Annotated in this window: 46 protein-coding genes, 6 tRNA genes, 3 rRNA genes and 1 pseudogene (1 of these 56 running past the window's edge); 27 read left to right on the forward strand and 29 right to left on the reverse strand. The window is 64.1% G+C overall.

Annotated elements, in window-relative coordinates; translation table 11 throughout:
- From CYJ10_RS04750 to CYJ10_RS04770, 5 genes are all read right to left on the reverse strand, one after another.
- On the reverse strand, positions 1–820 hold an 820-nt coding region (locus CYJ10_RS04750; RefSeq protein ID WP_101680425.1), incomplete at its 3' end, for an MFS transporter.
- 114 nt (positions 821–934) lie between these two features.
- Positions 935–1,381 (reverse strand): VOC family protein, encoded by a 447-nt coding sequence (locus CYJ10_RS04755; protein WP_101680426.1) that lies wholly within the window; start codon positions 1,379–1,381, stop codon positions 935–937.
- Between the two features lie 20 nt (positions 1,382–1,401).
- Positions 1,402–1,752 carry a GFA family protein gene (locus CYJ10_RS04760; RefSeq protein ID WP_101680427.1) on the reverse strand — a complete coding sequence of 117 codons (351 nt, stop codon included), beginning with the start codon at positions 1,750–1,752 and terminating at the stop codon, positions 1,402–1,404.
- Positions 1,753–1,791: 39 nt separating this feature from the next.
- Positions 1,792–2,211, reverse strand: a complete 420-nt coding sequence (locus tag CYJ10_RS04765; protein WP_101680428.1) for a GNAT family acetyltransferase — start codon at positions 2,209–2,211, stop codon at positions 1,792–1,794.
- A 124-nt stretch (positions 2,212–2,335) separates the two neighbouring features.
- Complete coding sequence (locus tag CYJ10_RS04770) at positions 2,336–5,929, reverse strand: indolepyruvate ferredoxin oxidoreductase family protein (protein WP_101680429.1); 3,594 nt, start codon at positions 5,927–5,929, stop codon at positions 2,336–2,338.
- A gap of 322 nt (positions 5,930–6,251) precedes the next feature.
- Between CYJ10_RS04770 and CYJ10_RS04775 the strand changes: the two genes are divergently transcribed.
- The gene (locus tag CYJ10_RS04775) at positions 6,252–7,661 is read left to right on the forward strand and encodes an NYN domain-containing protein (protein ID WP_101680430.1); all 1,410 of its coding nucleotides are present in this window, start codon (positions 6,252–6,254) and stop codon (positions 7,659–7,661) included.
- 169 nt (positions 7,662–7,830) lie between these two features.
- Here CYJ10_RS04775 and gspF read toward each other — a convergent pair whose 3' ends face one another.
- The 11 genes from gspF to gspG all read right to left on the reverse strand — a co-directional run bounded on the left by gspF (position 7,831) and on the right by gspG (position 19,554).
- Entirely contained in the window at positions 7,831–9,048 is a 1,218-nt protein-coding gene (gspF, locus tag CYJ10_RS04780; RefSeq protein WP_101680431.1) for a type II secretion system inner membrane protein GspF, read from the reverse strand.
- Between the two features lie 15 nt (positions 9,049–9,063).
- The gene (gene gspE / locus CYJ10_RS04785; RefSeq protein ID WP_374703228.1) at positions 9,064–10,605 is read right to left on the reverse strand and encodes a type II secretion system ATPase GspE; all 1,542 of its coding nucleotides are present in this window, start codon (positions 10,603–10,605) and stop codon (positions 9,064–9,066) included.
- Between the two features lie 11 nt (positions 10,606–10,616).
- On the reverse strand, positions 10,617–13,040 hold the full coding sequence (gene gspD / locus CYJ10_RS04790; RefSeq protein WP_101680432.1) for a type II secretion system secretin GspD: 2,424 nt from the start codon (positions 13,038–13,040) through the stop codon (positions 10,617–10,619).
- Positions 13,041–13,077: 37 nt separating this feature from the next.
- A complete protein-coding gene (locus CYJ10_RS04795; protein ID WP_101680433.1) occupies positions 13,078–13,884 on the reverse strand; it encodes a type II secretion system protein N in 807 nt (268 codons plus the stop codon).
- A complete protein-coding gene (locus CYJ10_RS04800) occupies positions 13,884–14,477 on the reverse strand; it encodes a type II secretion system protein M (protein WP_101680434.1) in 594 nt (197 codons plus the stop codon). Before CYJ10_RS04800 ends, CYJ10_RS04795 begins: the two co-directional genes overlap by 1 nt.
- Positions 14,474–16,030, reverse strand: coding sequence for a type II secretion system protein GspL (gene gspL / locus CYJ10_RS04805; protein ID WP_101680435.1), 1,557 nt, complete (start codon positions 16,028–16,030; stop codon positions 14,474–14,476). The genes CYJ10_RS04800 and gspL overlap by 4 nt, the downstream gene beginning before the upstream one ends.
- Before the next feature lie 276 nt (positions 16,031–16,306).
- A complete protein-coding gene (gene gspK, locus CYJ10_RS04810) occupies positions 16,307–17,317 on the reverse strand; it encodes a type II secretion system minor pseudopilin GspK (protein WP_257993086.1) in 1,011 nt (336 codons plus the stop codon).
- Positions 17,318–17,391: 74 nt separating this feature from the next.
- A complete protein-coding gene (locus CYJ10_RS04815) occupies positions 17,392–18,126 on the reverse strand; it encodes a PulJ/GspJ family protein (RefSeq protein ID WP_101680437.1) in 735 nt (244 codons plus the stop codon).
- Positions 18,116–18,559 (reverse strand): type II secretion system minor pseudopilin GspI, encoded by a 444-nt coding sequence (gene gspI / locus CYJ10_RS04820; RefSeq protein ID WP_257993087.1) that lies wholly within the window; start codon positions 18,557–18,559, stop codon positions 18,116–18,118. The genes CYJ10_RS04815 and gspI overlap by 11 nt, the downstream gene beginning before the upstream one ends.
- A complete protein-coding gene (locus CYJ10_RS04825) occupies positions 18,556–19,068 on the reverse strand; it encodes a prepilin-type N-terminal cleavage/methylation domain-containing protein (RefSeq protein WP_101680438.1) in 513 nt (170 codons plus the stop codon). Before CYJ10_RS04825 ends, gspI begins: the two co-directional genes overlap by 4 nt.
- An 18-nt stretch (positions 19,069–19,086) precedes the next feature.
- A complete protein-coding gene (gspG, locus tag CYJ10_RS04830; RefSeq protein WP_101680439.1) occupies positions 19,087–19,554 on the reverse strand; it encodes a type II secretion system major pseudopilin GspG in 468 nt (155 codons plus the stop codon).
- Between the two features lie 163 nt (positions 19,555–19,717).
- Between gspG and CYJ10_RS04835 the strand changes: the two genes are divergently transcribed.
- The 5 genes from CYJ10_RS04835 (at position 19,718) to CYJ10_RS04855 (ending at position 23,762) form a co-directional block, all read left to right on the forward strand.
- The gene (locus CYJ10_RS04835) at positions 19,718–20,173 is read left to right on the forward strand and encodes an RrF2 family transcriptional regulator (protein ID WP_180862846.1); all 456 of its coding nucleotides are present in this window, start codon (positions 19,718–19,720) and stop codon (positions 20,171–20,173) included.
- Between the two features lie 95 nt (positions 20,174–20,268).
- On the forward strand, positions 20,269–21,489 hold the full coding sequence (locus CYJ10_RS04840; RefSeq protein ID WP_101680441.1) for a globin domain-containing protein: 1,221 nt from the start codon (positions 20,269–20,271) through the stop codon (positions 21,487–21,489).
- A 109-nt stretch (positions 21,490–21,598) separates the two neighbouring features.
- Entirely contained in the window at positions 21,599–22,276 is a 678-nt protein-coding gene (locus tag CYJ10_RS04845) for a hypothetical protein (protein ID WP_374703229.1), read from the forward strand.
- Positions 22,277–22,451: 175 nt separating this feature from the next.
- Positions 22,452–23,057, forward strand: a complete 606-nt coding sequence (locus CYJ10_RS04850; RefSeq protein WP_101680442.1) for an EF-hand domain-containing protein — start codon at positions 22,452–22,454, stop codon at positions 23,055–23,057.
- Positions 23,058–23,267: 210 nt separating this feature from the next.
- On the forward strand, positions 23,268–23,762 hold the full coding sequence (locus tag CYJ10_RS04855; RefSeq protein ID WP_029051418.1) for an Lrp/AsnC family transcriptional regulator: 495 nt from the start codon (positions 23,268–23,270) through the stop codon (positions 23,760–23,762).
- 90 nt (positions 23,763–23,852) lie between these two features.
- Here CYJ10_RS04855 and CYJ10_RS04860 read toward each other — a convergent pair whose 3' ends face one another.
- On the reverse strand, positions 23,853–24,551 hold the full coding sequence (locus CYJ10_RS04860) for a GNAT family N-acetyltransferase (RefSeq protein ID WP_066736593.1): 699 nt from the start codon (positions 24,549–24,551) through the stop codon (positions 23,853–23,855).
- Positions 24,552–24,908: 357 nt separating this feature from the next.
- Here CYJ10_RS04860 and kefF point away from each other — a divergent pair, with 357 nt between their 5' ends.
- Positions 24,909–25,499, forward strand: coding sequence for a glutathione-regulated potassium-efflux system oxidoreductase KefF (gene kefF / locus CYJ10_RS04865; protein ID WP_101680443.1), 591 nt, complete (start codon positions 24,909–24,911; stop codon positions 25,497–25,499).
- Positions 25,496–27,316 (forward strand): glutathione-regulated potassium-efflux system protein KefC, encoded by a 1,821-nt coding sequence (kefC, locus tag CYJ10_RS04870; protein WP_101680444.1) that lies wholly within the window; start codon positions 25,496–25,498, stop codon positions 27,314–27,316. Before kefF ends, kefC begins: the two co-directional genes overlap by 4 nt.
- Before the next feature lie 26 nt (positions 27,317–27,342).
- Here kefC and CYJ10_RS04875 read toward each other — a convergent pair whose 3' ends face one another.
- The 7 genes from CYJ10_RS04875 to paaA all read right to left on the reverse strand — a co-directional run bounded on the left by CYJ10_RS04875 (position 27,343) and on the right by paaA (position 32,963).
- Positions 27,343–27,984 (reverse strand): TetR/AcrR family transcriptional regulator, encoded by a 642-nt coding sequence (locus tag CYJ10_RS04875; RefSeq protein ID WP_101680445.1) that lies wholly within the window; start codon positions 27,982–27,984, stop codon positions 27,343–27,345.
- 44 nt (positions 27,985–28,028) lie between these two features.
- Positions 28,029–28,826, reverse strand: a complete 798-nt coding sequence (locus CYJ10_RS04880) for a DUF1835 domain-containing protein (RefSeq protein ID WP_101680446.1) — start codon at positions 28,824–28,826, stop codon at positions 28,029–28,031.
- A gap of 218 nt (positions 28,827–29,044) precedes the next feature.
- Positions 29,045–30,130 carry a 1,2-phenylacetyl-CoA epoxidase subunit PaaE gene (paaE, locus tag CYJ10_RS04885; protein WP_101680447.1) on the reverse strand — a complete coding sequence of 362 codons (1,086 nt, stop codon included), beginning with the start codon at positions 30,128–30,130 and terminating at the stop codon, positions 29,045–29,047.
- A gap of 13 nt (positions 30,131–30,143) precedes the next feature.
- Positions 30,144–30,689: a 1,2-phenylacetyl-CoA epoxidase subunit PaaD gene (gene paaD / locus CYJ10_RS04890; RefSeq protein WP_257993178.1), complete on the reverse strand. Its 546-nt coding sequence runs from the start codon at positions 30,687–30,689 to the stop codon at positions 30,144–30,146.
- A 100-nt stretch (positions 30,690–30,789) separates the two neighbouring features.
- Positions 30,790–31,638 (reverse strand): 1,2-phenylacetyl-CoA epoxidase subunit PaaC, encoded by an 849-nt coding sequence (gene paaC / locus CYJ10_RS04895; RefSeq protein ID WP_101680449.1) that lies wholly within the window; start codon positions 31,636–31,638, stop codon positions 30,790–30,792.
- 10 nt (positions 31,639–31,648) lie between these two features.
- Complete coding sequence (gene paaB, locus CYJ10_RS04900; RefSeq protein WP_101680450.1) at positions 31,649–31,939, reverse strand: 1,2-phenylacetyl-CoA epoxidase subunit PaaB; 291 nt, start codon at positions 31,937–31,939, stop codon at positions 31,649–31,651.
- Between the two features lie 13 nt (positions 31,940–31,952).
- Positions 31,953–32,963 carry a 1,2-phenylacetyl-CoA epoxidase subunit PaaA gene (paaA, locus tag CYJ10_RS04905; RefSeq protein ID WP_101680451.1) on the reverse strand — a complete coding sequence of 337 codons (1,011 nt, stop codon included), beginning with the start codon at positions 32,961–32,963 and terminating at the stop codon, positions 31,953–31,955.
- Positions 32,964–33,180: 217 nt separating this feature from the next.
- Here paaA and CYJ10_RS04910 point away from each other — a divergent pair, with 217 nt between their 5' ends.
- Positions 33,181–33,651: a universal stress protein gene (locus CYJ10_RS04910; protein WP_101680452.1), complete on the forward strand. Its 471-nt coding sequence runs from the start codon at positions 33,181–33,183 to the stop codon at positions 33,649–33,651.
- Positions 33,652–33,696: 45 nt separating this feature from the next.
- Here the strand turns inward: CYJ10_RS04910 and CYJ10_RS04915 are convergent, their stop codons facing one another.
- The 5 genes and pseudogenes from CYJ10_RS04915 to CYJ10_RS04935 all read right to left on the reverse strand — a co-directional run bounded on the left by CYJ10_RS04915 (position 33,697) and on the right by CYJ10_RS04935 (position 40,013).
- Positions 33,697–33,975: a DUF1488 family protein gene (locus tag CYJ10_RS04915; RefSeq protein ID WP_101680453.1), complete on the reverse strand. Its 279-nt coding sequence runs from the start codon at positions 33,973–33,975 to the stop codon at positions 33,697–33,699.
- A gap of 116 nt (positions 33,976–34,091) precedes the next feature.
- A complete protein-coding gene (locus CYJ10_RS04920; protein WP_101680454.1) occupies positions 34,092–36,200 on the reverse strand; it encodes an FUSC family protein in 2,109 nt (702 codons plus the stop codon).
- Between the two features lie 390 nt (positions 36,201–36,590).
- Positions 36,591–37,835: a nucleoside recognition domain-containing protein gene (locus tag CYJ10_RS04925; protein ID WP_101680455.1), complete on the reverse strand. Its 1,245-nt coding sequence runs from the start codon at positions 37,833–37,835 to the stop codon at positions 36,591–36,593.
- A gap of 73 nt (positions 37,836–37,908) precedes the next feature.
- Complete coding sequence (locus tag CYJ10_RS04930; protein ID WP_101680456.1) at positions 37,909–38,304, reverse strand: DUF488 domain-containing protein; 396 nt, start codon at positions 38,302–38,304, stop codon at positions 37,909–37,911.
- Between the two features lie 16 nt (positions 38,305–38,320).
- Positions 38,321–40,013 (reverse strand): annotated as a pseudogene (locus CYJ10_RS04935) (AMP-binding protein).
- Positions 40,014–40,586: 573 nt separating this feature from the next.
- Between CYJ10_RS04935 and CYJ10_RS04945 the strand changes: the two are divergent.
- From CYJ10_RS04945 to rpoC, 18 genes are all read left to right on the forward strand, one after another.
- Positions 40,587–42,118, forward strand: a 16S ribosomal RNA gene (locus CYJ10_RS04945).
- Positions 42,119–42,181: 63 nt separating this feature from the next.
- Positions 42,182–42,258 (forward strand) — tRNA-Ile (locus tag CYJ10_RS04950).
- An 11-nt stretch (positions 42,259–42,269) separates the two neighbouring features.
- Positions 42,270–42,345 (forward strand) — tRNA-Ala (locus CYJ10_RS04955).
- 283 nt (positions 42,346–42,628) lie between these two features.
- A 23S ribosomal RNA gene (locus tag CYJ10_RS04960) occupies positions 42,629–45,509 on the forward strand.
- Positions 45,510–45,632: 123 nt separating this feature from the next.
- Positions 45,633–45,745, forward strand: a 5S ribosomal RNA gene (gene rrf / locus CYJ10_RS04965).
- The 16S, 23S and 5S rRNA genes sit together here with 5 tRNA genes alongside, the layout of an rRNA operon.
- Before the next feature lie 278 nt (positions 45,746–46,023).
- Positions 46,024–46,109: transfer RNA gene (locus CYJ10_RS04970), tRNA-Tyr, on the forward strand.
- Positions 46,110–46,159: 50 nt separating this feature from the next.
- Positions 46,160–46,233: transfer RNA gene (locus CYJ10_RS04975), tRNA-Gly, on the forward strand.
- Between the two features lie 37 nt (positions 46,234–46,270).
- A tRNA-Thr gene (locus CYJ10_RS04980) sits at positions 46,271–46,345 on the forward strand.
- A gap of 44 nt (positions 46,346–46,389) precedes the next feature.
- Entirely contained in the window at positions 46,390–47,580 is a 1,191-nt protein-coding gene (tuf, locus tag CYJ10_RS04985) for an elongation factor Tu (RefSeq protein ID WP_101680458.1), read from the forward strand.
- 88 nt (positions 47,581–47,668) lie between these two features.
- A tRNA-Trp gene (locus tag CYJ10_RS04990) sits at positions 47,669–47,744 on the forward strand.
- A 59-nt stretch (positions 47,745–47,803) separates the two neighbouring features.
- The gene (gene secE, locus CYJ10_RS04995; protein ID WP_066734350.1) at positions 47,804–48,184 is read left to right on the forward strand and encodes a preprotein translocase subunit SecE; all 381 of its coding nucleotides are present in this window, start codon (positions 47,804–47,806) and stop codon (positions 48,182–48,184) included.
- Between the two features lie 10 nt (positions 48,185–48,194).
- Positions 48,195–48,776 carry a transcription termination/antitermination protein NusG gene (nusG, locus tag CYJ10_RS05000; RefSeq protein WP_101680459.1) on the forward strand — a complete coding sequence of 194 codons (582 nt, stop codon included), beginning with the start codon at positions 48,195–48,197 and terminating at the stop codon, positions 48,774–48,776.
- A 162-nt stretch (positions 48,777–48,938) separates the two neighbouring features.
- Positions 48,939–49,370: a 50S ribosomal protein L11 gene (gene rplK, locus CYJ10_RS05005; RefSeq protein ID WP_010810467.1), complete on the forward strand. Its 432-nt coding sequence runs from the start codon at positions 48,939–48,941 to the stop codon at positions 49,368–49,370.
- Positions 49,371–50,066 (forward strand): 50S ribosomal protein L1, encoded by a 696-nt coding sequence (rplA, locus tag CYJ10_RS05010; protein ID WP_101680460.1) that lies wholly within the window; start codon positions 49,371–49,373, stop codon positions 50,064–50,066. It abuts the gene before it with no gap.
- Between the two features lie 368 nt (positions 50,067–50,434).
- A complete protein-coding gene (rplJ, locus tag CYJ10_RS05015; RefSeq protein ID WP_029051589.1) occupies positions 50,435–50,956 on the forward strand; it encodes a 50S ribosomal protein L10 in 522 nt (173 codons plus the stop codon).
- 60 nt (positions 50,957–51,016) lie between these two features.
- Positions 51,017–51,388, forward strand: a complete 372-nt coding sequence (gene rplL, locus CYJ10_RS05020; protein WP_101680461.1) for a 50S ribosomal protein L7/L12 — start codon at positions 51,017–51,019, stop codon at positions 51,386–51,388.
- Positions 51,389–51,824: 436 nt separating this feature from the next.
- On the forward strand, positions 51,825–55,931 hold the full coding sequence (gene rpoB, locus CYJ10_RS05025) for a DNA-directed RNA polymerase subunit beta (RefSeq protein WP_101680462.1): 4,107 nt from the start codon (positions 51,825–51,827) through the stop codon (positions 55,929–55,931).
- Positions 55,932–56,048: 117 nt separating this feature from the next.
- Positions 56,049–57,671: the start of a DNA-directed RNA polymerase subunit beta' gene (gene rpoC, locus CYJ10_RS05030; RefSeq protein ID WP_101680463.1), read on the forward strand. Its footprint extends 2,619 nt past the window's final position; 1,623 of the gene's 4,242 nt are visible here — the first part of the coding sequence; it begins with the start codon at positions 56,049–56,051; its stop codon lies off the right edge, out of view.

Raw genomic sequence — 57,671 nt, forward strand, 5'->3', positions numbered from 1 at the left:
GCGCCGCGACGATCAGTTGCTGGCCCACCGGCAGGCCCTTCTCGGTCAGCATCGGAAGCAGGTGGGCACCCAGCAGCGATGCGATCACGGCGGTGGCCGTGAAGGCCAGCACCACGGCCCAGAACACGGGCTGGCGCAGCGTGGTGCGCGTGATGCTGGGCGAGGCGGCGCCGCCCAGCGGCGGGCTGGTGTGCGCGCCGGTATGTGAATAGCTGGGATGCACCGCGTAGCGCAACCGGGCATGGAGCGGGGCGCAGATAAACAGGTTCAGCGCCGCGAAGATGACCAGCGTCTCGCGCCAGCCCAGATGCAGCACCAGCCACTGGCCGATCGGAATGAAGATGGTGCTGGCGAAGCCGGCGAACAGCGTCACCTGGACGATCGGCTTCTGATAACCGTCGCCGAACGCCTGCCGCAGCACCACGAAGGCCGGTTCGTAGAGCGTGGACGCCATGGCCAGCCCCAGCGGAATCCACATCAGCAGGAACAGCGCCGGCGACGGGCACCAGGCCCAAAGCAGCAGCCCGATGGCGGCCAGCACCGACCCGATCCCCATGACCTTGCGCGCTGGCACGCGATCGAGCAGCCGGCCCACCGCGAACGAGCACATCGCCCACACCAGCAGCCCCAGCGAGAAACCGCCCGCCAGGAACGGCTTGCCGTAGCCCAGCGAGTCGTTCATCGGGCCGATGAAGACGGTGAATGTGAAGTACAGCGTGCCCCAGCTGATGATTTCGGTGATGCCGAGGGTCCAGACGATCTGGCGGGGCGATAGCGGGGCCGGTGCTGCGGCGGAGTCGGGGGCGGCGGAAGCGGTCATGGCGCGCCCGGCGCAATCGGGGGGGCGCCGGTGGCGGTGCGGTCAGTGGAGCGGAAATTGTATCGGTGCAGCCACTCGCGAGGGAAGGCGCACGCCGGGGGGTATCCAGCCCGATCAGCCGCCCGAATCGACGCCGCCCGGACCGACAGCGTCCGGTGGGCCCTTCAACTCGACGGTGTTGCCGTCGGGGTCTTTCACGTAGATCGACGGCCCCTCGCCTTCGGCGCCGTAACGGCGCTCCACTGGACTGGCATCGATATGATGAATATTAAGATGCCTTAATATTGATTCGACATCGAATCCATCGATAGCATCGATACGCAGGCAGAAATGATCGAGATTGCGGCCCTCCGTACCCGGGCCTGCGCCGCCAGCCTGGCCGATAGGTCCGTCGAGCGATACCAGGTCGATCAGCCCGCTGCCAGCCCGCAACTGGGTGAGGCCGAAGGCGGGCTGTTCCTTTTCCACCGTGCAGCCCAGCACGTCGACATAGAAGCGCACCATCCGCGCGACGTCGGCGGTGCGCAACACCAGGTGGTCGATGCCCCGGATCGCAAGCATGGCGCTCGGCCCGTGCGTGGCTACTTGTGCAGCCCGTCGTACTCGATGACCTTGAGGCTGGCCAGGTCCACGCCGTCCAGGCAGCGGGCGTTCACGGCCGCCGTGGGATTGCCCTGGGGGTCCGTGGCCTCGGAGTACGGCCCGACACCACAGGTGGGGCAGAAGCGGTGGGCGATCTTCATCGTGTTGAAGCGATAGGTCGACGCGTTCTCGTCGGGCGTCTTCAGCCGGAAGTTCGTCTTCGTCACGAACCAGAGCAGGTGGCCGCGCCGGCGGCACATCGTGCAGTTGCATTGCAGCACCTGCGTGAGATCGCCGTCCGCCTCGAAGGCGATGCGGCCACAGTGGCAGCTTCCCTGGTACGTGGTCATGGTGTCTCCGGTTTGCGGGGTGCTTCTATTGGGGCCCGGTCACTGGTCCGGGATCAGCCGCTTGCCCAGACTGACCGCCGCATCGCGGCCATAGCCGAGCCGGTCGTAAAACGCCTGCACGGCTTCATTGGTCTCGCGAACCAGCAGGTTGATCTTCGGGCAGCCGCGTTCGATCAGCAGGGCCTCGGCGTGCGCCATTAGCATACGCCCGTAGCCGCGGCCCTGGAACTCGGGATGCACGGCCAGGTAGTAGACCCAGCCGCGGTGACCGTCGTAGCCGATCATCGCCGTGGCCACCAGCCGCCCGTCCACTTCGCCCACGCGAAACAGCTCGGGCTGGGTGGTCAGCTTGCGCGCGATGTCCTTGTGCGGGTCGTTCCAGGGCCGGGTCAGGCCGCAGGCCTTCCACAGGTCGACAACGGCGGATTCATCGGCGAGGCGGTAGGGGCGGAGCTGCATGGTAGGGCTGTGGGTTTGGTGAACGCACAGTGTAGCCATGGTGGTGGGCGAGGCAAAACGGGCGCCGAAGGGTTTTCTCCCCTCTCCCGCCAGCGGGAGAGGGGAGAAAACCCACAACGATTGATTACGCCGCCTGCTGGCCCGCCTGCGGGTCGCGGAACAGCTTCAGCAGCCGGTCCCACTTGCCGCGCGCGGCCTTGAGGTTGTTGTCCTTCACGTGGCCGAAGCCGCGGATGTCGTCGGGCACGTTGGCCAGTTCCACGGCGGTGCCGTGGTTGGCGGCCGTCAGGCCCTTCGACAACTCGTCCAGCAGCGTCCGGTACTCGCCGATCAGCGCGCGCTCGGTGCGGCGTTCCTCGGTCTTGCCGAAGAGGTCGAGCGCACCGCCGCGCAGGCCCTTGAGCTTGGCCAAGATGCGAAACAGCGTCATGGTCGACGGACCGAAGCGGCGCTTGACCAGGTTGCCCTTGTCGTCGCGCTTGGCCGTGGTCGGCGGCGCCAGCCAGAAATTCAGCTGGTAGTCGCGGCCCGGCTCGCCCTCGAACTGCGCACGCAGCTTGTCGAGGAAGATCGGATCGGTGTACAGACGCGCCACCTCGTACTCGTCCTTGTACGCCATCAGCTTGGCCAGGTTGCGCGCGGCGGCCTCGGTCAGCGGCAACGGCTTGCCGGCGCCCACCAGCGCGCTTTCGGCCGCGCGCACGCGGTTCACGGCATCACGGTACTGCTCGGCGTAGGCCGCGTTCTGGTACCCGGTCAGCAGGTCCACGCGATTGGCGATCAGCTTTTCCAGCAGCGCGCCGGTCGACGTCGGCAGCTTCACCACGTCGGCGCCTTCGGTCTGCGTCTTGAGCTTGCCGGTCAGCGACAGCACGTGATCGGGGTCGTGCGCCATATGGCGGCCCCAGTCGAACGCGGCCTTGTTCTTGTCGACCGACACGCCGTTCAGTTCGATGGCGCGCTCCAGCGCTTCCAGCGTCAGCGGAATCCAGCCCTTCTGCCAGGCATAGCCCAGCACCAGCGGGTTGGTGTAGATCGTGTCGCCCAGCAAGGCCACGGCCAGCGCGCTGGCGTTGATGAAGTCGCACTGCTCGCCCACGGCGTTGCGGATGTCCTGCTCCGCCGACAGGCCCGGGAACTGCCACTTCGGATCCTTGATGAACGCGGCGGTCGGGGTTTGCGCGGTGTTCACCACGGCGCGCGTGCGGCCCGACTGCGCTTTCGAGATGACCTCGTCGGTCGCCGACACGATGGCGTCGCAGCCAATCACCAGATCGGCCTCGCCCATGGCGATGCGCGTGGCGTGCAGGTCGTCAGGCTTGGCCGCGATCTGTACGTGCGACAGCACCGCGCCGCCCTTCTGCGCCAGACCCGCCATGTCGAGCACGGTCACGCCCTTACTCTCCAGGTGCGCCGCCATGCCCAGCAGGCCGCCGATCGTCACCACGCCCGTGCCGCCCACGCCGGTCACCAGGATGCCGTAGGCACGCCGCATGTCCGGCAGTACCGGCAGCGGCAGGTCGGGCAGGCCGCTCGTCGACACGCCGGTGGCCTTGGGCTTGCGCACCTGCGCGCCCTCGGCCGTGACAAAGCTCGGGCAGAAGCCGTTCACGCACGAGAAGTCCTTGTTGCACGACGACTGGTTGATCTGGCGCTTGGTGCCCAGTTCGGTTTCCAGCGGCTCCACGGACAGGCAGTTCGACTTGACCGAACAGTCGCCGCAACCTTCGCAGACGGCGTCGTTGATGAACGCGCGGCGTGCCGGGTCGGGGAACGTGCCGCGCTTGCGGCGGCGGCGCTTCTCGGTGGCGCAGGTCTGGTCGTAGATCAGGATCGTGCAGCCCGGCACTTCGCGCAGTTCGCGCTGGATCGTGTCGAGCTGTTCACGCGGATGCACGGTCAGGCCTTCGGGCAGCTTGATCGCGCTGTTGTACTTCTCGGGCTGGTCCGTGACGATGACGATCTTCTTCGCGCCTTCGGCGGCCACCTGGAACGCGATGTCCTGCACCGACAGCTGGCCGTCCACGGGCTGGCCGCCGGTCATGGCCACCGCGTCGTTGTAGAGGATCTTGTAGGTGATGTTCACGCCGGCCGAGATCGATGCCCGGATGGCCAGCAGGCCCGAGTGGAAGTAGGTGCCGTCCCCCAGGTTGGCAAACACGTGCTGGTCGCCGGCAAACGGCGCCTGGCCGATCCACGCCACGCCTTCGCCGCCCATCTGGCTGAAGGTGCTCGTGCTGCGGTCCATCCAGACCGTCATGTAGTGGCAGCCGATGCCGGCCAGCGCGCGCGAGCCCTCGGGCACGTTGGTCGACGTATTGTGCGGGCAGCCCGAGCAGAACCAGGGCTTGCGCTCGGCGCTCACGCGCGGCGTGGCCAGAGCGCGTTCCTTGGCATGGATGATGGCCAGACGCGAATCGATCCGCGCGCGGATATCGGCCGGCAGGTCGAATTTTTCCAGGCGCGTGGCGATGGCCTTGGCGATGATCGCCGGCGACAGTTCATAGTGCGCCGGCAGCAGCCAGTTGTTCTGCGGGATCGACCATTCGCCGCCCGCGTTGTCGCGCTCATCGAACTTGCCGTAGACCTTGGGGCGCACGTCGTCGCGCCAGTTGTACAGCTCTTCCTTGAGCGCGTACTCCATGATCTGGCGCTTTTCCTCGACCACCAGGATTTCCTGCAGCCCTTCGGCAAAGGCGCGCGCACCGTGTGCCTCCAGCGGCCACACGCAGCCTACCTTGTACAGGCGGATGCCCAGCTGCGCGCAGGTGGCGTCGTCGAGGCCCAGGTCGGACAGCGCCTGACGCGTGTCCAGGTAGGCCTTGCCGGCGGTCATGATGCCGAAGCGGGCGTGCGGCGAATCGATCTCGATGCGGTCGATCTTGTTGGCGCGCACATAGGCCAGGCCGGCGTACCACTTGAAGTCCAGCAGCCGGGCTTCCTGCTCCAGTGGCGGATCGGGCCAGCGGATATTGAGGCCGCCCTGCGGCAGGATGAAATCGTCGGGCAGCTTGATCTGCACGCGGTGCGGATCGAGTTCGACCGACGCGGACGACTCCACCACATCGGTCACGCACTTCATGGCCACCCACAGGCCCGAGTAGCGGCTCATGGCCCAGGCGTGCAGGCCGTAATCCAGGTACTCTTGCACGTTGGACGGGTAGAGCACGGGCAGGCCGCAAGCCTTGAAGATGTGCTCGGACTGGTGCGCCAGCGTGGACGACTTGGCCGAGTGATCGTCGCCGGCCAGCACCAGTACGCCACCGTACTTGCTGGATCCAGCGGAATTGGCATGCTTGAAGACGTCGCCGGTGCGGTCGACGCCAGGGCCCTTGCCGTACCACATGCCGAATACGCCATCGAATTTGGCGTCCGGATACATGTTGACCTGCTGCGAGCCCCAGACCGACGTGGCGGCCAGGTCTTCGTTCAGCCCGGCCTGGAACACGACGTTGTGTGCGGCCAGGTGCTTCTTGGCCTTCCAGAGCGACTGGTCGAGTGCGCCGAGCGGGGAGCCGCGATAGCCGGAAATGAACCCGGCGGTGTTCAGGCCGGTGGCACGGTCGCGTTCCTGCTGCAGCATCGGCAGACGTACGAGTGCCTGCGTGCCGCTGATGTAGATGCGGCCACGCTCCAGCGTGTACTTGTCTTCGAGGGAAACGTTTTCGAGCGCGCGGCGGATGGCGTCGCTGACCGGTGGGGTCAGGGGGGCATTCATATGTGCTCCTCTTTGGGCCCTGCTTGGGGCATGCTGTCGGGATCACCGACACATCATTTATGGGCAGTCGCTCGTGGTCTCTTGTGGAGGCGTGGCGCGACTGTGTCTCTGCGCGGCATGGTAGCACCGGCGTGCAGGCCGCGGTACCGTGCGATGCAGCATAAAACGCGCCAGATACCCCCGTGCTTTCCCGTATACGCCTATGCTGCACGTGTACACTGCGGTGCATCCAAATGGCGCGCGCCGGCGATCGATGATGTCAGCGCGCCACACGCCGGGGGCGCCGACATGGTGCAACCCGGCCCATCCAGAAGAACCGAACATGACCAATTCTCCCCGTCAGGGCGCTACCCTGGCCGTGCTGATCGACGCCGACAACGCGGCGCCCGCCATCGTCGAAGGCCTGCTGGCCGAAGTGGCCAAGTACGGCGTGGCCGCCGTCAAGCGCATCTATGGCGACTGGACGCGCCCGAACCTGTCGGGCTGGAAAGACCGCCTGCTGGCGCATTCGATCCAGCCGATCCAGCAGTTCCGCTACACGGTGGGCAAGAACGCCACCGACAGCGCCATGATCATCGACGCGATGGACCTGCTTTACACGGGCCGCTTCGATGGCTTCTGCATCGTGTCGAGTGACAGCGATTTCACGCGTCTGGCGTCGCGCATCCGCGAGCAGGGCCTGACCGTCTACGGCTTCGGCGAGCGCAAGACGCCCAAGCCGTTCGTCACCGCCTGCGACAAGTTCATCTATTCGGACGTGCTGCGTGGCGACGTGGACACGGATGCCGACGCCGACACCGATGCCGGCACCGCGCCGACACGCCGCCGCAGTTCGCAGGAACTGCGTCAGGACTCGCGCCTGGTACGGCTGCTGCAGAGCGCGTCGCAGGCCGTATCGGACGAAGATGGCTGGTCCACGCTCGGCGGCATCGGCAACTACATCGCCAAGCAGGCGCCCGAATTCGATTCGCGCAACTACGGCTACGGCAAGCTCTCCGAGCTGGTGGCCGCCACCAACCTGTTCGAGGTGGAAGCCCGCAACGGCGGCAACAACAAGACGATCTGGGTGCGGCTGAAGAAGCGCGGCAAGGGTGAAGGCGGCCAACAAGGCGGCCAGCAAGGTGGTCAACAGGGTGGTCAGCAAGGCGGGCAGGCCCAGCAAGGCGGCCAGCCGCAGCCGGTGCAAGCACAGCCCCAGGCCCCGCGCCCGGCACCGGTGAAGCCGGCGCCCGCGCCGCTGCCAGCACATACTGTGGTGCAGCCCGTGCAGCCCGTGCAGCCCGTGCAGCCCGTGCAGCCTGTGGAAACGCCCGCGCCGGTGGTGGACATGGACGCCATTCCCGATTCCGCTCCGGCGCTGTCGGCTGACGAGGATGAGGCCGCCGGCTCGGCCTCGACGCTGATCCCCGAAACCGTGGAAGCCGTCGATGAGGTCCCAGCGCCGCGCGGCCGGCGTGCCAAGCAGCGTCCCGACGTGAAGCTCAGCGAAACGCCGTGGCCGATCGATCAGTCGGTATTCGCAGCGCCCGGCTCAACGGTGCTGGCGGCAAAGGTGACCGCGGAAGTGCCGGCTGCAGTGGCCGAGCCTGTCGAAGCCCCCGTCGATGTCGCTGAAGCATCGCCCGAAGCCGATACGGAAGCCAAGGCCCCCGCCAAGAAGAAGCCCGCCGCCAAGAAGGCCGCCCCGCGCAAGCGTGCGCCGGCCAAGAAGGCGGCCAAGGCTGCGGAATAAGCGTGATAGGGCCAGGATGCGCTGGCCTCTCCCGCGTTGCGGGAGGGGGGAACACCAAGCGGTGTTTCGACCGGTAATGGTTTCCAGGTTTGCTCCCCTCTACCGCTTGCGGGAGAGGGGCCTGGGAAGAGGGTCGGCGTGTGAAGGGTGAAAGCGTAACCGCTAGACCCTACCGCACCAGTTGATTGATTTCGATGATCGGCATCAGCACGGCAAGCACGATCAGCAGCACCACCACACCCATCGTCAGGATCAGCAGCGGCTCCAGCAGGCTGGTCAGGAACAGCGTCCGGCGCTCCAGTTCCTGGGCTTCGCCAATGGCCGCGCGTTCCAGCATCACGGGCAGGTTGCCCGTGGCTTCACCCGAACGGATCAGGTGCACCAGCACCGGCGGAAACTGGTTCTGCGCGGCCAGCGCGCGGGCCAGCGACGCGCCTTCGCGCACGCGCGTGGTGGCGTCGTCGACGTTGTTCTTCAGCGCCACGTTCGTCAGCGTCTCGCCTGCCGCCTGCAGGCTGCGCAGGATCGGCACGCCGGCCGATACGAGGATGGCCAGCGTGCTGGCAAAGCGCGCGGTGTTGTAGCCGCGAATCAGCTTGCCCAGCAGCGGTGCGGTCAGCAGCCAGCGATGCCACGACAGCTTGATGTCGGGCTGCTTCAGCAGGCTGCGGATAATCGCGGAGATCACCGCGATCACGACCACCGCGGCCCACCACCAGTTGCGCACGAAGTCGGACAGCCACAGCATGACGATGGTCAGCGTGGGCAGCTTCTGCTTGGTGTTGGCGAACACGCTGACCACCTGCGGCACCACGTACGACAGCAGGAAGATCACGATGGCAAACGCCACGAACGTGACAATGGCCGGGTAGGTGAACGCCAGACGGATCTTCGACGTCAGCTGGTTGCGGGTCTCGATATAGGTGGCCAGCCGCTCCAGCACCACGCCCAGGTGGCCCGAGTGCTCGCCCGCCGACACCAGCGCGCGATAGATGTCCGGAAAATCCTTCGGATGCTGGGACAGCGCCACGGACAGCGAACTGCCGCCCATCACTTCGGCGCGAATGCCGGCCAGCAACTCGTGTACATACTGGCGTTCGGCCTGGTCGGCCAGCGCACCCAGCGCTTCGTCGAGCGGCAGGCCTGACACGATCAGGCTGGCCAGCTGGCGTGTGAACAGCGCCTGCTCCTGCGTGGACAGCCGTCGCACGAACACGGTGTTGCTGCTGCGCTGGGCCAGGCCGGCACCGGCCAGTGGGTCAACGGTGAGCGGGGTCAGGCCGCGCGCACGCAGTTGTGCGCGCGCCTGCTTGGGACTGTCGGCCTCGATCACGCCGCGATCGGCGCGGCCGGTGGCGTCAGCGGCCTCATAGCGATAGGCGGGCATGCTGCGGTCTCCGCCTTACTCGCGCGTCACGCGCAGCACCTCTTCGAGCGAGGTCGCGCCACTGTCGATCCAGCGCTGCGCGTCGCCGCGCATCGTGTGCATGCCCTTGGACAGCGCCACCTGCTTGATCTCGGATTCCGGCTGCTGGCGATGGATCATGGTCTGGATCTCGCTGTCGACGGTCAGCAGTTCGTACACACCCATCCGGCCCTGGTAGCCCGAATGGCCGCACTTGTCGCAGCCCACCGCATGCCACACGCGCTGCAGCGACTTGCCCTGCGTGTGCAGCGCTTCCGCCTCGGACGGCGTGACTTCGATGACTTCCTCGCGCTTGCAGTGCGGGCACAGGCGCCGTACCAGCCGCTGCGCCAGCACGCCGAGTAGCGACGACGACAGCAGGAACGGCTCGATGCCCATGTCCACCAGGCGCGTCACGGCCGACGCCGAATCGTTGGTGTGCAGCGTGGCCAGCACCAGGTGGCCCGTCAGCGACGCCTGCACCGCGATCTGCGCGGTTTCCAGGTCGCGGATTTCGCCGATCATCACCACGTCCGGATCTTGCCGCAGGATCGCGCGCAGCGCCTTGCCGAACGTCATGTCGATCCGCGGGTTGACCTGCGTCTGGCCGATGCCGTCGAGGTCGTACTCGATCGGATCTTCCACGGTCATGATGTTCGTCGTGTGCGAATCGAGTCGCGACAGCGCCGCGTAGAGCGTGGTCGTCTTGCCGGAACCGGTCGGGCCCGTCACCAGCACGATGCCGTGGGGCTGGCGCACCAGATTGTCGAAGCCGCCCAGCGTCTCGCGCGCCATGCCCAGCTTGGCCAGGTCCAGCCGGCCCGCCTCCTTGTCCAGCAGGCGCAGCACCGCGCGCTCGCCGTGCCCGGTGGGCAGCGTCGATACCCGCACATCCACTGGACGCCCGCCCACGCGCAGCGTGATGCGGCCGTCCTGCGGCAGGCGCTTTTCGGCAATGTCGAGCTGCGCCATGATCTTGATCCGCGAGATCAGCGCGCCGTGCAGCGCCTTCTTGGGCCGCACCACGTCGCGCAGCGTGCCGTCCACCCGGAAGCGCACCACCGACGCCGATTCGAACGGTTCGATGTGGATATCCGATGCCTGCTCGCGCGCGGCCTGGGTCAGCAGCGCGTTGATCATGCGGATGATCGGCGCGTCGTCTTCGGATTCCAGCAGGTCTTCCACGGCCGGAATGTCCTGCATCAGGCGCGACAGGTCGACCTCGCCCTCCACCTCGCCCACCACCTGCGCGGCCGAGCCGTCCTGGCGGTTGTAGGCATCCGACATGGCCGCTTCCAGCGCAGCCGGCTCCAGCACGCGCAGGTGCAGCGCGCCATGCACGCGCGCCACTTCGGCCAGCGCGGCCGGCGACGTCTTGCGGCTGACCCAGACTTCGAGCCCGTCCGGGCGCTGGTGCGCGATCAGCAGCGGGGCCTCGCGCGAGAACGAATACGATACGAGCCGTGCCGCCATCGGCGACGGCGGCTCCAGGGGCGCTTCGGCCCCATTGGCGGGGGTGGCGAGGGTTTCGGTGGCCATGACGATGATGCTCAGCTCTGCGGGGCCTGACGCTTCGCGAACGACTCGTCGTTGAACGACAGCGGCCGCGGCGTCACGGACTGGGGCGCCTGCTGCGGCGCTTGCTGCGGCAACGGTTGCGGCACCGGCTGCGAACCCGACTGGCCAGGCGCCTGGTCCAGCGGCAGCGGACCCTGCTGCAGCATGCCGCCGCGCGGATCCACGAACGGCGTGGTCGGCGCGTTGGCCGGCGGCAGCACCGGCGTGACCGCATCATTGACGATCATGTTAGGCGACACGAAGCTTTGCTGCTGCGTGCGCATGTAGTCGTAGCGGTCCTGCGTCAGGCGGTCGGTGGCGGCCGTCGTGCGCATCACATACGGGCGCAGGAACACCAGCAGGTTGGTCTTGGCGCGGTTCTTGTTCTCGTAGCGGAACAGCGAGCCGATCCAGGGGATGTCGCCCAGCAGCGGCACCTTCTGCACGCCGTCGCCGTAGTTGTCCTCGATCAGGCCGCCCAGCACGATGATCTGGCCGTCGTCCACCAGCACGTTCGTCTCGATCGAGCGGACGTTGGTGGTCGGACCCGACGCGTTGGCGAGCGTGCCGGCCACCACCGACGAGGATTCCTGATAGATCTGCATCTTGACCAGCCCGCCTTCGCTGATCTGCGGGCGCACGCGCAGCGTGATACCGACGTCCTTGCGGTCGAAGGTCTGGAACGGCGTCACCGTGGCGCTGCTGCCGGTCTGCGAATAGGAGCCGGTCGTGATCGGAATATTCTGGCCGATCAGGATCTTGGCCTCTTCGTTCTCAAGCGTGATCAGGTTCGGCGTGGACAGCAGGTTCACGCTGCCATTGGTGCCCAGTGCCCGCAGCAGCGCGCCAAGGCCCAGGGCCTTGTTCACGACGCCAAGGTTCAGGCCGCCCGCCGTGGGCAGCAACTGCTGGATCGCGGCCAGACCGGCGGTCTTGTTCTCGCCGTAAAGCACGCCGGCGGCGGTCAGGTTGACGATATTCTGGCCGCCGGTGCCGAAGTTCGTGCCCGCAAAGCCGGTGACGCTGCCGCCGTTGTTGACCAGGCCCTGCCACTGGATGCCGAGTTCGCTGGCCTGCGTGGACGTGACCTCGACGATCATCGATTCGATGTAGACCTGCGCTCGGCGCGCGTCCAGGTCTTCGATCACGCCGCGCAGGTTGCGGTAGACCGGTTCGCTGGCCGTGATGATCAGCGAGTTGGTCGACGGATCGGCCTGGATGATGCCGCCGGTGGTGGGCTGCTGGTTCACGGCAAACGAGGTCGAGAACGCATTCGAACCGCCGCCCATGCCGCCAAAGCCCGACGAGCCCGAGCTGCTGCGGTTGTAGCCACTGCTGCCGCCGCCGGTGTACTGGCCGCTCTGCGGCAGCGACGTGGTCTGCGTCGTGGCACCCGTGGCGCCGGCGATGCCGCCCGCCTGGCCGCCCTGCGCCGAACTCGTGAAACTACTATCCGCGGCGACGATGGCACGCAGCGTGGCGGCCAGCTTCACCGCGTCGGCGTTCTTGAGCGGCACCACCCAGATATTGCCGGGGCGGGCGTAGGGCTGATCGATCTTCTCGATCAGCTGGCGCGCCTGCTGCACGCGCGCGCGGCTGGTAGCGCGAATGATCAGCGAATTGCTACGCGGCTCGGCCACGACGGTCGTGCGGAGCGAGGCATCCCCGGCCGTCGCGCCGCCACCCGGACCGCCGGCCGCCGAGGGGTCCAGCAGCTTCTGCAGCACCACGGCCGCATCGCTGGCCACGGCATTCTTGAGCGGCACCAGTTCGACCTCACCCGATGCCGGCGCGTCCACGGCCGCGATGATGCGGGCCAGGCGTCGCAGGTTGTCGGCGTAGTCGGTAATCACCAGCGTGTTGTTGGCCGGGTACGCGGTGATGGTGTTGTTCGGCGCGATCATCGGCCGCAGCACCGGTACCAGGTTGTTGGCCGACTCGTAGTTCAGCCGGAACACCTGTGTCACCACCTGGTCGCCGCGGCCGGCGCCGGCGCCGATCACGGTGGGCGAGCCCTGCAGCTTGGCATCGGCCTCGGGCACCACCTTCGTGAAGCCATTGGATTCCACCATCGCGTAGCCCTGCATCCGCAGCACCGAGCCCAGCGTTTCCAGCGCCTGGGCGCGCGACACCGGCTGTTCGGTCACCAGGTTCACGGTGCCCTTCACGCGCGGGTCGATCACGAAATTCTTGCCTGTGGCCTGTCCCACCGCCTTCACCACCGATTCGAGATCGGCGTTGACGAAGTTCAACACCACCTGGTCACGATTGCGCGGCGTGATGTCGTTGGGTTGCGGTACCTGCTGCTGCGGCTGTGCCCACGCCATGGCGGGCGACAGCAGCGACAGGCTGCACAGCAGCGCGGTGGCGCGGGCGCAGACGGTACGAACGAGGCGGGAGTTTGCTTGCGTTTTCATCATCGGTTTCAGGCTTGGGCTTCGGCAGCTTCGGCAATCAGAAGCGCAGCCTTGTCACGTTGTTTTCCGTTCGTCCCAGCAGGCTCAACAGGCCCGCCAGCTGGGTGGCCGCCTCGGGGTCGGCATGGGCCGTACCCTCGAAGCGGGACTGCCGACCGAGTGTGCCGCTGCCCTCCAGGTGCAGCGGTCCGGCCGTGGTCTTCAATTGCAACTTGCCATCGGCACCGGTCAGGTCGACTTCCGCGCGATAGCTGCCCAACGGGCGCAGGCGGCTCACTGCCGCCGACATCTGATCCAGCTGTAGGGTCAGGCGTCCGAATTTCTGGTTGCCGGCAAACTTGCCTTGCAGCGCCGTCCAGTCGATCCGCATCGTGCCGTCCGGCCGCAGCGTGTTGAACGGGGCGCCAATGCCTTCCAGCAGCGATGCCGGCAGGCGGATACCGCCCGACTGCACGGTCCAGCCGACAGGTGTCACCGCAACTGTTACCGGCGCGGCCATCGTCATGTCCTGTTCCAGCATCAGGCGCAGCGTGCCGGTCAGCAATGGCCAGAACGCCACGTCCCAGGTCAGCCGGCCCGGCAGCACGGTCGATGTCTGGCTGCCCGCGCCCGCCGACAGCGCCACCGTGGCGCTGCCATGCCAGAGCGTGCCGGCTGCATCCGCCAGCAGCACGCGGCGTCCGCTTTCCATGGCGATGCGCTCGGCCATCCAGGTGGCGGGCAGCGACGCCGTCACGGTTACCACCACCGTTGCCGCACCGAGCAACGTCCAGCGCAGCCATTGCCAGCCGCGCGACGCGCCGGCGCGCCGACGGGGCAGGCGCAGGGCTTCGAGCCGCGCCATCAGTTGCGGCCACCGGCACCAGGGCCTTGCAGCGTTGCCGTGACGTTGACCAGCGCTGTGGCGCCGACATAGCTGATGCGGGCGTCCGTTACCTTGAGCCGCTGCTGGGCGCGCACATCCTGCAGCCAGCTGGCCACGGCGCCGAAGGCCACCTTGTCCAGCTGCACCTGCACGGCGTTGTCGCCCGTGGCCGCCAGGCGGGTGGGCTTCAGTCCGTGCTGTCCGAGGTTGTCCTGCAGCGCCTGGGTCAGCGCATCGCCGCGCAGCGACGGCGCCGGGCTGGCCTGCAGGCCGCGCGCTTCCTGCGCCAGCGTTTCCATTTCGGCCAGGTCGGCGCGTTGCGCCGGCAGGTTGCGCATCAGGCGGTCTCGGCCGGTGGCGGCAGGCTCCCACAGCACCAGATAGCCGAACACCAGCACCAGTACGACCACGCCGCCACCAAGGATGGCCTGCTCGCGCGGATTGCGGGCGTTCCAGAAGGTGTCGAACCGTTCGCGCCAGACGTCGGGTACGCGCGGGCGCAGCCTGCCAAGGCGGCCAGCGGACGTACCCGTTGCAGCGGTGGGCCGATTGGCGGATTTAACGAACTTCATGCGCCGGCCCTGCCTTGCGCCGGATTGTCGGCGCGCGATTCGGTCTTGATCGTCCAGCGCGAGCCGGGCGGTGTCGGGGTGCCGCCGGCCCGCACGGTGGCGTCCGGCGGGGACTTGTCTTCTTCCATCTGCAGGCCTGCTTGCCGCGCGGCATTGCGCAGCGCATTGGTATTGGTGCCCGCCTTGAGCGTGACGTAGAGCGCGCCGGCGCGATAGTCGAGCTGCAGCAGCGCGTCGGGCGGCAGGTCGTGGGCGGCGCGTGCAAAGCCATCGGCCAGCGGCAGGAAATCGCTGGGCGTGCTGCGGCCACTGGCCGTACGCAGCTGTTCCATCTGGCGACGCATCAGCAGCGGTGGCTCGGCCACCGGCGGCACATTCGGAAAGGCGGTATGCAGAATGTCGACCTGGGCCGCGTCGATGCGCTTTGATTCCTGGCGCAGCATCAGCCATTGGATGTTCATGCCGATGATCTGCGCCAGCACCAGCCCCACTGCCAGGGCCACCGGCAGACGCCAGGCCAGCACGTTCCAGCGGTCCATCCGGCCCTGGGCGAACTCGAATTGCGCCAGGTCGATCTGCGGCTCGCGCAGGCAGGCTTCGGCGCCCGCCAGCCAGACGCGCCAATTTTCGGAAATCCGCGATGCGCGAGCCACCGGACGCTGCGAACGCAGTGCTGGCACGGAGGCATGGGCCAGCGCGGCTGGGTCGCCATGCCATTCGCCGGTCGGGGCCAGCGCCTGCCAGGCGGCCAGGGCCTGGTCATTGAGCAGCAGCCCGTAGCCATCGTAGGGGCCGGTCCGGACTGTCAGCTGCCAGAGTCTGGCAGCGTCGGCGGCGGCCGGGGGCGGCGCGGCGGCGTCCAGCAGCGAGGCCGACTGGGCCAGCGCCGATGTCGCGGCTTCCACCACCAGCGTGGCGGGCGGGGCCGATTCATCGGTGGTGGCGGGGATTTCGGGGACGGATGCGGGCGACGGCGACGCGGGTGCGACGGCTTCGGCCAGGGCCGGTTCAGATGTCTCGCGGGCTGCGGCCGGAGCCGGCGCCGGTGCGTCGGCTTGTGCCAGCGGCAGGCACAACTGCGCCGGCAGTACGCTGCGGCGGCGGTGCTTGTGTTCGGTGAACTGGTCGAGCGCGGCGCGCAGCCAGGCGCGGTCCGTGACCATCAGCAGGCGTCGGCGCGGGCCGCGGGCCGGGGCGGCCGGATCGAGCGCCGGCCCCAGTGCGATATGGCACGGCGCGGCGTCCGTGGCCAGCATGTCTTCCACCAGATTCGGCAGGGCCAGGCGCAGGCGGGCAGGCGGCAGCGGCGGCACCAAGGCTGTCGTGAGCAGCACATCGCTGGCGGCCAGAATCAGGACCAGGCGATCCGCCGCCGGCATTTCCCCAGCCAGGGCGTGGCCTTCGCGCAACAGCTCGGGCGCCGGCGACAGGCCGCCGGCACGGCTTTTCTCTGCGGATGCGCGTACCAGCGCAAAAGGCATCGCGCCAAACTGCCACGGTTGCGGCTGGTCATGCGGCCGGTGCGGCAGGCGGACGTAGAGCGTGGTACTCAAGATTTCCCTGTTATCTGTGGCGAAGATACGCTGGAGGCGCGTGGCAGGCCGGTCGGCCGCCCGTTGGCGCCCCGGTGCCATGCGCTGGGGCAGGCTGGAGCGGACTGGCGGGCACAATCTCTGGCCCGGCGGCAGTTGGCTGCACCGGACCCGGCTCGGCGCAGCAGCATACCTTGCCTGTGTGACTTACGCGCGTCAATAGTGGTCCGACTGATTCTGCAGAACGATGATTCCGACACGCATCCGGGCAAAAACGGCTTGCGGCTCGGCGCCGTTTCAGCGTTGCTCGGGCATCGCGTCCGCGTCGCGGGTCCAGATGATGCGCGTGTTATTGCCTCCGCCGAACCCGTCTGACCGGTACACCAGCGACACCTTCAGGCGCCGCGCGCGCTCGTGCCGGACCAGCCCGTAAATCAGGAAATAGTGAGTGAGCACATCGATCGTATCGTTATCGATGGTGGCCTGCGGCGCAATGCCGTGGAGCTGGGTCGTCACATCGCTGATGTTGTTGAAGTAGGCGCGGTCACGCTGGCGCACCAGTTCGCGCGCCCGATCCAGCGGCAACTGGTCGATCACCGCGGACAGCACTTCGGCGTCGGCGGTATTCGCATTGACGGCAGTGCGCTGCGGCAGCACCGTAACAAAGGACTCAAGCGCCGCCACCATCGCCGGCGTATAGCCGGGGATGGCGAGCAGGTCTTCCACGCTGTCGGGTGGGCGCGGCGCGGGCTGGCCGTCCGACGGCACGCCCCGGGCGGCGCGCACGAAATATCGGACGGTTGGCTCGGCCAGGCCAGGGTTCATGCCCAGCGTTTGAAGCAGGCGTCTGAACGCCTGCAGCGACACCCCGTTGATGCTGACCATGCGGCCCGCGCCGTTGGCCTGCTCAATGTTGTAGAGGTTGGTCAGGTTAAAACGCGCCTGCGCATCGAGGATACGGCCGGACACGAACGACGTTTCGCCGCCTTCGGCCGTGCTGACGCCTGCGCCCAGGAAGTCGGACAGCCGGGTTTCCGCCACGGGCACCGACCACGGCTCGCCCAGGTAGTCCACCTGCGAGCGGCGCCTGTCGTCGCGCAGGATCAGGCGCGACCAGTCCACCGCCGCGCGTTCGATCCAGGCGGCCTGGGCCACCAGGCGCTGGTTCTCGATCGAACGGATCTGCACCTGCTGGCGCCACAGCATGCCCGATACCACGACCACGGCCAGCGTCACCATCAGCAGCGCTGTCACCACGGCGGCGCCCTGCTGGCGGCGCGTGTGGCGCGACAAGGAATGCGTGGGCACGGGCGGAGCGGACAGGGGTGGGGTGGACAAACGCGGGGTGGGTTCGGGCGGGGAGGGGAAGGGCGCGCGCGTCATCACATCCCCGTCATGCAGATCTTCTGGAACTGCCGGGCGGCGTCGCCGTCGCCCATGCGGGCGAAGACGTTGAGCTCGACGGCGCGTATGGCCACGCTGTCCGAAATCGGCCGTTGACTTCCCGCTTGTGCATCGCTGGCGCCCGAGGCCGCGGCGGCGGCTTCGACGGCATTGGCCACCACGCTGCCCTGCAGCAGGGCGGTACGCACCCGGCCCGAATCGATCAGCCAGCCACCCGGTTCCACCCAGACGCGTGCTGACAGTTGCTCGGCATCGCCAAGCAACGGGCGGATCTGCAGGCCGGCGCTACCCGGCTGGCGCAGTTGCGTCAGGGCACCCTGCACGTCATTGCGGGTGCGAGCGGCCCGGCTGGCCGCTCGCACCACGGTATTGCCGTCGAGCCGGTAGGCCACCACCTGCCACGCGGGTGGCTGGCCTTCGTCGCGGCGATCGCGCACCAGCAGCAGCTGGTTGGGGCCGATCTCCACGGGGCTGGCCTCCAGCTGGGCCGGTTGGGCGAGGTGCTCGCAGTCGGACTGGAACTGACCGTAAAGCACCTTCAGCGCATCGAGTCGCGCGTCGTGATCGGTCAGTCGTTCGCGGCTGCGGGTCAGGGAATCGAGTGCGCGCCAGCCGATGACGGCCATTACCGCCAGCAGCGTGATGGCGACCAGCATCTCCAGCAGAGTGAACCCGCGCTGGCCGCCGCGCAGGGCCCGGCGCTCAGAGGACATTGCGAGCTTCATTGGGAACGAGGGTGACCAGCCACGCCAGCCGTACTGACTTGTTGCCGGCGGACGGATAGACCGCGACTTCTACGCGGCGGAATGACGGATTGGGCGTGCCGGATACCGATTCCTCGCACCACAATGCCACGCCGCCCTGGGGGCAGTCGTAGCCGCGCGTGCCCGGTTCGGGCCAGGTCTTGGACAGCCGCAGCGTGGCCAGATGGTTTTCGGCGCTGAATTCGGCCAGCATGCGCTGCTGCAGCGAAACGCTCGACTCGATCATCGAGCCCATCGCCCGCATGGCGGCGGTCAGCGCGACGGCCAGGATGGTCAGGGCAACCAGCACTTCGATTAGCGTGAAGCCCCTTGCCGGGGTACGCGAGGCGTGCGGAAAGCGGCGCAAGCGGTTCAGGTAACTTAAACGGATGGGGCGCATCATTGCGTCACCGTCGCCACATAGCGGCCGCTGCCGTCGCCGGCCACGTCCACGCGGATATCGCCACGCGTCAGTACCAGCCGCTGGGGTTCGTCGATCAGTTCGCGCCCGAAGATCAGCCGCACCGGGCCCGTGCCCAGCTGGCGTCCGCCCTGGACGATGACCGCGCCGTCCAGCGGAATGCGCCAGTGGCCCGGCGCGAAGACGTCGGTGCGCATCGGCACCCAGCCCTGCGGCGTGGATTCCAGAAAACGCCAGCCCGTGGCATCGCCTTCCCAGGCCAGCGGCCGAGCGCCAAGCTGGGCATCTTCCTGGGCCAGTTCAAACAGGCGCGCGATGCGCTGGCCATCGTCGAGCACGCGGCCGCGATCATTTGGGGTGGCGTTGACCGCCACCAGCGAGATGACGATGCCGGCAATCACCATGACCACCAGCAGTTCGAGCAGCGTGAAGCCGTGCAGCCGGCGGCGCTGGAGTAGGGCGGCCTGGCCGCGCGGCGTCGCCGGAGTCATGAAGGGCAGGGCGCGGGCTTATTCCCAGTTGCCGATATCGGCGTCGTTGCCGCTGCCGCCGGCCTGGCCGTCCGAGGCAAAGCTGAATACGTCGATTTCGCCACGCACACCCGGGTTCAGGTACTGGTACGGGTGGCCCCAGGGGTCCTTGGGCAGCTTTTCCAGATAGCCGCCGCCCTTCCAGTTGTTGGGGATGGGCTCGGTCGTCGGCTTGTTGACCAGCGCTGCCAGGCCTTGGTCGGTGGTCGGATACCGGCCGTTGTCCAGCCGATAGAGCTTGAGCGCCTGCATGATCGACGAGATATCCTGGCGCGCGGCAACGATACGGGCCTCGTCGGGGCGGCTCATGATCTTGGGCACCACCAGCGCCGCCAGCACGCCCAGGATCACGATCACCACCATGATTTCGATCAGGGTGAAGCCGCGGGCGAGGCGGCGACGAAGTTGCGTCCGGAGGGCGGCAGTCTGGGTGACGGTTCTGCGCATCGGTTCTTGGCCTTGTTGGTCGAGGTATGGTCGGAGAGTATAACCCCCGCCAGATGACCGTTTGGTGTGCTGCCCGGGCGTCGGATCGGGATTTATGTACCAATGTGCAACTGCAATAAAAATCTTGCATTGCAGATGCACGTTATCTATGATTCGAGGCACGATGCAACTGACCCGATTCTCAGACTATGCCTTGCGCCTGCTGATGTATGTATCACGCGGCGACGGCACCCGTCCGATCACGATCGCCGAAGTCGGCCAGCAATTCGACATCTCCCACAATCACCTCGTGAAGGTGGCGGCGCGGTTGTCGAAGCTTGGCTGGGTTTCGGCCACGCGTGGGCGGCATGGGGGGCTGCAGCTGGGCCCGGGTGCCGAGAAGCTGTCGATTGGCACGATCCTGCGAGAGCTGGAAGGACACAAGTCGGTGATCGACTGTTCCGACCCGCCATGCGCGCTGAACGGCAATTGCCGACTGAAGCGTGCGCTGGACCAGGCCGAAGAAGCGTTCTACCAGGCGCTTGACGGCGTCACGCTGGCCGAAGTCTCCGGCAACAGCCGGACAGCCGAGTCGATCATCAGTCTGCATCGCGATTTCCTGAGCCGGCGCGTGGCCTGAGGCAGTGGGCGAGACCCCAGCCGCAGTTCGACGCCGGTTTTATTGTGCGCAAAAACATGCATTCTAAATGCATGAATTCACAGGAGTTTTTGCTGATGTTGTCCGCTGCTTCCCGCCCCTATATCGATGCCAGCGTCCCCGTGCTGCGCGAGCACGGTCTTGCCATTACCACGCACTTCTACCGCGAGATGTTCGCGGCGCGCCCCGAACTGAAGAACCTGTTCAACATGGGCAACCAGGCCAACGGCTCGCAGCAGCAGTCGCTGGCGTCCGCGGTGTTCGCCTATGCCGCCAACGTCGACCGCGCCGATGTGCTGGCGCCCGTGGTGGAACGCATTGTCCACAAGCACGTGGCCGTCGGCCTGACCTCGGCCCACTATCCGATCGTCGGCAAGTATCTGCTTGAAGCCATTGCCGCCGTGCTGGGCGATGCCGCCACGCCGCCGCTGCTGGCAGCCTGGGATGAGGCTTACTGGCTGCTGGCCGGCGAGCTGATCGCCGCCGAAGCGCGCCTGTATGACCGGCACAACGTCAAGGCTGGCGAACTGCAGCGCGTGCGCGTGATCGCCCGCGAGCAGGAAGGCGACCAGGTGGTCTCGCTCACCCTGGCAGCCGACGACGGCAAGCCGCTGCGCGACTTCGCCCCGGGCCAGTACATCAGTGTGGAAGCGGCTCTGGGCGACGGTCATCGTCAGCTGCGCCAGTACTCGCTGTCCGGCGAGCGTGGCCTGCCTACCTGGCGCATTTCGGTCAAGCGCGAAGACGGCAACGCCGAAACGCCGGCCGGCGCGGTATCGAACTGGCTGCACGACAACGCGCAAGTTGACACCACGCTGCACGTCAGCACGCCGTGGGGCGAGTTTGCGCCGGCCATCGACGACCGCCGCCCGATCGTGCTGATGTCGGCCGGCATCGGCGTGACGCCGATGGTGTCCGTGCTGCGCACGCTGGCCAAGGAAAATCCGCACCGTCCGGTGCTGTTCGCCCACGCGGCGCGCCACGGCCGGCACCACGCGCATCGCGGCGACCTGAACTGGGCGCGCGAACGGATGCCGAACCTGCGTACCCACATCAGCTACGAGGCGCCGCAAACCGGTGACGTGTCGGGCCGCGACTTCGACCACGCTGGCACGATGCCGATCGAGTCTGTGCTCAAGGCCGAAGACACCTCGGCATTCAACGATGCGCGCTTCTACCTGTGCGGCCCGCTGGGCTTCATGCAGGCCCAGCGCCATGCGCTGATCAACGCGGGAATTCCGGTGGGCCATATCCACCGCGAAGTGTTCGGTCCCGATCTGCTCGACGACCTGCTCTGATGGGCCTCGATCCAGGTCAACCGCCCGGCCGGCACGACTGACAGACAATCGACGCATGCGTCTGGTACGCTAGGCGACCTCTTGGATTCCGCCGCCTGGCGTACCGCTCGTGCCAACCCTGACCCGGCCTGCCTTCCGCTTCGACCTTTCCGCTTCCTGGCTGCCACGCGCAGCCAGTCTGTTGCTATTTGTCGCACTGTGCGCCCTGGTCACGCACTGGGTGCTGGTGTTCAGCGCAATGCGGACGATTCCCGTACCCAAATCGGCGCGTGTCGCCCTGACCGAGGCCGTGGAAACCGGCGCGGTGGCCACGCTGTTTGGTGGCAGCGCGCAGTCGGGCGTGCGGGATATCCAGTTGATCGGCGTGGTGGCGGACGTCGATGGCGTCGGTCCGGCGGCAGCCATTCTGTCGCTGGATGGCGGGCCGCCCAAGGCCGTGCGCGCTGGTGCATCGCTCTCGTCGCAGATCCGCCTGACGGAAATCCGCGGCCGCAATATCGTGATCGAACGCAACGGCGTGCGGCAGGAAATTGCATTGCCGCTGCAGAACACCGTATCAGTGGGCCGTCCGGGCAATTTGCCGGCGCCACCGCCGTCCGGTGCGGCCGCGCCGCTGTCGACGCCGATGCCGGCCCCGGTGCAGTCGGCACCGCCCCCGGTTGCCAGTGCGCCGGTACAGCCGCCAGCGCAGCAGTTCCAGCAGCCTGCTCCGCAGCAGGGCGTTGCGCCGCAGGAATTCCAGTCGGTGCCGCCGCACGGCGCCGAGAACCAGCTGCCAAAAGACTGAAGAAATCGTAAAAATACGAATTTCAGAGTATTGCGCAATCTTTGACTGTATTGCGGCGGTTTACGGCGCTAGTCGATTCTGTGAGGCCCGTAACATCGTATTAAAAGTGCCAACTTGGCGCGGTTGTCTGCGTTCTAATCCGTACATGCCCAACGTGATGAAAAGGAGCACAGACATGCAACGCAATCACAAGACGCACATCCTCAAGAGCTTTATCGCGGCCTCGGCCGTGTTCATGGCCGCTGGCGCGGCCTTCGCGCAAACCACGCCGGCCCCGGCCGCGCCGCAGGCTGCCCCGCAAGGTGGTCCGGCGCCTCACCACCGCATGGGTGGCCCGGGTGAACATCACCATGGCGGCATGATGTGGATGAAGTCGGTCGACACCGACGGAGATGGCACGATCTCGAAGGCCGAAGCCGACGCGCTGTTCAACAAGATCGACACCAACCACGACGGCAAGCTCGACAAGACCGAACTGGCTGCCTATCGCAAGGCTGCCTGGGAGCAGCGCCGCACCGAGATGAAGGCCGAGTTCGAGGCCAAGTTCAAGGCAGCGGACAAGAACAACGACGGTGCGCTGACGCGCGACGAGTTCAAGGCTGCCTTCCCGCGTGTGGCAGATCGCTTCGACAAGCTCGACGCCAACCACGACGGCAAGGTGACCATGGCCGAAATCCAGTCCGACATGCAGAAGATGCACAAGGAGCGGATGGACCGCATGCAGCGTCGCGGCCCGGGCGGTGCTTCGGGCCCGTCGGTCCCGTCGCCGAGCGGCAACTAAGCCATTGCTTCGGCAGCAGCCAGGCGCGGCCTTCGGGCCGCGCTTTTTTCATTTGGCTGGCACCATCCTTGCCTCGCCCTACGTGACGCATGCGCCCGCTGCATATGACCGCCGTACTAGTCCTTACATGAAATAAATTGCGGACTTGTGCACGACTTGCTAAATTTGCGCAAAAAAATTGCCGACAAACATATTGCGGAGCAACAAAACGTGAGCAAGGTGGAGCTGGACAAGATCGACCGGAAAATTCTGGAGGTCCTGCAGACCAACGGGAGGCTGACCAACCTGGAAGTGGCGGAGCGCGTGAATCTGTCGCCGAGCCCCTGCCTGCGTCGCATCCGTCGGCTGGAGGAAATTGGCGTGATTCGCCAGTACGCGGCGCTGCTCGAACCGAACAAAATTGGCTTGGGCCTGCTTGCCTATATCAATGTGCGGCTGGAGAAACAGGGTGGCACGCCCAAGGGCAAGGCGCCGCTGGACCTGTTCCGCGCGGCCATCCAGACTTGGCCGGAAGTGGCGGCGTGCCATGCCATGACGGGCGAGATGGATCTGCTGCTGAAGGTCTATGTTGAAGACATGGAGCACTTTGCGCGCTTCATGCAGGAGCAATTGCTGGCGCATCCATCGGTGATCGATGTGCGTTCCAGCTTCGCGCTGGAGTCGATCAAGGACACCACGGCGCTGCCGGTCGCCGGCGGGGCCTGACAGCGGTCCAGGCGGCACTTCGGCCCGCACCAAACAGAAACGGCGCACCTTGTGGGTGCGCCGTTTTTCATTTGGAGTTGCCGGACCGGATCAGGCAGTGCCCTTCTGCGGCACCAGCGAGCGCCAGAAGCGTAGCCCAAAACGGCGGACATCGCGCAGGTTGCGACGGACCAGGTAGTCCAGATCCGCCACCTGCTCGTCGATGGCCTCGGTCAGGCGGCTCACCGTGTCGGCCGGCGGCAGTTCCAGGTAGGCATCGGCTTCGCCATAGGCGTACTGCACCTTCATGCCGGCCTTCTTGGCGATGTGCATCATCGCCGCGTTGCGTGACAGGCAGTGCATGTACAGCGTGCGGACGCTGGTGTTGCGGCCATGCATGGCGGCGCGCTGGAACAGGGCGCTGCCGATGCCGCGGCCCCGGGCGCTCTTCGATACCGACACGCCGAACTCGGCGACGCGGCCCTGGGCGTTGTCGCGCAGGTTTGCAAAGTGGCCGACGCCAACCAGTTCCAGGTGCTCGTCATAGACGCCGAACACGCTGTCATGGTCGAAATCGATGCTTTCCACATAAGCCTCGATCACGTGGTTGCCAACCGACTGGCCGAATCGGAGCAGGCGATCTTCCTCGCCCAGGGCGAGAAAATGCTTCTGCAGACGGGAGCGATGATGGGCAGCCAGCTCGCGCACCAGAGTGGTGTGACGCTGGGTTGCCTGGCTGGCCTCGGCTGCACGGCGAAGATCTTCGTCGGTGACTGCGCCGACGGCCTTGCTCAGTTCGAGCGGGTTCACTTGGTTTCCTTCTTCAGTGATCGGTATAAAAATAGCACTGTCGCGGTGGTCGGCCCTGCACTTTCATCAAACTCCCTGCGACGGGAGTTGGATTTGTGATCCAGAATGCTGGGTTCGGGCAAACACTAGGTTGCTGCGACGCGAAAAGTATTGTAGTGGAATTGTCAGTCTCGCGTAAGCTTCTCGATCGCCACACGGTGCCAGGAGCGCGACGAATGAAAAAAAGACCCGACAATTCATAGAGTTATGTGCGCGGCTGGGACGTCACAGGTGCGCGGGTTGTGGATTTGCTGCAACGCCGCACCGACTGGCTTGTCTGTCGCATCTGTCCCCCACGGGAAAGACAAAGCCCCATTCATGAACGAGCCACCGATTGTTGTGATCTATGCGCACCCTGCGCCCCGACGCTCGCGCGTCAACCATCCCCTTGCCGAAGCGCTTGCGGAACTGCCGCATGTGGAAGTTCGCGAGCTCTACAACCTTTACGTCGACTACGACATCAATGTCGTAGCGGAACAGCGACTGCTGTCGACCGCGGAAACGGTGGTGCTGCTGTTCCCGGTGCGCTGGTACAACGTACCGGCCCTGTTGAAGCTCTGGCTCGATGACGTCCTCGAGATGGGCTGGGCTTACGGCCCGGGCGGCACGGCGTTGCGCGGCAAGTCGATGCTGGCCGTGGTGAGCGCGGGTGGCCAGGCAGATGCCTACGGGCCTGACGGCGCCCACGGCCATCCCCTCGCCGATTTCCTGCTGCCGCTGGAGCAAACCGCCCTGCAGTGCGGCATGAGCTGGATGCCCCCGATCGTGCTGCACGATGCCGACCGCGTCGATACCGACGCCGTCGCCTTGCACATCGAACACGTGGCACGCCATCTGGCGGCCCCGCCGCTGCCCCCGGAAACGCAGGAATGGCCGGCGTCCGAGACCACCGGGGAGGACGTGCAATGAACCAGCATGACTTCCTGATCGCCCTGCTGGTGTTCCTGGTGGCGGCCGTGGTGGCCGTGCCGGTCGCACGCCGCTTCCAACTGGGCGCAGTGCTGGGCTACCTGATCGCCGGTGCCGCCATTGGCCCGTTTGCCTTGCGTCTGGTGACGAATGTCGAGTCGATCCTCCATTTCTCGGAGTTCGGCGTCGTGCTGATGATGTTCGTGATCGGGCTGGAACTGGAGCCGCGCAAGCTCAAGGCCCTGAAGCAGAGCATCTTTGGGTACGGTTCGATACAGATGGCGGCGTGCGCATTGGCCATCGGCATCGTTGCCGCGCTGTTCGGCGCGCCGTGGCAGGTGGCGATCGTCGCCGGCCTGGGCCTGGCGCTGTCGTCCACGGCGATTGCGTTTGCCACGCTGGCCGAGCGCAACCTGATGCAGACCGGCGCCGGTGCCGCCAGTTTCGGCATTCTGCTATTCCAGGATATCGCCGCGATTCCGATGATCGCGCTGCTGCCGCTTCTGGCGGCGGACGGCGCGGGCGCCACGGCCCACGGCCCGGAGAACTGGCAGACTGCCGCGAAGGCGGTGGCCGTGATCGGCGCCGTGGTCGTGGGTGGCCGCTACCTGGTGCGGCCGGCGCTGCGCGTGATTGCCCGGACGGGCATGCGCGAGATGTTCACCGCGTTCTCGCTGCTGCTGGTGGTGGGCATTGCGTTGATGATGGACGCCGTGGGTTTGTCGATGGCGCTTGGCACCTTCGTGGCCGGCGTGCTGCTGGCCGACTCGGAATATCGCCATGCGCTGGAGGCCGACATCGAGCCGTTCAAGGGCCTGCTGCTCGGTCTGTTCTTCATGGCGGTGGGCATGTCGATCGATTTCGGCATCCTCGCGCAGCAGCCGGGCAAGGTGGTGGGCTTCGTGGCGGCGTTCGTGCTGATCAAGACCGCGGTGCTGACGCTGCTGGCCAAGCGTTTCCGGGTGTCGCGCGGGCAGTGGCTGCTGTTTGGTCTGCTGATCTCGCAGGGTGGCGAATTCGCATTCGTGGTGTTCGCCGAGGCGCGCACGGTGGGTCTGCTGCCGAAGGAAACCGAGGCACTGCTGGTGCTGATCGTGGCGTTGTCGATGGTGGCCACGCCGCTGTTGCTGCTGCTGTTCGACCAGTTGCTGGCGCCACGCCTCAACGCGATGTCGAAGCGGCCGGACGACGAGATCACGAATCATCACAATCCGGTGCTCATTGCCGGATTTGGGCGCTTCGGCCAGATTATCGGGCGTCTGTTGTATGCCCAGGGCATCGGCGTGACCGTGCTGGACCATGATCCCGACCAGATCGAATTCCTGCGCCAGTACGGCTTCAAGATCTTCTATGGCGATGCCACGCGCATGGACCTGCTGGAAGCCGCTGGCGCCGCCGAGGCGAAGATCCTGATCGTGGCCATCGAGGACCTGGACGACAACCTCGGGCTGATCGACAAGGTGCGCCATCGCTGGCCCGACCTGAAGATCTACACGCGGGCGCGGCATGTGTCGCACGTCTACCAGCTCATGGACCGGGGCATCGACGCCAACAGCTACGAGCGCGAGATGTTTGAAGGATCGCTGATGCTGGGACGCAAGGTGCTGGAGGGGCTGGGCTTCGACCGCGTGGAGGCGCGCAGCGTGGCGCTGCGCTTCCGGCGCCACAATATCGAGGCCATCGACCGCTTCTACCCGTACTACAAGGATCAGAAGACGCTGGTCTCGATGGCCAAGCAGGCGCGTGACGAACTCGAGGAAATGTTCCGCCAGGACCGCGACCAGCGCCGCAAGCAGGAAGATGCCGAATGGTCCTGAGGTAGCGGGGCTGTTCGGGGAGCCGGTCAGGCCTGACCGGCTCGGTCCGCCCGGTCCGCGCCCTGCATGCCAGGCGCCAGGCCGTTTTCGAGCAGCCCGACCACCATCTCGGCGAACGCCGCGTATGACAGCCGGCCACCTGGCTTGAGCCACGTGAAGGTCCAGTTGATCATGCCGAAGACGGTCATGGTCAGTGCAGTCTGGTTGTCGTGCGTGACGCGGTCCGGATAGGCGCGTTGCAGCAGGCGCGCGAACGCCGCCACCACGTCGCGCTCACGCTGCAGGATCTGGTCGCGCTGCTCCTCGGCCAGAAACTTCACATCGTTGATCAGCGCGATATGGCGCGTCTGCGAGGTCTCGTACTCGGCCAGGAAAGCCCGCAACAGATGACCGAATGTCTCGCGATGGCCGCGCGCCTGGCGGGCACCTTCCGCCTCCACATCCGTGACGATCTGCAACAGCTGCCGGGTGTAGCGGTCCAGCAGGTCGAACAGGATCGCTTCCTTGCTCTCGTAATAATGGTAGAGCCGTGCCTTGGATGTGCCGCAGGCCGCTGCCAGGTCGGCCATCGAGGTGCTGGGATAGCTGGACGCGGCAAAGGCGGCGGCCGCCAGGTCGAGAATCTGTTCGCGTTGCGCCTCGAAATCGGGCGCCTTGGTTCTTGCCATAGGGGTCGGATCGATCCGCCTGTTGTTCTGTTATCGGTACGGCGTCAATCGGTGCTGGCAGCGAGGGGGTTGCGGCGGATCGCGCAGGATTCGAGGCTTTGCGGGTCGCCGCGCAGTTCCAGCTGGCCGGTGCTGACCAGCTCGCGGCAGCGCCAGAAGACGAACCAGTCGCTGGCCAGCAGGCCTTCGATGGCGCCCATCACGCTGCTCACCACCTGCGCAGCCGGCGTCCAGTCTTCGGGGGCGCGCTCCAGGATCACGTCATCGACGTTGTGATAGGCCGCCGGCACCAGCGTATTGCCTTTCCACAGCCGCACATCGGCGTTTTCCTTGACGTTCTGCTGCCACTCGTAGCCCAGCCGGCCCAGGCGCAGCACTGACACCGGGGCAATGGTCGAGAAGCGCCGCGCCAGGCGGGCGGCCGGGTACATGCCGATGGCGGTCAGGCTGCCGTGCGTGGGGGCTTCCAGCTCGCGCAGGTCCATCGCCACTTCGTTGATGCGCTGCGGGGCCTGGTAGAGGTGGAACACCACCCGGCGCAGCATCAGCTGGTCCGATGCGCTCTGGCCGTGCCAGATGGCCACTTCCATGTCGTCGCGACGCAGTTGCTGGAGTTGGTCCAGCGCCTGGCGCATCTCGGCCGCGAAGTCGATGTCGGTGTGCGGTGCCACGCGCTGCCAGAAGCCGGAGCGGATCAGGCCGGTGCTGTCGATATCGGCGATCGGTCCCACGGCGAGATCGTCGCGAAGGACGACCACCGGGTCGGGGCGGGCGGCCTGGGCCAGCGCCTGGCGCAGCGTGTTGCCCGCGACATCGCCGTTGACGACATGAATGTATTGCATGACCGTGATTGTATAGGGTGCGACGGGTGCCGGACCTCCGGACGCTACCGCCGCCACCGCCGGCAGGCGGCCGCCGGGCGGGCGATGCGACGCATGAAGCGTGTTCCGACATTGTAATCACGGCGCGCCACCGGCCGGGCATCGGCGGATGTCTGACATGTGGGATTCTCACCATAGCCTCGACACCCTTGACACCAGTCAGTCGCCCAGGTCAGCCATTACCGCTCGTCGTAGCTGACCACTACCCGCGGCGTCAGCGCGCGGGCCTGGCATGTCAGGACAAAGCCCTTTTCCATCTCCCAGGGTTCGAGCGTGTAGTTCTTTTCCATTTCCACCTCGCCCTCCAGCACCTTGGCGCGGCAGGTACAGCAAACGCCGCCCTTGCAGGCATAGGGCAGGTCCAGTCCGGCGGCCAGCGCGGTGTCCAGCACTTTGGCGTCGGTCAGCGGCAGGCGCATCTTGTGCTGCTTGCCGTCCAGCACCACCACCAGTTCGGCGGTGCCGGCCTGGTCGGCATGGGCTGGCGCGGTGCGCCGAGGCTGGGTCAGCGGCACGCCAAAGCGCTCGGCGTGGATCTGGTGCGGGTCCAGGCCGGCGGCCTTGAGGGCTTCCTCTACTTCGTCGATCATCGATGCGGGGCCGCACACGAAGGCGGCGTCGATGTCATCGACGGGCAACAGGGTTTGCAGGAAGGCAGCCACGCGTTCGCGGTCGAGCCGGCCGTGCAGCAGATCCACCTCCTGCGGCTGGCGCGACAGCACGTGGTACAGCGTGAAGCGCGACAGGTACTGGTTCTTCAGGTCTTCGAGCGCTTCGGAAAAGATGATCGTGTCGACGCTGCGGTTGCCGTAGATCAGCGTGAACCGGCTGCGCGGCTCCAAGGCCAGCGTGGTGCGGATCAGCGACAGCACCGGCGTGATGCCGCTGCCGGCCGCGAAGGCCACATAGTGGCGCGATGCCTCGGCATCGAGCGGCACGTGGAAGCGGCCATCGGGTGTCATCACGTCGAGCACCTGGCCGGCGGCCACGGTGTCATGCACCCACGTGGAGAACACGCCGTCGTCCACCAGCTTCACGGCCACGCGCAGTTCGCCGCGATCGTCGTAGTCCTGCACGCTGCAGCAGATCGAATACGAGCGGCGCACGTCGTGGCCCTCGACGGGGGCCTTGATCGTCAGGAACTGGCCCTGCGTGAAGTGGTAGGCGTCGCGCAGTTCCGGCGGCACCTCGAAGGCAATCGACACCGTGTCCGGGGTTTCCGGGCGAACCTGCGCCACGCGTAGCGGATGGAACTGTGGGGTCATGGGCCGGCGGTGCTCAGTAGGGTTTGAAGTAGTCGAACGGCTCGCGGCAATCCAGGCAGCGATAGAGCGCCTTGCAGGCCGTGGAAGCAAAGCGCGACAGTTCCTGAGTGTGGACGCTGCCGCAGCGCGGGCATGCAATGGGTGGCGCGATGGCAGACGCCTGCGGCTGGCGTGGCACGAAGCGCAGAGGCTGCACGCTGCCAGCGTGCGTAGCCGAACTGGCGCACTGGCCGGGCGGCGCGATGCCAAAGGCGCGCAGGCTGGCGCGGCCGGCATCGGTGATCCAGTCGGTGGTCCACGCCGGCGCCAGCACCGCGCGCACGCGCCACGGCGCCAGGCCGGCCGCGTCGAGCGCGTGTCCGACGTCTTCCTCGATCTGCGACATGGCCGGGCAGCCAGAGTACGTGGGCGTGATGACCGCCTCGATGGTCTGGCCGTCATTGGCCAGCATCACGTTGCGCAGGATGCCGAGGTCGCGGATCGACACGACCGGGATCTCGGGGTCGGGTACGGCATCCAGGGCTGCCCAGGCGCGGGCCAGCCGCTCGTCGGGCGTCATCGCGGCGTCGGGGACGTTGCGCCGGGCGAAGGTCGGGGCGAATGGCGACGCTGGTGCGGGATTCATCGGTACGGGATTCGTGCGCATGGCTGGCCTCGCGTTACCACTGTGCGCCCGGATGGGCTCGCGCCAGCCCCTGCAGTTCGGCCAGCAGGTAGCTCATATGCTCGGAATGCACGCCGTGCTTGCCGGTGGACAGGAACGCCGATGGCGCCGGGCGCTGCAGCGTGGCGTCGTCGAGCGTGGCGGCAATGGTGGCTTCCCATGCCTCGCGCAGCCCGGACGTCAGCATGCCCACGCCCTGTGCGGCCACTTCCTGCTCCACCGCATCGACGACGAAGCACTCGTTCATATAGGGCAGCAGATGTTCCAGCGCCCGTTGCATGCGCGCGTGCGATGCGTCGGTGCCATCGCCCAGGCGCACCACCCAGTCGGCGGCATGGTGCAGGTGGTAGCGCACCTCCTTGGCCGACTTGGCCGCGATGGCCGCCAGTTCGGCGTCGGTGCTGAGTTCCAGCGCCGGCCACAGTTCGGCCATCAGCGCGCTGTACAGGAAGTTGCGCATGATGGTGACCGCGTAGTCGCGGTCGGCGCGCGCCGTGCCGGCCAGCGGGCCGTGATGCGGCAGCTCCTGCAGCGTCCAGTTGCGGAATTCCGGTTCGCCACGCCAGTAGGCGTAGTCGTCCTCGTGGCGTACGCGGCCCGTCAGGCGGCCTTCCAGCGCGCCGGCATGGCTGTACAGCAGGCGCGCCTGGCCAATCAGGTCGAGGCTGATATTGGCCAGCGCGATGTCTTCTTCCAGTGCGGGGCCGTGGCCGCACCATTCGGCATTGCGCTGACCCAGGATCAGCGCGTTGTCGGCCAGGCGCAGCACGTATTGCAGGGGGGCCGTCTGCACCAGTGGCAGGCGCGCCAGGGCGATGCCGTCGGCTACGTTGGGTTGCGTCATGGGGGCGGCCTTACATGTGGTTCACTTCGTCGGGCAACTGGTAGAACGTAGGGTGGCGATAGATCTTGTCGGCGGCCGGATCGAACAGCTCGGCCTTTTCGGCGGGCGCGCTGGCCGTGATGGCCGCCGACGGCACCACCCAGATCGACACGCCTTCCTGGCGGCGTGTATAGACATCGCGCGCCATGTGCAGCGCCTGCTGGGCATCGGTCGCGTGCAGGCTGCCGCAGTGCTTGTGTTCCAGGCCCTGCTTGCTGCGGACGAAAACCTCCCACAGCGGCCATTCCTTTTGTTGTGTCATGGTGATCTCCGGGTCAGGCCGCCTTGGCCGGGGTTTCACGTCGGGCGCGCTTTTCGGCATGGGCCAACGCCGCCTCGCGCACCCAGGCGCCGTCGTCGTGCGCCTTCACGCGCGTGGCCAGCCGTTCGCGATTGCAGGGGCCGTCGCCGTTGATGACGCGCCAGAACTCTTCCCAGTCCAGCGGGCTGTAGTCGTAGTGGCCGCGTTCGTCGTTCCAGACCAGCCCGGCGTCCGGCAGGGTCACACCAAGTACCTTGGCCTGTTCGACCGTGGCGTCGATAAACTTCTGTCGCAGATCATCGTTCGAGATGCGCTTGATGCCCCAGGCCATGGTCTGGGTGCTGTTGGTGGACGCCGCATCGGGCGGCCCGAACATCATCAGCACCGGAAACCACCAGCGGTCCACGGCGTCCTGCACCATGGCGCGCTGGGCTTCGGTGCCGCGCATCATGCTCAGCAGCGCGTCGAAGCCCTGGCGCTGGTGGAACGACTCTTCCTTGCAGATGCGGATCATGGCTCGGGCGTAGGGGCCATACGAGCAGCGGCACAGCGGAATCTGGTTCATGATCGCCGCGCCATCCACAAGCCAGCCGATCACGCCGACGTCGGCCCAGGTCAGCGTGGGGTAGTTGAAGATCGACGAGTACTTGGCGCGGCCGGTGTGCAGCCCATCGACAAGGTCGTCGCGCGACGCATCGAGCGTTTCCGCCGCGCTGTACAGGTAGAGGCCGTGGCCGCCTTCGTCCTGCACCTTGGCCAGCAGGATGGCCTTGCGCTTGAGCGACGGGGCGCGGCTGATCCAGTTGCCCTCGGGCTGCATGCCGATGATTTCCGAATGCGCGTGCTGCGAGATCTGGCGCACCAGTGTCTTGCGGTAGGCCTCGGGCATCCAGTCCATCGGCTCGATCTTGGCGTCTTCGGCAATGCGCGCGTCAAAGGCGGCCTGCCTGGCCGCCTGGTCGGCATCGGCCGATAGGGGCCCATGCTGCGGCTGGCCCGGCAGGTCGAGGCTCTGTGTGTACATCACGTCTCCTTGACTTTCGTCTTTGGCGGGGCCGACCGGTTCGTTGTACCTGGCGCGATATGGCCTGGATTGGCGCCGGATGTTTTGAGGTCGGACAGTCTGCTAAATATAAATATAAACCGACCGGTCGGTCAATTTTGAATGCATTGCCGTGGACGACGTGAGTCAGGCGCCACGTGTAGTATCGGGTTTCCACGTCTTAACAGAGGGCAAAGCTATGTCGAGCAAGGCTTACAGCAAGATCGCGGTGGCTGTGGATGGCAGCAGCACGTCGGACCTGGCGCTGCGGGAGGCGATTCGTGTGGCCAGCGGCGGGGGTGGCACCGTGCTGGCGCTTTACGTGGTCGACAACGGTGTCATGCTGTTCGACGCTGGCTTCTACGATCCGACGCAGATCGAGCGGGCCTATGTGGATAGTGGCAAGAAGGCCCTCGAGGCCGCCAGCCTGGTGCTTGGCAACGCCGGTGTGACGTTCGAGACCCGGCTGGTGACCGATCCGGCCGTCGTCGGCGACATCGCGGGGTCGATCAACGCGGCCGCCGGCGAGTGGGGCGCGGACCTGCTCGTGATTGGCACGCACGGCCGTCGTGGCGTGCGGCGTCTGGTGCTGGGCAGCGTCGCCGAAGCCGTGATTCGCCAATCGACGACGCCCGTGCTGCTGGTGCGCGGCACGGAATCCGCCGACTAGGAATGATCCCCGCGGTCCTTGGGGACCTTGGGGCGGATGCGGTGGTCAGCCGGCAAACCGGAAATGGCCGCCGCGCAGCACGATCTCGCGGGCCTCGGTCAGCTCGAATAGCGATTCGGCCAACTGCTCGATGCGCTTGCGGTTGCTCGTGAACGCGCGGACGAGATCTTCCTCGCGCACCGATTGTGCCCCGCAATAGGCTTCAAGCGCTTCTGCCGTGACCGAGTATTGGGACCGGGTGCCGTTCACGGTGGCGGGGCAGGACAGCGTCAGGCTGGCTCCGCAGTAGGTGGGAACGGTGCTGGGGAAGGAGATATCGACCATGGCGTGCCTCGTCTTGCCGGGAACGGGGAAACCGCGAATATCCCTTCAATATAGGCAATCGGGGTTTCCAGGCAAGGTGGCTGGCCGATGTCTCAGGGCAAGCCCCGATATGTGCGTCAGCCCGTGTGCGCGCCAGGCAGCCGCAGGCGCCTCGCCTCGGCCTGTTCCGCCGCCAATGCCCGCAGGCCGGCAACGGTGGCATGCGCGCTGTCGATATGCGCGTCCGCGTAGGTGCATTGTTCGGCCAGGAAGTGCTCGAACGGGGCATCGGAAGGCGTCAGCGGCGCCATGCGCGCGGGCGCAATCGCCGCACTGACACCGGTGCGGCCGGGGCGAACGGCCACTTCGGCCAGACGGGCTTCGAGGTCCGTCAGCAACGACTGGACGGCGGCGCCGGGCGCGGCATGCACTTCGCCAGACTCCGCGCCCGCGCGGACCAGGCCGGCCAGTGAAGCCATGCGTCGCGCCGTGACATGCAACGCCGCATGCGCCGCACCCAGCCGTGGGTCGAGATCTCCGGCACATTGCGCCAGGGTGTCTTCGGCGCGGGTCGAGGCCCGGCCGGCCGCCACGCGCAAGGCTTCCAGCCGCATTCGAGCCGGCGTCAGGCTGCGCGCGGTGCTGATGGCGGCGCGCAGGTAGACGGCGTTGACGGACAGGGCATCTAGGCTATGCCGATAGGTGCGCGACAACTCCGCACGCGGGGCCAGCACGTAATAGCTGGCCAGCGCGATCAGGCAACCGATGGCCGTGTCCATGCCGCGCAGGGCGGCCACATGGCTGCTGCTCGACGCGGGCTCGCCCAGCCACGAAAAGAGAATCACCGCCGGCGTCAGGCAGAAGGCAAAGCCACCCGCACTGCCCGCCAGCCGCAGCGCGTAGGCCGCGGCCAGGAATATCGCGCTCAGGCCGAGCGCCATCGTCGGACTCGGATGGGCCAGGCCGACCGCACACGCCAGCAGGGCGCCAGCCAGGGAGCCGGCAAAGCGGTGGAACGAGATCTGCCGGGTGGTCTGCAGGCGCGGGCTCAGTACCATGATCACGGTCACGGCCACCCAGTAGCCGTGATCGACCTGCAGGAGCTGCGACGGCAGCAGGCTCAGGCCCCCGGCAAACGCCAGCCGCAGCGCGTGCCGCGTCACCCGGGCATCGCGTGCGGCAATGTCGGCAAGGGTATGGCCGATCCGGTCGACGATTCCCGCCAGTCCGGCATTCGGCCAGACAAACGACTCGCGCCAGCGATCGAACGACGGATGCTGCGCCAGCGCCGCCAGGGCTGACTGGTAGGCCGGCGGAGCGTCGGCGTTGGCGCGCTGGCCGATCAGGCGGCGCACATCGCGATCGAGCATGGCGCTCAGGGCGGGCAGGTCGGGCGCATGGCGGGCCATTGCCTGCCGTACCTGCGCCTGCGTATCGGCCAGGCAGCGCGCGGCGTAGGTCAAAGGCAGGCGGTGCTGTTCGCCGGCGCGCTCACGCAGTTCGCCGGCCACGATCAGCAGGGCGAAGAACGCGTCCGCCACCGTCACCGCGTAGGCGTAGTGCAGCAGCCCGACCGGATCGATCATGCCGCGCCGGCCGATGACCGCAGCGCGTGCCGCTTCGATCCGTAGCCGGATTTCCTTCTTATATAGGGAGGTGTCCTGGAGCCCCGGTGTCGCTAGGTGCTCGGCAAAGCGCTGCAGCGCATCGTAGGCTGCGGTGATCTCCGATCTTGGGCGGGCGTCGCGCTGCGAGGGGATCAGGACAAGCGAAATCAGGCACGCAAACACGCCGCCGCGCAAATAGTCGACCCCCGCGGCCCAGGCGTGGACAAACACCGTCGCCTCGGCGACCGGCTGCAGGCAGGCCGCGATCAACACGACATAGAGCAGCTTGAAGCACAGCGCGGCGGCAGGGCCTCGTATTTCAGCCAGACCGGCGACCAACCCTGCGCAAATGACGACGGCTAGCGCTGTCAGGGGCGAAGTCGCCAGGCTGGCGCCGATCACGCTGGCCGCCGCACCGCCGATGCCGACTGCGCCGAGCCCGCGCATGCGTGCCCCGGCTGTGCCCTGCCGATCCGCCAGGCAGGTCCAGATCGACGCGGTGGCCGACCACAGGTAACCGTTGTCGCCAGTCAGCCAGGCAATGCCGGCCAGCGCGAAAAACGAGAGCGCATAGACCACGCCGCGCTGCAGGAAGGCGGAATCGGGCCAGAACGAGAGTGAGCGCGGGGCGCGGCGCATGATCGGGGGCGGTTGAGCGTGGATGTCTCAGGGTGAGTACGGATTCCACTCTACGGGGACTATTGTTGCGTTGCAACAATTCAGGGAATTCGAGGCCCGTTGCCCGGTGGTAGTGCCGCATCGCACCAGCGGCGGGAAATGTGATGCAAGACGGTGCAACTGTCACATTTCCGAAGCTCTACGATTGAAAGAACTTCAGTCGGGGTGGGATTCCCCAGATTTTGGGTAAAAAAAACCCGCGCAGGTTGTGCGCGGGTTGGAATCCACCGAGGTGGTGGAGGAGACAGACTTCACTATACACGACTTGCTGCGACGCACCAAGTGGCTTCTAAAGAAATGCCTGCAAGACAGCACAATATCCGTTGTTGTCGTACAACAAGGCGGGGAATGTTAGCGAAAGAGATAGGCAATCCACACGGCTGCAGCCAGGCCCACGGCGTCAGCAAACAGCGCGCACCCCAGCGCGTGTCGGGTATTTCGCACATTGACGCTACCGAAATAGACCGCCAGCACATAGAAGGTGGTTTCGGTCGATCCCTGGATGATGGCCGCCAGCCGCCCCTGGAAGGAATCCACGCCGTAGGTGGTCATCACATCCACCATCAGGCCGCGCGCGCCGGCGCCAGACAGGATCTTCATCAACCCCACCGGCAGTGCCGGGACGAAATCCGTGTTGACGCCAAGCCACGTGAAACCGACGGTCAGCCCGTGCATGACGACGTCCATGCAGCCGCTGGCCCGGAAGAGTCCGACTGCCACCAGGATTGCGACCAGATAAGGAATGATCTGCACCGCCACGCCGAAGCCTTCCTTGGCACCGTCGATAAAGGCATCGTAGACATTGACGCGCCGAAGCGCGCCGCACACCAGAAACAGCGTAATTAGCGAAAGAATGAAGCCGCTACCCGCCAGCGCCGTCATCTGGCTGACCTGGTCGGGCGGAGCGTGACGCAGCCAGACGAACAGGCCTGCCACCGCAAGTCCCGCCACGCCAAAGGCGGCCAGCACCGCCGGCTTGAGCAGATTCAGCCGCTGTACCCAGGCCACGGCCAGCAGCCCGGCCAGGCACGACGCGCCCGTGGCCAGCAGCGTGGGCAGGAAGATGTCGGCGGCATTGAAATTGACCAATCCCTGCTTGACGGCCATCGCCTGGCGAATGGCGATGACCGACGTCGGGATCAATGTCAGCCCCGCCGTGTTCAGCACGATGAACATGATCTGGGCGTTGGTCGCCGTGTCTGGATGCCGGTTCAGCGACTGCAAGTCGCGCATCGCGTTCAGGCCCAGCGGCGTGGCCGCGTTGTCGAGCCCGAGCATATTGGCGGACACATTCATCATCATCGCCCCCTGCGCCGGATGCCCCTGCGGCACGCCTGGGAAGAAATGGCGCAGCAGCGGGTTCACCAGCCGGGCGAACAGGTCGATGACCCCGGCGCGTTCGCCGATCCGCATGATGCCGATCCACAGGCTCATCACGCCAACCAGCCCGAGAGAAATCTCAAATGCTGTGCGCGAGCTGTCGAAAAGGCTGGTCAGCAGGGCGGGGAACACCGCGGCGTCGCCGCCAATCAGCCGCACACAGGCGGCTAGGAAGGAAAGTAGGAAGAATCCGAGCCAGACGAGGTTCAGTGCCATCGACGTAAATAAGGCCAGTGGAGGGCTTCGCCACGTGGGTCGCGGCGAAGCCTCGCATCATAGCCTGCCGGTCTCACGCGATGTCGGCCCCGCGTTCCGCCAGTAACGCCCGCAGGATCGAACGATGGCAGTGCGACGCATCCTCGCAATAGCAACCCAGCGAAAAGTTCGTCTGATGAGAGAAGGCAGCCAGCAGATCCAGGGTGCGGCTGGCGTCGGGCTGGGCCATCTCGGCCCGAAAGTGCTTCTCGAAGGCGCGCCAGGCCTTGGGGTCGTTGGCGGCCTGCGCGTCCTGGGCTTGCGCCACCAGTTCGGCGGATGGCGAAAGCACGGGATACCAGACGTCATAGAAATCGCGGCTGGCAAACTCGGCCTTCGGCACCCCGCGCGGCGGGCGGCGAACGGTGCCCATGCGCAGCCCCTCGTTCCTGGCGCGCGGTTCGCCGAGCCTGACGATGCGGATGGTCATCGGAGTATCTCCAGGATTACGCCGTAGTGGCCTGCTTGAGCCCAAGGTCGTGAACCATGGTGTCGCGCATGACGAACTTCTGCACCTTTCCCGTCACAGTCATCGGCATTTCTTCAACAAAGCGGATATAGCGCGGAATCTTGTAGTGCGCGATCTGGTCGCGGCAGAAGGCGCGGATATCGTCCTCGGTGGCGGTCTGTCCGGGTTTGAGCACGATCCAGGCGCAGACTTCCTCGCCGTACTTGGCATCGGGAACCCCGAACACCTGCACCGCCTGGACCTTCGGGTGGCGGAACAGAAATTCCTCGATCTCGCGCGGATAGATGTTTTCGCCGCCACGGATCAGCATGTCCTTGACGCGTCCGACGATGTTGCAATAGCCGTCCGCATCGATGGTGGCCAGATCGCCCGTATGCATCCAGCCATCGCGGATGGCCTCGCGCGTACGCTCGTCGTCGTCCCAGTAGCCCTGCATCACGGAGTAGCCGCGGGTGCAGAGTTCGCCGGTCTCGCCGCGCGGCACGATCTCGCCCGTGGCATCGACCACCTTGCATGCCAGGTGCGGCTGGACGCGGCCGACCGTGGCCACGCGCTTGTCGAGCGGATCGTCGGTGGCGCTCTGGAACGACACCGGGCTGGTCTCCGTCATGCCGTAGGCAATCGTGACCTCGCCCATGTGCATGTCAGTGATGACTCGCTTCATCACTTCGATCGGGCACGGGGCGCCGGCCATGATGCCTGTGCGAAGGGTGGAGAAAATCGAACTGGCGGAAGTCCGGATGATCGAGCTGGGCGATGAACATGGTCGGCACGCCGTGCAGCGCCGTGCATCGCTCCTCGGAAACGGCCCGCATGGTTGCCAGCGGATCGAACGCCTCGCCCGGAAAGACCATGCAGGCGCCGACGGACACGCAGGCCAGGACGGACAGGACCATGCCGAAGCAGTGATATAGCGGTACGGGGATGCACAGGCGGTCGTCGGCACCCAGTCGCATGGCCATGGCGACGAAGCGCCCATTGTTGACCACGTTGTGATGGGTCAACGTCGCGCCCTTCGGGTTGCCCGTGGTGCCGCTGGTGAACTGAATGTTGATGGCGTCGTGGGCATCCAGCTGGCGGGTGATCGTATCGAGCGCCCCGGGCTCGGGCGGCTGAAGTAGGCTTGCATAGTTCAGCATGCCCGGGGTCGTGTCGTCGCCCATGCGGACCACGGACTGGAGCCGGGGCAGGCGCGCGGCCTGCAAGTGACCGGGTGTCGCCTCGGACAATTCGGGCGCGAGCGCCTGCAGCATCCCTATATAGTCACTGGACTTGAAGCGCGTGGCGGTAATCAGCATCCGCACGCCAGCCTTGTTCAGCGCGTATTCCAGTTCTGCCTGGCGATATGCGGGGTTGATGTTGACCAGGATCGCGCCGATCCGGGCGGTCGCGAACTGGGTGACCAGCCACTCGGCCCGATTGGGTGACCAGATGCCGACCCGGTCACTGCGGGCAATCCCCCGGGCCAGCAGGCCGGTGGCGAGCCGGTCGACCTGATCGGAAAACGCCTGCCAGGTCCATCGGACTGACTGCTCCCGGAAGATCACTGCGTCACGGTGCGGGTTTGCTGCAACGGCGCGCGCCAGCAGCGCGGGGATCGTATCGTCAGACAGCGGGATATCAGTCGCACCAACCACGTGTGAACGGTCGATGGGCACGGATTGCTTCATGGGTGTCTCCTTCAACAGCGTCTTCTAATAGGTTGGCTGCCAGCTTAGGACAGTTCCGAAACCAAGGCTGTCGCCCCCGTGACAGTTGGGCCGAATTGGGCGCTTTGAACCTTTTTCAGAAAGGGGCTTGCGCACCTGCCGAATCCCATCTAATATTCGCCCCCTCGCAACACGAACCGCGCTGCAAACGCAGCAGCGACAAGGGTTGCGGGGTCAGCAGGGGGTTGGGGTTGCGAGGTTTGCAGCGCTGACCGGCAGAAAAAAGTTCTGCAAAAACTGTTGACGAAACGTTGAATGCTCTGCATAATCTCGTTTCTCCGCTGCAACGAAAACGACGCAGCGACAGCGAACGGCAAAGCCGGCCGCTGGAGTTCTTTAACAAACAAACAACCGATAAGTGTGGGCGCTTGATGGCGAACGCCGCGGAGACTTCGGTCTTCGTGATGCTTCAAAAGTTATCAGTGCTCGCACAGTAAAACATGTTGGTTTGCGTCGCGAGACGTGAACCAGTCAGTTTTCTGAGAGTGAGCGACCGCTCGAAAGAGCGAGGTGCTTCGGCACCACACAGAGATTGAACTGAAGAGTTTGATCCTGGCTCAGATTGAACGCTGGCGGCATGCCTTACACATGCAAGTCGAACGGCAGCACGGGAGCAATCCTGGTGGCGAGTGGCGAACGGGTGAGTAATACATCGGAACGTACCCTGTTGTGGGGGATAACTAGTCGAAAGATTAGCTAATACCGCATACGACCTGAGGGTGAAAGCGGGGGACCGAAAGGCCTCGCGCAGCAGGAGCGGCCGATGTCTGATTAGCTAGTTGGTGGGGTAAAGGCCCACCAAGGCGACGATCAGTAGCTGGTCTGAGAGGACGATCAGCCACACTGGGACTGAGACACGGCCCAGACTCCTACGGGAGGCAGCAGTGGGGAATTTTGGACAATGGGGGCAACCCTGATCCAGCAATGCCGCGTGTGTGAAGAAGGCCTTCGGGTTGTAAAGCACTTTTGTCCGGAAAGAAAACGCTCTGGTTAATACCTGGGGCGGATGACGGTACCGGAAGAATAAGCACCGGCTAACTACGTGCCAGCAGCCGCGGTAATACGTAGGGTGCGAGCGTTAATCGGAATTACTGGGCGTAAAGCGTGCGCAGGCGGTTTTGTAAGACAGGCGTGAAATCCCCGAGCTCAACTTGGGAATTGCGCTTGTGACTGCAAGGCTAGAGTATGTCAGAGGGGGGTAGAATTCCACGTGTAGCAGTGAAATGCGTAGAGATGTGGAGGAATACCGATGGCGAAGGCAGCCCCCTGGGACGTCACTGACGCTCATGCACGAAAGCGTGGGGAGCAAACAGGATTAGATACCCTGGTAGTCCACGCCCTAAACGATGTCAACTAGTTGTTGGGGATTCATTTCTTCAGTAACGTAGCTAACGCGTGAAGTTGACCGCCTGGGGAGTACGGTCGCAAGATTAAAACTCAAAGGAATTGACGGGGACCCGCACAAGCGGTGGATGATGTGGATTAATTCGATGCAACGCGAAAAACCTTACCTACCCTTGACATGCCACTAACGAAGCAGAGATGCATTAGGTGCTCGAAAGAGAAAGTGGACACAGGTGCTGCATGGCTGTCGTCAGCTCGTGTCGTGAGATGTTGGGTTAAGTCCCGCAACGAGCGCAACCCTTATCTTTAGTTGCTACGCAAGGGCACTCTAGAGAGACTGCCGGTGACAAACCGGAGGAAGGTGGGGATGACGTCAAGTCCTCATGGCCCTTATGGGTAGGGCTTCACACGTCATACAATGGTGCGTACAGAGGGTTGCCAACCCGCGAGGGGGAGCTAATCCCAGAAAACGCATCGTAGTCCGGATCGTAGTCTGCAACTCGACTACGTGAAGCTGGAATCGCTAGTAATCGCGGATCAGCATGCCGCGGTGAATACGTTCCCGGGTCTTGTACACACCGCCCGTCACACCATGGGAGTGGGTTTTGCCAGAAGTAGTTAGCCTAACCGCAAGGAGGGCGATTACCACGGCAGGGTTCATGACTGGGGTGAAGTCGTAACAAGGTAGCCGTATCGGAAGGTGCGGCTGGATCACCTCCTTTCCAGAGGCTTGTGTTCACAAGTCAAGCGTTCACACTTATCGGTTTGTTTGCTGTTACAGCCAAGGGTCTGTAGCTCAGGTGGTTAGAGCACCGTCTTGATAAGGCGGGGGTCGTAGGTTCAAGTCCTACCAGACCCACCAAGTTATCGCGCGGGGGATTAGCTCAGCTGGGAGAGCACCTGCTTTGCAAGCAGGGGGTCGTCGGTTCGATCCCGTCATCCTCCACCACTACCTTGGGGTTAGTTGTCAAAGAGAAGCACTTGTTGAGTGTTTGTCTTTGGCTATTGCCAACGAGCATTAGCTCGGCTGTTCTTTAACAATATGGGATGTAGTAAAGGTGTCACGGAACGTTGATGAGACGTTCATGTAGTTTAACGTGATACCGGGTTGTGATTGTATCAACCAAAATGTATTTAAGTGATCGAAAGATGACTTGGAATACGGCACAAACGCGAGAACTCAGACCTGTAGCCAGCGTGGATAACGGAAGCGTTAGACACACTCGTTATAGGGTCAAGCGAACAAGTGCATGTGGTGGATGCCTTGGCGATCACAGGCGATGAAGGACGCGGTAGCCTGCGAAAAGCTTCGGGGAGCTGGCAAACAAGCTTTGATCCGGAGATGTCCGAATGGGGAAACCCGGCCCGAATGGGTCATCCCTGACTGAATACATAGGTCAGGGAAGCGAACGCGGCGAACTGAAACATCTAAGTAGCTGCAGGAACAGAAATCAACCGAGATTCCCAGAGTAGTGGCGAACGAAATGGGAAGAGCCTTGCACTCTTTAGCAGAACGGTTAGCAAAACGGGATGGAAAGCCCGGCCATAGCAGGTGATAGCCCTGTATGCGAAAACCGATTTGTGGAACTAGGTGTGCGACAAGTAGGGCGGGACACGTGAAATCCTGTCTGAAGATGGGGGGACCATCCTCCAAGGCTAAATACTCGTGATCGACCGATAGTGAACCAGTACCGTGAGGGAAAGGCGAAAAGAACCCCGGGAGGGGAGTGAAATAGATCCTGAAACCGCATGCATACAAACAGTCGGAGCCTGGAAACGGGTGACGGCGTACCTTTTGTATAATGGGTCAGCGACTTACATTCAGTGGCAAGCTTAACCGATTAGGGAAGGCGTAGCGAAAGCGAGTCCGAATAGGGCGTTGAGTCGCTGGGTGTAGACCCGAAACCAGATGATCTATCCATGGCCAGGTTGAAGGTGCGGTAACACGTACTGGAGGACCGAACCCACTAACGTTGAAAAGTTAGGGGATGAGCTGTGGATAGGGGTGAAAGGCTAAACAAATCTGGAAATAGCTGGTTCTCTCCGAAAACTATTTAGGTAGTGCCTCGTGTCTCACCTTCGGGGGTAGAGCACTGTCATGGTTGGGGGGTCTATTGCTGATTACCCCGCCATAGCAAACTCCGAATACCGAAGAGTGCAATCACGGGAGACAGACATCGGGTGCTAACGTCCGGTGTCAAGAGGGAAACAACCCAGACCGCCAGCTAAGGTCCCCAAATATAGCTAAGTGGGAAACGAAGTGGGAAGGCTAAAACAGTCAGGAGGTTGGCTTAGAAGCAGCCACCCTTTAAAGAAAGCGTAATAGCTCACTGATCGAGTCGTCCTGCGCGGAAGATGTAACGGGGCTAAGCTATATACCGAAGCTGCGGACGCACAGTAATGTGCGTGGTAGGAGAGCGTTCTGTAAGCCTGTGAAGGTGTCTTGTAAAGGATGCTGGAGGTATCAGAAGTGCGAATGCTGACATGAGTAGCGATAAAGGGGGTGAAAGGCCCCCTCGCCGTAAGCCCAAGGTTTCCTACGCAACGTTCATCGGCGTAGGGTGAGTCGGCCCCTAAGGCGAGGCAGAGATGCGTAGCTGATGGGAAGCAGGTTAATATTCCTGCACCGTCGTATGATGCGATGGGGGGACGGATCGCGGAGGGTTGTCCGGGTGTTGGAAGTCCCGGTCCCTGCATTGGAGAAGGCGCTTAGGCAAATCCGGGCGCGGAATTCAAGGATGTGGGGCGAGCGGCTTTATGCTGCGAAGCAATCGGAAGTGGTTCCAAGAAAAGCCTCTAAGCTTCAGTCATACGAGACCGTACCGCAAACCGACACAGGTGGGCGAGATGAGTATTCTAAGGCGCTTGAGAGAACTCGGGAGAAGGAACTCGGCAAATTGGTACCGTAACTTCGGGATAAGGTACGCCCTTGTAGCTTGACTGGCCTGCGCCAGGAGGGTGAAGGGGTTGCAATAAAATGGTGGCTGCGACTGTTTAATAAAAACACAGCACTCTGCAAACACGAAAGTGGACGTATAGGGTGTGACGCCTGCCCGGTGCCGGAAGATTAAATGATGGGGTGCAAGCTCTTGATTGAAGTCCCGGTAAACGGCGGCCGTAACTATAACGGTCCTAAGGTAGCGAAATTCCTTGTCGGGTAAGTTCCGACCTGCACGAATGGCGTAACGATGGCCACACTGTCTCCTCCCGAGACTCAGCGAAGTTGAAGTGTTTGTGATGATGCAATCTCCCCGCGGCTAGACGGAAAGACCCCATGAACCTTTACTGTAGCTTTGCATTGGACTTTGAACCGATCTGTGTAGGATAGGTGGGAGGCTTTGAAGCGTGGACGCTAGTTCACGTGGAGCCGTCCTTGAAATACCACCCTGGTTTGTTTGAGGTTCTAACCTTGGCCCGTGAATCCGGGTCGGGGACAGTGCATGGTAGGCAGTTTGACTGGGGCGGTCTCCTCCCAAAGTGTAACGGAGGAGTTCGAAGGTACGCTTGGTACGGTCGGACATCGTACCTAAAGTGCAATGGCAAAAGCGTGCTTAACTGCGAGACTGACAAGTCGAGCAGGTGCGAAAGCAGGACATAGTGATCCGGTGGTTCTGAATGGAAGGGCCATCGCTCAACGGATAAAAGGTACTCTGGGGATAACAGGCTGATACCGCCCAAGAGTTCATATCGACGGCGGTGTTTGGCACCTCGATGTCGGCTCATCTCATCCTGGGGCTGTAGCCGGTCCCAAGGGTATGGCTGTTCGCCATTTAAAGAGGTACGTGAGCTGGGTTTAAAACGTCGTGAGACAGTTTGGTCCCTATCTGCCGTGGGCGTTGGAATCTTGACGGGGGCTGCTCCTAGTACGAGAGGACCGGAGTGGACGTACCGCTGGTGTACCTGTTGTCTCGCCAGAGGCATCGCAGGGTAGCTATGTACGGAAGAGATAACCGCTGAAAGCATCTAAGCGGGAAACTCGCCTGAAGATGAGGATTCCCTGGAGGCTTGACCTCCTTGAAGGGTCGTTCGAGACCAGGACGTTGATAGGCTGGGTGTGGAAGCGCAGTAATGCGTTAAGCTAACCAGTACTAATTGCCCGTAAGGCTTGATCCTATAACCAGTGTGTTTGACCTGGTTGGACGAGAGTCCGCGTGTGCCACCTGGCATACAACACAACCTCTTTACTACACCCCAAATTCGCTGCGCTGACGCCAGTCAGTGCGGCAACCAGTCATGCCTGGTGACCATAGCGAGTTGGAACCACCCCTTCCCATCCCGAACAGGACCGTGAAACGACTTTGCGCCGATGATAGTGCGGATACCCGTGTGAAAGTAGGTCATCGCCAGGCTCTTATACCCAGAACCCCCAAGCCCTAAAAGCTTGGGGGTTTTGCTTTGTGCAAAACGAAATGCTGAAGTCATAAATCGGTCTCTACGAGGCGCTGGAAGCCGCTTCCCGCGTACCCTATAGGGTGAGAGCGTCGATTTCAGATCGATGATTCTGGTCCGCAAACGCAGCCGCTTGGCGACGTATTGCAGGCTTCTGGAGCGATCCGCAAAGTTGCTAGCCTTAATGGAAAGCACTTGACAGCCCCGGTAAGTTGCACCATAATCACAAGTTCTCTGCGGAGAGGTGCCCGAGTGGCTAAAGGGGGCAGACTGTAAATCTGTTGGCTTACGCCTACGCTGGTTCGAATCCAGCCCTCTCCACCAGAATGCAAGACAACAACCTGGCGAAAGCCGGTGAAGCAGGAAGTAACCGGGCGGGTGTAGCTCAATGGTAGAGCAGAAGCCTTCCAAGCTTACGACGAGGGTTCGATTCCCTTCACCCGCTCCAGTCTCCAGGTTGTCGTCGCAAGAGTAAGTCAAGATTCGCCCATGTGGCTCAGTGGTAGAGCACTCCCTTGGTAAGGGAGAGGTCGGCAGTTCGATCCTGCCCATGGGCACCACCAATACCCGCACTGGCAATTGCTACCGAGACAGGAGTCACGAAATGGCAAAGGAAAAGTTCGAGCGGACCAAGCCGCACGTGAACGTAGGTACGATTGGTCACGTTGACCACGGCAAGACGACGCTGACGGCAGCGATTGCCACGGTGCTGGCTGCGAAGTTCGGCGGCGCCGCCAAGAAGTACGACGAAATCGACGCAGCGCCGGAAGAAAAGGCACGCGGCATCACGATCAACACCGCACACGTGGAATACGAGACGGCCAACCGCCACTACGCCCACGTTGACTGCCCGGGCCACGCTGACTATGTGAAGAACATGATCACGGGCGCTGCGCAGATGGACGGCGCGATCCTGGTTTGCTCGGCCGCTGACGGCCCGATGCCGCAAACGCGCGAGCACATCCTGCTGGCCCGTCAGGTTGGCGTGCCGTACATCATCGTGTTCCTGAACAAGTGCGACATGGTGGACGACGCCGAGCTGCTGGAACTGGTGGAAATGGAAGTGCGCGAACTTCTGTCGAAGTACGACTTCCCGGGCGACGACACCCCGATCATCAAGGGTTCGGCCAAGCTGGCGCTGGAAGGCGACAAGGGCGAGCTGGGCGAAGTGGCGATCATGAACCTGGCCGACGCGCTGGATTCGTACATCCCGACGCCGGAGCGCGCTGTTGACGGTACGTTCCTGATGCCGGTGGAAGACGTGTTCTCGATCTCGGGTCGCGGTACCGTGGTGACGGGCCGTATCGAGCGTGGCGTGGTCAAGGTCGGTGAAGAAATCGAAATCGTGGGTATCCGCCCGACGGTGAAGACGACTTGCACGGGCGTGGAAATGTTCCGCAAGCTGCTGGACCAAGGTCAAGCTGGCGACAACGTGGGTCTGCTGCTGCGCGGCACGAAGCGCGAAGACGTGGAGCGTGGTCAAGTTCTGTGCAAGCCGGGCTCGATCAAGCCGCACACGCACTTCACGGGTGAGGTCTACATCCTGTCGAAGGACGAAGGCGGCCGTCACACGCCGTTCTTCAACAACTACCGCCCGCAGTTCTACTTCCGTACGACCGACGTGACTGGCTCGATCGAGCTGCCGCAGGACAAGGAAATGGTCATGCCGGGTGACAACGTGTCGATCACCGTCAAGCTGATCGCCCCGATCGCCATGGAAGAAGGCCTGCGCTTCGCAATCCGCGAAGGTGGCCGTACCGTCGGCGCCGGCGTTGTGGCAAAGATCCTCGACTAAGCAATTAGTCGAACTGGCGAGCGCGATACCAACCGGTCGCGTTTGTCTGCCAGAGGGGTTGGCTTGAAGCCGACCCCAAAGTTGTTTTAGGGGTATAGCTCAACTGGCAGAGCGTCGGTCTCCAAAACCGAAGGTTGGGGGTTCGATTCCCTCTGCCCCTGCCAAATCAATCAGCCGCGTCGCGAGGAAAACTCGTGACGCGGCTTAGTCTCGTTTGCGAAACATGGCTAATCCCAATGTCGAAACCGTAGGTGCCTCGAGCGGCAAGTGGATGCTCGTGGTGGCGGTACTCCTGGTGGTTGCCGGAGTCATCGGTTTCTACGCGCTGGCTCAGCAGCCGTCGTACGTACGTGGCGCCGCGCTTTTTGCTGGCCTCGCCCTCGGCGTCGTCGTGGCGCTGGTCTCGGCGCCTGGCAAGGACTTTGTTGGATTCGCTCGTGAATCGTACCGGGAAGTTCGCAAGGTCGTCTGGCCGACGCGCAAGGAAGCCGGTCAGATGACGGGCCTCGTGTTTGCCTTTGTGGTGATCATGGCGCTGTTCCTGTGGTCGGCCGACAAGCTCATCGAGTGGGTGATCTTCTCCCTTGTCCTGGGCTGGAAATAAGAGGTAGCACATGACGGATAACGCTCAGCAGGAAACCACGGCCGCAGAATCGCCTTCGTCGAAGAAGCGCTGGTACGTGGTACACGCCTACTCCGGCATGGAAAAGAGCGTGCAGCGCGCGCTGCAGGAGCGCATCGAGCGCGCCGAGATGCAGGACAAGTTTGGTCGCATCCTGGTGCCCTCGGAAGAGGTTGTGGAAATCAAGGGCGGTCACAAGTCCGTGACCGAGCGTCGTTTCTTCCCCGGCTATGTCCTGGTGGAAATGGAAATGACCGACGAGACGTGGCACCTGGTGAAGAACACCAGCAAGGTCACCGGCTTCGTGGGCGGTGCACGTAACCGTCCAAGCCCGATTTCCCAGCGGGAAGTCGACAAGATCATGACCCAGATGCAGGAAGGGGTCGAGAAGCCGCGTCCCAAGACGCTGTTCGAGGTGGGCGAATTGGTGCGCGTCAAGGACGGCCCGTTCACCGACTTCAACGGCAACGTCGAAGAAGTGAACTACGAAAAGTCGCGTCTGCGCGTGACCGTCACAATCTTCGGGCGCGCAACGCCGGTCGAGCTCGAGTTCGGCCAGGTCGAGAAGGTTTAAGAATTTTGGCCGCCGTGCCCGCAAGGGCGACGGCGGACGGAAAGGGGGGCCGCAAGGTCTGCCCGAAGAGGAGCGTGAGGTCGTGCCCCGGCATGGCGATAGCGCGTTACGACTCAACAGGATCTGATTTCGCAACAGGAACGGATCCGGATTGGAGTAAAGATGGCCAAGAAGATCATTGGCTTTATCAAGCTGCAGATTCCGGCTGGTAAGGCAAATCCCTCCCCGCCCGTTGGTCCCGCACTGGGTCAGCGTGGTCTGAACATCATGGAGTTCTGCAAGGCGTTCAACGCCCAGACCCAGGGTATGGAACCCGGTCTGCCGGTGCCGGTGGTGATTACCGCCTTCGCCGACAAGAGCTTCACGTTCGTGATGAAGTCGCCCCCGGCGACCGTGCTGATCAAGAAGGCAGCAGGCATCACCAAGGGTTCGCCGAAGCCCCATACCGACAAGGTTGGCAAGATTACCCGTGCCCAGGCTGAAGAAATCGCCAAGGCAAAGAACGCTGACCTCACCGCCGCCGACCTCGACGCTGCCGTGCGTACGATCGCTGGTTCGGCGCGTTCGATGGGCATCACCGTGGAGGGTCTGTAAATGGCTAAGGTTTCCAAACGCGTCGCCGCCAACAAGGCGAAGATCGAGCGTACCAAGTTCTACCCGATCGACGAGGCCCTGGGCCTGGTGAAGAGCTGCGCTTCGGCGAAGTTCGACGAGTCGATCGACGTGTCCGTGCAACTGGGCATCGACGCCAAGAAGTCGGACCAGGTCGTGCGTGGTTCCGTCGTGCTGCCGGCTGGTACCGGCAAGAGCGTCCGTGTGGCCGTGTTCGCCCAGGGCGAAAAGGCCGAAGCCGCCAAGGCTGCTGGCGCCGAAGTGGTTGGCATGGAAGACCTGGCCGAGCAAGTCAAGGCCGGTAACCTGAACTTCGACGTCGTGATCGCTTCGCCGGACACGATGCGTATCGTTGGTACGCTGGGTCAGATCCTCGGTCCGCGCGGCCTGATGCCGAACCCGAAGGTTGGCACCGTGACGCCGGACGTGGCCCAGGCTGTGAAGAACGCCAAGGCTGGTCAGGTGCAATTCCGTGTCGACAAGGCCGGTATCATCCACGCCACCATCGGTCGTCGCTCGTTTGAAGACGCCGCGCTGAAGAGCAACCTGAGCGCCCTGCTGGACGCACTGGTCAAGGCCAAGCCGGCTACGAGCAAGGGTGTCTATCTGCGCAAGGTCGCCGTGTCGTCCACGATGGGCGTTGGCGTTCGCGTCGAACAGACCTCGCTGTCGGCCTGAGCTGACGGCAATCCTCTGACCGGAACCCGATAACACCGGACAGGGCAAGAATTGAGGATCACGGCGCTGCCGTGATCGTCGCAAGGCTTTGGGCAGTGGCATCCGTGGCGCGTATGGCGCGCGGCAGGTGTCGCTGGTTATCAAAGACCGCTGGTGTTCACACCGCCTCTGGCAGCGTGGACTTAATCGGTCGGCACATGCGGGGTTCGCCCCGATGGCAGCCGATCTGCCAGCGCAGATGGCGCACCCGAAGGGATTGATGACGCCGGAGTAATCCGGTGGATTCGGGCCAATCGGACGCCGTTCGTTTGGACTGATGCGCTGTTTGGCGGGCAACCGTCGAAGACGCATCGTTTTGGAGCTTAACCGTGCCACTCAATATTGAAGATAAGAAGGCCGTCGTTGCTGAGGTCTCGGCGCAAGTCGCCAAGGCCCAGACTATCGTCGTGGCCGAATATCGCGGCATTGCGGTTGGCGATCTGACCAAGCTGCGTGCCAACGCTCGTCAGCAAGGCGTGTACCTGCGCGTTCTGAAGAACACGCTGGCTCGCCGTGCCGTCGAAGGTACGCCGTTTGCAGCCCTCGCAGAGCAGATGACCGGTCCGCTGATCTACGGTATTTCCGAAGATGCAGTGGCCTCGGCCAAGGTTCTGAACGACTTTGCCAAGACCAACGACAAGCTGGTCCTGCGCGCTGGGTCGTACGACGGCAAGGTGCTCGACGCTGGTGCCGTCAAGGCCCTGGCTTCGATCCCGAGCCGTGAAGAACTGATCTCGCAGCTGCTTGGCGTGATGCAGGCGCCGGTGTCGGGCTTCGCCCGTCTGCTGGCCGCACTGGCTGCCAAGAACGCCGAAGGCGCTCCCGCGGAAGCGGAAGCCCCGGCCGCCTGAGCTGCCGCATAGACAGATCGCAATACCGATCCCGAATCAAATCTAGTAGGAGTAATCCAAATGGCAATCACTAAAGACGACATCCTGGAAGCCGTTGGCGCGATGTCCGTGATGGAACTGAACGACCTGGTCAAGGCGTTCGAAGAGAAGTTTGGCGTGTCGGCTGCTGCCATGGCTGTGGCTGCTGCCCCGGGCGCCGGTGCCGCCGCTGTTGAAGAAAAGACCGAGTTCAACGTGATCCTGGCAGAAGTCGGCGCCAACAAGGTTGGCGTGATCAAGGCCGTGCGCGAAATCACCGGTCTGGGCCTGAAGGAAGCCAAGGACCTGGTCGATGGCGCACCGAAGCCCGTGAAGGAAGGCGTGGACAAGGCCGCTGCCGACGAAGCCAAGAAGAAGCTGGAAGACGCCGGCGCCAAGGTCGACGTCAAGTAAGTGGTACCGCGCGTGCCTCTGTGGCACGCAGCAGGGGCTGGCAAAGGGAAATTCCCGGCGCCAGCCTTTTTGCGCTTCTGCGGAGGTGTTCGATTCGACACTCCGCAGCAGCGTGAACCGGCCCGGACGGGTGAAATGTGAATTAAGCTATGCTTGGCAGGCGATAATCGATCGCTGCCTCAGCAGAAGCCAAACATCAGTGGCACACTAGGTGGTTGCTGATGTTTGTCTTCTGAACCGACTGCAGAAGACAAGTTTGGTCGGGTGTCCCCCGGACGTGTGCAGGCATTGCGCCGTGCAATGACCACACCGTCCGCAGCGTGCGGGCACCGTCAGCCAGAGGTTGGTAGCGGCCAACCGCCAAATCCCCTCCCAGTCGCTGAACACCTCAGGTGCCGGCCAGGTCCAGCCAGCCCTGCGATGATTCGGAGATCCCATGGCGTACAGCTTCACCGAAAAGAAGCGCATTCGCAAATCCTTTGCGAAGCGCGCGACGGTTCATCAGGTTCCATTCCTGCTTGCCACACAGATTGAATCCTACACCCAGTTCTTGCAAGCGGAAACGCCGACCGCGCGTCGCAAAAGCGAGGGTCTGCAGGCCGCTTTCAACGCGATTTTCCCAATCTCCTCCCATAACGGGCTTGCCCGTATGGAGTTTGTCTCGTATCACCTGTCCAACCCGCCGTTCGACGTCAAGGAATGCCAGCAGCGTGGCCTGACGTTCCATTCGGCACTGCGCGCCAAGGTTCGCCTGATCATCAACGATCGCGAAAATCCGGGCAAGGTGAAGGAAGTGAAGGAGCAGGAAGTCTACATGGGCGAAATTCCGCTCATGACGTCGACCGGTTCTTTCGTGATTAACGGCACCGAGCGTGTCATTGTTAGCCAGCTGCACCGTTCGCCGGGCGTGTTCTTCGAGCACGACAAGGGCAAGACGCACAGCTCGGGCAAGCTGCTGTTCTCGGCACGGATCATCCCGTACCGTGGCTCGTGGCTCGACTTTGAATTCGATCCGAAGGACATCCTGTACTTCCGCGTCGACCGCCGCCGCAAGATGCCGGTCACGATCCTGCTGAAGTCGATTGGCCTGACGCCGGAACAGATCCTGGCGCACTTCTTCGTGTTCGACAACTTCACGCTGCAGAGCGAAGGCGCGCAACTCGAGTTCGTGCCCGAGCGCCTGCGCGGCGAAGTCGCGCGCTTCGACATCGCCGACAAGAACGGCCGCGTCGTCGTGGAGAAGGACAAGCGTATCAACGCCAAGCACATTCGTGACCTGGATACCGCCGGCACCAAGCTGATCAGCGTGCCTGAGGATTACCTGCTGGGCCGCGTGCTGGCGAAGAACATCATCGACCCGGATACGGGCGAGGTGATTGCCAACGCCAACGACGAGCTGACCGAGACGCTGCTGGAAAACCTGCGCGAAGCCGGTGTCAAGCAGATCCAGACGCTGTACACGAACGATCTCGACCAGGGTCCGTACATCTCGCAGACGCTGCGCGTGGACGATACCGCCGACCAGACGGCCGCGCGTATTGCCATCTACCGCATGATGCGTCCGGGCGAGCCGCCCACCGAGGACGCCGTGGAAGCGCTGTTCCAGCGCCTGTTCTATAGCGAAGAGTCGTACGACCTGTCGCGCGTTGGCCGCATGAAGGTCAACAGCCGTCTGTCGCGCCCGAGCGGCGAGGGCAGCATGGTGCTGCAGGACGAGGACATCCTCGAGACGATCAAGATCCTGGTGAACCTGCGTAACGGCAAGGGCGAAGTCGATGACATCGACCACCTGGGCAATCGTCGCGTGCGTTGCGTCGGCGAACTGGCCGAAAACCAGTTCCGCGCCGGCCTGTCGCGTGTGGAGCGTGCCGTCAAGGAACGTCTGGGCCAGGCCGAGACCGAGAACCTGATGCCGCACGACCTGATCAACTCGAAGCCGATTTCGTCGGCGATTCGCGAGTTCTTCGGTTCGTCGCAGCTGTCGCAGTTCATGGACCAGACCAACCCGCTGTCGGAAATCACCCACAAGCGCCGTGTTTCGGCTCTTGGCCCGGGCGGTCTGACGCGCGAGCGCGCCGGCTTTGAAGTCCGCGACGTGCACCCGACCCACTATGGCCGCGTGTGCCCGATCGAAACGCCGGAAGGCCCGAACATTGGTCTGATCAACTCGCTGGCACTGTACGCCCGCCTGAACGAATACGGCTTCCTGGAAACGCCGTACCGCAAGGTGGAAAACAGCAAGCTGACCGACCAGGTGGACTACCTGTCGGCCATCGAGGAGGGCAAGTACGTGGTGGCGCAGGCCAACGCGACAGTTGACGCCGACGGCAACCTGACCGACGAACTGGTGTCGGCTCGCGAAGGTTCCGAGCGTGAAACGCGTATGGTCACGCCGGACCGCGTGCAGTACATCGACGTGGCGCCGTCGCAGATCGTGTCGGCCGCTGCATCGCTGGTGCCGTTCCTGGAACACGATGACGCGAACCGTGCACTGATGGGCGCGAACATGCAGCGTCAGGCCGTGCCTTGCCTGCGTCCGGACAAGCCGCTGGTGGGTACCGGCATCGAGCGCACCGTGGCCGTTGACTCGGGTACGGCCGTGCAGGCAATGCGTGGCGGCGTGGTGGATTACGTCGACGCGATGCGCGTGGTGATTCGTGTGAACGACGACGAAGCCGTAGCCGGCGAAGTTGGCGTGGACATCTACAACCTGATCAAGTACACGCGCTCGAACCAGAACACCAACATCAACCAGCGTCCGATGGTGAAGGTTGGCGATATCGTTGCCCGCGGCGACGTGATCGCTGACGGCGCCTCGACCGACCTGGGCGAACTGGCTCTGGGCCAGAACATGCTGGTGGCGTTCATGCCGTGGAACGGCTACAACTTCGAGGATTCGATCCTGATCTCGGAGCGTGTGGTTGCCGAAGACCGCTACACCTCGATTCACATCGAGGAACTGTCGGTCGTCGCCCGCGACACGAAGCTCGGACCCGAAGAAATCACGCGCGACATCTCGAACCTGGCCGAAGCGCAACTGGCGCGTCTGGACGAGTCGGGCATTACGTACATCGGCGCCGAAGTGGAAGCCGGTGACGTGCTGGTGGGCAAGGTCACGCCGAAGGGCGAGACCCAACTGACGCCGGAAGAGAAGCTGCTGCGCGCGATCTTTGGCGAGAAGGCTTCGGACGTGAAGGACACGTCGCTGCGCGTGCCGTCGGGCATGAGCGGTATCGTGATCGACGTGCAGGTCTTCACGCGTGAAGGCGTGACGCGCGACAAGCGCGCCCAGTCGATCATCGACGACGAACTGAAGCGCTACCGCCTGGACCTGAATGACCAGCTGCGTATCGTGGAAGGCGATGCCTTCCAGCGTCTGGAGCGCCTGCTGATCGACAAGCCGGTCAACGGCGGTCCGAAGAAGCTGGCCAAGGGTGCCAAGCTGACCCGCGAGTACCTGGCCGACCTGGACAAATACCACTGGTTCGACATCCGTCCGGCCGACGAGGAAGTCGCTGCCCAGCTGGAAGCCGTGAAGGAAGCCATCGAGCAGAAGCGTCACGAGTTCGACCTGGCCTTTGAAGAGAAGCGCAAGAAGCTGACGCAGGGCGACGAACTGCCGCCGGGCGTGATCAAGATGGTCAAGGTGTACCTGGCCGTCAAGCGCCGTCTGCAGCCTGGCGACAAGATGGCCGGTCGTCACGGTAACAAGGGTGTGGTGTCGAAGATCGTGCCGATCGAAGACATGCCGTACATGGCCGACGGTACGCCGGCGGACATCGTGCTGAACCCGCTGGGCGTGCCGTCGCGGATGAACGTGGGTCAGATTCTGGAAACCCACCTGGGCTGGGCCGCGCGCGGTCTGGGCCAGCGTATCGGCGACATGCTCAAGGCTTCGGCCAAGGCACAGGAACTCCGCCCGCTGCTCGCGCAGATCTACAACGAGAGCGGCAAGGCAGAGGACCTGGACAGCCTGAGCGATGCCGAAGTGCTGGAGCTGGCCGGCAACCTGAAGAAGGGTGTGCCGTTCGCGACGCCGGTGTTCGATGGTGCGCACGAAGCCGAAATCCGCCGCATGCTCGACCTGGCCTACCCGGACGAGATTGCCAAGGAAAAGGGCCTCACGGCATCGAAGCAGCAGGTCACGCTGCATGACGGCCGCACCGGCGAAGCGTTCGAGCGTCCGGTCACGCTGGGTGTGATGCACATGCTGAAGCTGCACCACCTGGTGGACGACAAGATGCACGCCCGTTCCACCGGCCCGTACTCGCTGGTGACGCAGCAGCCGCTGGGCGGTAAGGCCCAGTTCGGTGGCCAGCGTTTCGGTGAGATGGAAGTGTGGGCACTGGAAGCCTACGGCGCGTCGTACGTGCTGCAGGAAATGCTGACGGTCAAGTCCGATGACGTGAACGGCCGTACCAAGGTGTACGAAAACATCGTCAAGGGCGAGCACTCGATCGATGCCGGCATGCCGGAGTCGTTCAACGTGCTGGTGAAGGAAATCCGCTCGCTGGGTATCGACATCGATCTGGATCGCTACTGATCCGCCGATTGATACGAGTGCCGGCCGCGGCCGGCACTCACCAGCGCAGGTTTCCCACAGGATTGAATGCCGCTGTTCCGGACAGACTCCGGACCAGTGGCGATACAAGGAGTTGCAATGAAAGCATTGCTCGATCTCTTTAAGCAGGTTCAGCAGGAAGAGCAGTTCGACGCGATCAAGATCGGTCTGGCCTCGCCGGAGAAGATCCGTTCGTGGTCGTACGGCGAAGTGAAAAAGCCGGAAACGATCAACTACCGTACGTTCAAGCCGGAACGCGATGGCCTGTTCTGCGCCAAGATCTTTGGCCCGATCAAGGACTACGAGTGCCTGTGCGGCAAGTACAAGCGCCTGAAGCACCGTGGCGTGATCTGCGAGAAGTGCGGCGTGGAAGTGACGCTGGCCAAGGTGCGTCGCGAGCGCATGGGCCACATCGAACTGGCCGCCCCGACCGCGCACATCTGGTTCCTGAAGTCGCTGCCGTCGCGTCTGGGCATGGTGCTCGACATGACGCTGCGCGACATCGAACGCGTGCTGTACTTCGAAGCGTTCGTGGTGCTGGAACCCGGCATGACCCCGCTCAAGAAGAGCCAGATCATGTCGGAAGACGATTACCTGGCCAAGTGCGACGAGTACGGCGAGGGTGAATTCGTGGCCATGATGGGTGCCGAGGGCATCCGTGAACTGCTGCGCGGCATCGACATCGAGAAGCAGATCGAACAGATCCGCGCCGAGCTGCAGGCCACCGGTTCCGAAGCCAAGATCAAGAAGTTCGCCAAGCGCCTGAAGGTGCTGGAGGCGTTCCAGCGCTCGGGCATCAAGCCCGAGTGGATGATCCTGGAAGTGCTGCCGGTGCTGCCGCCCGAACTGCGTCCGCTGGTTCCGCTCGATGGTGGCCGTTTCGCCACGTCGGACCTGAACGACCTGTATCGTCGCGTCATCAACCGTAACAACCGTCTGAAGCGTCTGCTGGAGCTGAAGGCCCCTGAAATCATCGTGCGCAACGAAAAGCGCATGCTGCAGGAAGCCGTCGACTCGCTGCTGGACAACGGCCGTCGCGGCAAGGCGATGACGGGCGCCAACAAGCGTCCGCTGAAGTCGCTGGCCGAGATGATCAAGGGTAAGGGCGGTCGTTTCCGTCAGAACCTGCTGGGCAAGCGCGTGGACTACTCGGGCCGTTCGGTCATCGTGGTGGGCCCGACGCTGAAGCTGCATCAGTGCGGTCTGCCCAAGCTGATGGCGCTGGAGCTGTTCAAGCCGTTCATCTTCCACAAGCTGGAAACGATGGGCATCGCCACCACCATCAAGGCGGCGAAGAAGGAAGTGGAAAGCCAGACGCCGGTGGTGTGGGACATCCTCGAAGAGGTGATCCGCGAGCACCCGGTGATGCTGAACCGCGCGCCGACGCTGCACCGCCTGGGTATCCAGGCGTTCGAGCCGGTGCTGATCGAAGGCAAGGCCATCCAGCTGCACCCGCTGGTCTGCGCCGCGTTCAACGCCGACTTCGACGGTGACCAGATGGCCGTTCACGTGCCGCTGTCGCTGGAAGCCCAGATGGAAGCGCGCACGCTGATGCTGGCGTCGAACAACGTGCTGTTCCCGGCCAACGGCGATCCGTCGATCGTGCCGTCGCAGGACGTTGTGCTGGGTCTGTACTACACGACCCGCGACAAGATCAACGGCAAGGGCGAAGGCATGACGTTTGCTGACATCAGCGAAGTCATCCGTGCCTACGAGAACAAG

Source organism: Cupriavidus pauculus (assembly GCF_002858765.1).
GTDB classification, from domain to species: domain Bacteria; phylum Pseudomonadota; class Gammaproteobacteria; order Burkholderiales; family Burkholderiaceae; genus Cupriavidus; species Cupriavidus pauculus_B.

Bases quoted from the DNA above. Each gene is read 5' to 3' on its own strand.
- CYJ10_RS04755 (WP_101680426.1), bottom strand. From the start codon at position 1,381: ATGCTTGCGATCCGGGGCATCGACCACCTGGTGTTGCGCACCGCCGAC.
- CYJ10_RS04760 (WP_101680427.1), bottom strand. From the start codon at position 1,752: ATGACCACGTACCAGGGAAGCTGCCACTGTGGCCGCATCGCCTTCGAG.
- CYJ10_RS04765 (WP_101680428.1), bottom strand. From the start codon at position 2,211: ATGCAGCTCCGCCCCTACCGCCTCGCCGATGAATCCGCCGTTGTCGAC.
- CYJ10_RS04770 (WP_101680429.1), bottom strand. From the start codon at position 5,929: ATGAATGCCCCCCTGACCCCACCGGTCAGCGACGCCATCCGCCGCGCG.
- CYJ10_RS04775 (WP_101680430.1), top strand. From the start codon at position 6,252: ATGACCAATTCTCCCCGTCAGGGCGCTACCCTGGCCGTGCTGATCGAC.
- gspF (WP_101680431.1), bottom strand. From the start codon at position 9,048: ATGCCCGCCTATCGCTATGAGGCCGCTGACGCCACCGGCCGCGCCGAT.
- gspE (WP_374703228.1), bottom strand. From the start codon at position 10,605: ATGGCCACCGAAACCCTCGCCACCCCCGCCAATGGGGCCGAAGCGCCC.
- gspD (WP_101680432.1), bottom strand. From the start codon at position 13,040: ATGAAAACGCAAGCAAACTCCCGCCTCGTTCGTACCGTCTGCGCCCGC.
- CYJ10_RS04795 (WP_101680433.1), bottom strand. From the start codon at position 13,884: ATGGCGCGGCTCGAAGCCCTGCGCCTGCCCCGTCGGCGCGCCGGCGCG.
- CYJ10_RS04800 (WP_101680434.1), bottom strand. From the start codon at position 14,477: ATGAAGTTCGTTAAATCCGCCAATCGGCCCACCGCTGCAACGGGTACG.
- CYJ10_RS04815 (WP_101680437.1), bottom strand. From the start codon at position 18,126: ATGTCCTCTGAGCGCCGGGCCCTGCGCGGCGGCCAGCGCGGGTTCACT.
- gspI (WP_257993087.1), bottom strand. From the start codon at position 18,559: ATGATGCGCCCCATCCGTTTAAGTTACCTGAACCGCTTGCGCCGCTTT.
- CYJ10_RS04825 (WP_101680438.1), bottom strand. From the start codon at position 19,068: ATGACTCCGGCGACGCCGCGCGGCCAGGCCGCCCTACTCCAGCGCCGC.
- gspG (WP_101680439.1), bottom strand. From the start codon at position 19,554: ATGCGCAGAACCGTCACCCAGACTGCCGCCCTCCGGACGCAACTTCGT.
- CYJ10_RS04835 (WP_180862846.1), top strand. From the start codon at position 19,718: ATGCAACTGACCCGATTCTCAGACTATGCCTTGCGCCTGCTGATGTAT.
- CYJ10_RS04840 (WP_101680441.1), top strand. From the start codon at position 20,269: ATGTTGTCCGCTGCTTCCCGCCCCTATATCGATGCCAGCGTCCCCGTG.
- CYJ10_RS04850 (WP_101680442.1), top strand. From the start codon at position 22,452: ATGCAACGCAATCACAAGACGCACATCCTCAAGAGCTTTATCGCGGCC.
- kefF (WP_101680443.1), top strand. From the start codon at position 24,909: ATGAACGAGCCACCGATTGTTGTGATCTATGCGCACCCTGCGCCCCGA.
- kefC (WP_101680444.1), top strand. From the start codon at position 25,496: ATGAACCAGCATGACTTCCTGATCGCCCTGCTGGTGTTCCTGGTGGCG.
- CYJ10_RS04875 (WP_101680445.1), bottom strand. From the start codon at position 27,984: ATGGCAAGAACCAAGGCGCCCGATTTCGAGGCGCAACGCGAACAGATT.
- CYJ10_RS04880 (WP_101680446.1), bottom strand. From the start codon at position 28,826: ATGCAATACATTCATGTCGTCAACGGCGATGTCGCGGGCAACACGCTG.
- paaE (WP_101680447.1), bottom strand. From the start codon at position 30,130: ATGACCCCACAGTTCCATCCGCTACGCGTGGCGCAGGTTCGCCCGGAA.
- paaD (WP_257993178.1), bottom strand. From the start codon at position 30,689: ATGACGCCCGACGAGCGGCTGGCCCGCGCCTGGGCAGCCCTGGATGCC.
- paaC (WP_101680449.1), bottom strand. From the start codon at position 31,638: ATGACGCAACCCAACGTAGCCGACGGCATCGCCCTGGCGCGCCTGCCA.
- paaB (WP_101680450.1), bottom strand. From the start codon at position 31,939: ATGACACAACAAAAGGAATGGCCGCTGTGGGAGGTTTTCGTCCGCAGC.
- paaA (WP_101680451.1), bottom strand. From the start codon at position 32,963: ATGTACACACAGAGCCTCGACCTGCCGGGCCAGCCGCAGCATGGGCCC.
- CYJ10_RS04910 (WP_101680452.1), top strand. From the start codon at position 33,181: ATGTCGAGCAAGGCTTACAGCAAGATCGCGGTGGCTGTGGATGGCAGC.
- CYJ10_RS04915 (WP_101680453.1), bottom strand. From the start codon at position 33,975: ATGGTCGATATCTCCTTCCCCAGCACCGTTCCCACCTACTGCGGAGCC.
- CYJ10_RS04920 (WP_101680454.1), bottom strand. From the start codon at position 36,200: ATGCGCCGCGCCCCGCGCTCACTCTCGTTCTGGCCCGATTCCGCCTTC.
- CYJ10_RS04925 (WP_101680455.1), bottom strand. From the start codon at position 37,835: ATGGCACTGAACCTCGTCTGGCTCGGATTCTTCCTACTTTCCTTCCTA.
- CYJ10_RS04930 (WP_101680456.1), bottom strand. From the start codon at position 38,304: ATGACCATCCGCATCGTCAGGCTCGGCGAACCGCGCGCCAGGAACGAG.
- tuf (WP_101680458.1), top strand. From the start codon at position 46,390: ATGGCAAAGGAAAAGTTCGAGCGGACCAAGCCGCACGTGAACGTAGGT.
- secE (WP_066734350.1), top strand. From the start codon at position 47,804: ATGGCTAATCCCAATGTCGAAACCGTAGGTGCCTCGAGCGGCAAGTGG.
- nusG (WP_101680459.1), top strand. From the start codon at position 48,195: ATGACGGATAACGCTCAGCAGGAAACCACGGCCGCAGAATCGCCTTCG.
- rplK (WP_010810467.1), top strand. From the start codon at position 48,939: ATGGCCAAGAAGATCATTGGCTTTATCAAGCTGCAGATTCCGGCTGGT.
- rplA (WP_101680460.1), top strand. From the start codon at position 49,371: ATGGCTAAGGTTTCCAAACGCGTCGCCGCCAACAAGGCGAAGATCGAG.
- rplL (WP_101680461.1), top strand. From the start codon at position 51,017: ATGGCAATCACTAAAGACGACATCCTGGAAGCCGTTGGCGCGATGTCC.
- rpoB (WP_101680462.1), top strand. From the start codon at position 51,825: ATGGCGTACAGCTTCACCGAAAAGAAGCGCATTCGCAAATCCTTTGCG.